Raw genomic sequence first — 57,671 nt, forward strand, 5'->3', positions numbered from 1 at the left:
GGATTAGATGATGTAGTGTCTCTTGAAAAAACCCATGTATCATATATTTTTTTAATTTTTTCTGGATCTCCAGATACAATTTTTTTTTCTTTATCTCTAATGCAAGTGATTACCTCGCCAATAAAATCTACGGTTACATTTAGTATATTGCCAATTTTTTTATGTTCTTTAATTTCAGCTTTGTTAACGCCTATAAATGTAATCTCTGCAAAATGCCCTCTTTTTGCTCTTTCTTTTAATGCATTATCAAATTGATTAAATATATCTTTGTTTAATAAAGGTTTTGCAGATGTGATTTTGTTGTCTTTATCACTAAAATCAGTAATAATCGTTTCATATGCTATTCTAGCTCCTTTTAAAAATTCTTTTTGAGCTTCATCATCAAATTTTTCTTTTGTTTTTACAGGTTGGTCTATTTTGATATTTTTTAAAACTTCTTTGAACTGGGCTGGTGTTTTCCCCTCAAAACCAGTTCTTTTACCAAGAATACCTCTTAGTCTTAGAAATATAAAACCTGCGATCATTGCAAGTAAAATGATATCAATATACTCGAAACTATAATTCATCATTAGATAGTAATTACTCTGTTGATTAATTTCAACCGGCAATTTAGATTAAGGACAAATGAGCTCAATATTATTTTTAATTATTTTTGTTCCCCTAGTTGAAATATATCTTTTTATTAAAATAGGAAGTCAAATTGGAGCAATTACAACAATTTTACTTATATTTTCAACAGCTATTCTTGGAATTTATTATGCTAGATACGAAGGATTAAATACTCTAAAGGCCGGTTTCCTTCAACTAAGTAGAAATGAAACCCCTGCATACGAAGTTGTATCTGGAGCTGCAATTGCTTTTGCAGCCTTCCTTTTGATTATTCCTGGATTTGCCACAGACTTTTTAGGTTTTTTATTAATCTTTCCAATAAGTAGAAAATTAATATTTAATAAATTTTCAAAAAAATTTGATAAAAAAAAAGGAAAAAATAATTTTATTGATGGAGAATTTGAAGATATAGAAGATCGAGATGACAAAAAACTATAAAATTTTAACCAAATTTATTAAAGACCTATCAAGTGAAACTCCTGATGTAGACACATTTTTATTTGTTAAAGATAATATTGCAAACTATGCACTGAATATTGATATCAAGTCTAATGTACTTAAAGAAAAGATAATACAAATTGAAACAACACTTAGATACTCAGATAAAAGTCAAAATTCAAAAAAATCTATGTTTGAAATGGTTTATGTTACAGTAATAAGATTAACTGATGGGGCTAAAGGAAAAGAAACTTTAGGAAAAATTGTATTATGCGATGTACAAAAAGAAATTTATCCTGAATTAGAAAAAGTTTTTCTTAATGTTCTTCATGGATCAGGATACGAAGAACTCAATTTTACCAAAAAAATTGATTTCGACGAACTTTATAGAAAAAATCAAGGTTAAAAAAAATTTTTTTTTAAATATTCCTTTAAATATTTTTTGTGATTTTCAATTTCTACTTTAGTGGGATTAATTATTTTTTTATAGTATTCTATGTTTTGTTTAGTTAATTTCTTTGTGTCTTGATTTGATATATCAAAGTTTAAACTTGGTTCTCTTTGGTCAAGTAAATTAATATAAACCTTTGCCAATAAGTCACAATCTATTAATGCTGTGTGGTGTGCTCTTCTAGAATTATCGATTCTAAATCTTTTACATAAAGCATCTAAGTTAACTTGAGAGCCTGGATACTTATCTCTTGCTAATGTTAATGTATCAATTACTTCGTTATAAATTTTATTTTTTCCAAATAACTTTAGTTCATTATTTAAATGGGCTAAGTCAAATTCTGCATTGTGTATAATTAGTCTTTTATCATCAATAAATTTTAAAAAATCATCTGCCACCTCACTAAATTTTTTTTGCTTTGATAGGAATTCATCAGAATAACCATGCACCTGAAAGGCTTTTTCAGAAACTTTTCTTTCAGGATTAAGATAACAGTGAAATTTATTTTTTGTGGGTATTAAATTATCTAATTCTATACAGCCAATTTCAACAATTCTGTGGCCATCTTTTACAGATATACCTGTTGTTTCAGTATCTAAAATTATTTCTTTCATTTAAGAAATTTTTTTTAAAATTTTTTTTATTTCTTTTTTAACAGGTTTTTCTATGAAAGTATTTTTAATTATGAAATGTGATTTTTTCTTTTTATAACTTGGGCTATATTGTATTTTCCGAAATAAATTTATTATTTTAATATTATAATTTAATCTTTTTTTAATTCTTTTATTAATATCTGCTTTTTTGGACTCAACAAAAACTAAAACATCATCTCTATTAAAAATTTTATTTTCAATTAATAAAGGTATATCCAAAATAACAAATTTTTTATTTTTATTTTTTTTTAAAAATATGTTTAATTTTTTTCTGATTTCTTCGTGTACAATATTAATTATTTTTTTTAGATTATTTTTATTATTTAATATTGCTTTTGTAATTTCATTTTTATTTATAGGAAAGGTATTTATATATTTGGGTAATTTTTTTTTAAGTTTTAAATAAATCTTTCTTTCTTTTTTATATATTTTAGATACTTCATGATCTGCATTAAAAACTGGATATCCAAAATTATTAGCTACGAACGTCTTTCCTGACCCAATATCTCCAAGTATACCTATTCTAACCATTATTTAATAAATTAAGAATTTTATCGTCTACACTCGGCTCTAGATCATGCCACAATTTAAATGCTTCAAAAGCTTGATAAATAAACATAAATTTACCATTTTCCGTTTGATTTCCCAATTTTTTTCCCTCTTTTAAAAAATTAGTTTCACTAGGATTGTAAATTACATCATAAAACAACTTACCATCACCAATATTGTCTGTGTTTATATTGATGGTTTCATTATTCAAACCTAAGCTAGTTGCATTAATAATTATATCAAACTCTGGTATTTGACCCCAATTTACAATATTTATTTTATTAAATTGAGTTTTTAAATTTTCAGCTTTTTTATAAGTTCTATTGCTTACGGTTATTTTGGATACTTCCATTTTATTTAAAGCAAAAATTATTGATGGAACCACCCCTCCAGCGCCTAGGATTAAAATTTTTTTATCTTTTACTGTATAATTTAATTTGTTTATAGCTTTTTGGAAACCGCCAATATCTGTATTGTGACCAATCAGATCACCATTATGAAAAGATATTGTGTTTACTGACTGTGTTTGTTCTGCTTCTAAACTTAATTTGTCTACAAAAGGAATTACGGTTTTTTTGAATGGAACAGTTACATTACAACCATTTATTTCTTGATTTTTAATTTTAAGAATAAAATTTTCAATTTCATTTTCTTCAAGTTTAATTTTTTCATATACTGCATTGATATTATTTTGTTCTAACCAAAGGTTGTGTAATTTTGGAGACAAAGAATGATTAATTGGATTTCCAATTACGAAATATTTTTTCATTTTTGCAAATTTAAATATTCTTTGATTTTTTTTATAGGTAGGCCCATTATTGTGTCTTCATCCCCTTCTATACTACTAAATAAATTTCTACCCTCACCCTCAATTTGATAAACATTATAAGCATAAAGATTTTCATCTGTTATTTTAGACAAATATTCTTTTAATTCCGAATCTGAAAAATTTTTCATTATTAAGATTGCTTTATCAGTGTAATTCCAAATCATTGAACCATTTTTTGAAATACAGACAGAACTTATTAAAAAGTGGGATTTTCCGTTAAGTTTTTTTAATATGGTCATTGCCTCTTCTCTATTCTCAGGTTTTGAAATTAACTCTCCATTCAGATCAATTATACTGTCTGCTCCTAGTACTATTTTATCTTGCATTTTAGCACTAATTTTATTTGCTTTTAACTCTGCCAGATTTTTTGAAATGATTTCTGGACTAGCATTTTCCTTAAGTAAAGATGATTTTATAATATCTTCATCAACATTTGAGGGTTCCACAATACTTTCTATATTATTTTTATCTAAAATATCTTTTCTTACTTTACTTTTTGACGCTAGAATAATTTTATTTAACATTGTTTGAATATATTTCGTGTATTTTAATTATAGAGGCAGCGGTTTCTTCAACAGATTTTCTCGTTACGTCTATTAGTGGCCATTTATATTTTTGAAATGTCTTTTTTGCTTGAAGAACCTCTTTTTTTATACTCTCTAGATTGGTATAATCTATACTTTCTGTTTCTTTTAATGAATTCATTCTATTTTTTCTTAAATCTGCGAGTCTTTCGGGTTCTGTGCTTAATCCAACAACACAAGTTATATGGGGATTTTCTTTAAGTTTTTTTGGAAGAGAATTTTCATTTACTAAAGGGATATTTGAGGTTTTAAAACCTTTGTTGGCCAGATAAATTGACGTTGGTGTTTTACTGGTTCTGCTAACTCCAACAAGAATAATATCAGATTTTTCAACCTCACTTATTAGATTACCATCATCATGGTTCATAGTGAATTGAATTGCTTCAATTCTATCATAATATTCATCATTTAAAACATGTTGCCCGCTTGGTTCGTGTGAAGCTTTCTGATTTAAAATTTTAGAAAAATTTAAAATTAAATTACCCAAAACTCCAAAACAAGGAATCTTTCTTTTTTCACTTTCATTAGATAAATATTTGGCAAGGTTGTTATCTACAATAGTATATAAAATTATTGAATTTTCATTTTTTTTAGAATCTTCTAAAATTTTTAAAATTTGATTTTCTGTTCTTGTAAATGAGTAAGAATGAACTTTATAATCTATATTTAAAAATTGTGCTTTAAGAGCCAAGAATATTCTATCCAAAGTTTCGCCAGTAGAATCAGAAATTAAATAAATTTGATATGTATTATTCATAAATAAATTGTTAACAAACGTGTATTATTTTAATTAAATTATACAATTTTAAATTTCTCCAATAACATCTGTAAAACATGACTTTTATTAACAATATTAATAAATAAGCTAAAACAATCCACAAAAATTGAGACAATCAAAAAAGCTTCATTTTAAACAATTTTAATCATCAAACATGTTGGTAAATTGTGAATATAATGTTTAAAAAAAATAATCTTCTTTATTCACAAGATATATTAATACTACAATAATTTATAAGACTTTTATATGAAACCTTTAAACAAAGTAATTATTAACAAAGACACTTCATTCAATCCCCTTTGGATAATGAGGCAGGCAGGTAGATATTTGCCAGAGTTTAGAGAAATCAGAAAAAAAAATCCTGATTTCATTAATCTATGTTTAAATGATAACTTATCAGCAGAAATAACATTACAACCATTAAAAAGATTTAATATTGACGCTGCAATAATTTTTTCTGATATTTTAATGTTACCTTATGGTTTGGGTCAAAAAGTAAAATTTGAAAAAAATTTTGGTCCAAAACTAGATAGTATAGATTTAAATGAGATAGCAAAATTAGATGAAATAGATTTTGTTGAAAAAATATATCCTGTTTATAAAGCGATTAAAAAAGTAAGCTCTGATCCAATAGTAAAAGATAAAAATACTATTGGATTTGTGGGTGCCCCTTGGACTCTTTTAGTTTATATGATTAATCTAAAATCTCCAAAAAAAGAATTGAATACAGACTTTTTTAAGGATGATTTTTTAATAAATAGAATTTTATTAATTATAGAAAAATTTTTAAAAGTACATATTAAAAACCAAATAGATAACGGAGCAAATGTTATCCAAATTTTTGATAGCTGGGCTGGTTTATTAGAAGAAAAAGATTTACCAAATTATATCTATACACCTACTTTAAGTTTAGTAGAATATGTTAGATCTCTGAATGTACCAGTAATATGTTTTCCAAGAGAGATTAAAAATTATAAAGAATTTTGTGAGATAGTTAAGCCCGATGCGATAAGCATTGATTATAATGTTGATCCTAAAAAAATACTTAAAAATATAAAAATTCCTATTCAAGGAGGTTTAGATCCAAAAGTACTTTTAACAGACTATGAAAATTTGAAGAAAGAAACTTCTAAATATTTAGAAATTTTTAAGGATCATCCATATATATTCAATCTAGGGCATGGTATTCTTCCAGAAACAAATCCCGAGATGGTCGAAAACTTAATTAAAATAGTAAAAAATAGTTAAATCATGGATAAAAATCATCCACCAATAAAGTATGGGAAAACAGGGGTCCTGATAATTAATTTGGGTACCCCAGATTCAACAAATTGGTTTGATATTAGAAAATATTTAAAAGAATTTTTGTCAGACAAAAGAGTAATTGAAGCAAATCCCATAATTTGGCAAATAATTTTAAACTTATTTATTTTAACTTTCAGACCTTCTAAAACTGCTAAGGCTTATAAAGAAATTTGGATGAAAAATGAAAATATGTCACCACTTCTTTATTATACAAAAAAACAAAGCGAGAAAACTTCTAAGTTATTACAAAAAGAAAACATCGTTTTAGATTTTGCAATGAGATATGGAAATCCAAGTATTAAAAGTAAAATAAATAAATTACACGAGATGGGCTGCGAAAATTTAGTAATCCTTCCCCTTTATCCTCAATATGCAGCTGCAACAACCGCGACAGTTTGTGATGAAGTTTATAGAACACTAATGAAAATGAGATGGCAGCCTTCCCTGAAAATAATACCACACTATGAATCCAATCCCCTCTACATAGAAGCACTAGTTAATTCAATTAATAAAAAAATTAATGAAATTGATTGGAAACCAGACCTAATCGTAGCTTCATACCACGGTATACCAAAAAATTATTTTGATAAAGGAGACCCGTATCATTGCTATTGTCATAAAACAACGAGACTTATTTCAGAACAGTTTAATTCTATAAAAATCAAAACTACCTTTCAGTCAAGATTTGGCCCACAAGAATGGCTTCAACCGTACACTGACAAAACATTAGAAAATTTACCCAAAGAAGGAATTAAAAATATCCTCACAATTTGTCCAGGCTTTTCATCTGATTGTGTGGAAACGTTGGAGGAAATATTAATTCAAGGAAAAGAAAGTTTTATAAATGCTGGAGGAATAAACTTTGATATGGTTCCATGTTTAAATGACAATGATGATCATATTATTTTATTAAAATCTTTAATTGAAAAAAATATTTGATGAATGAATACTTATTTGCTTTTTAAGTCCTTGCATTTAATTGCTGTTATTTCCTGGATGGCTGGTCTTTTATATCTTCCAAGAATTTTTGTTTATCATGTTGAAAACAAAGAAAAAAAAGAAACCACTGACATTTTTATTTTGATGGAGAAGAGATTATACAATTACATTATGCGTCCTGCTATGTTGCTAACATGGGCTTTTGGATTAATATTAATTTACTTAATTGGGTTTGAAGTTTTTTTAAATTTATGGATGCAAATCAAATTGGTTTTGATATTGCTTCTTTCAATTTATCATGAATATTTAGGCAAATGTCTTCAAGCATTGAAAAATGAAACAAACGTAAGATCTTCTCAATTTTTTAGAATTATTAATGAAGTACCAACTGTAATTTTAATTATTGTTGTATTTTTAGCTATTTTTAAGCCAATCTAGGGTTGAAATAACAAAAACAGCATATATATTATATTTATTGATAAGTCCTTATCAGCAAACTAATCATGAATATTCAAGAACTAAAACTTAAATCATCTGAACAGCTAATTACACAAGCAGAAGAGCTTGGTATTGAAAATGCTAGCACACTAAGAAAACAGGAAATTCTTTTTGCAATTCTTAAAAAAGTTGCAGAAAAAGAGGAAATAACAGGTGTTGGTGTCTTGCAGTTACTACAAGATGGGTTTGGTTTCCTTAGAGCAATGGAGTCTAATTATCTTCCAGGACCGGATGATATATATGTTAGCCCAAGTCAGATTAGAAAATTTGGTTTAAGAACTGGAGATACTGTTGAAGGACCAGTTAGAGCTCCTAAGGAAGGTGAAAGATATTTTGCATTACTACAAGTTAGTAAAATAAATTTTGAAGAGCCAGAAAAAGCAAGACACAAAATTGCATTCGATAACTTAACGCCGTTATATCCAGACAAACAATTGGTGATGGAAATTGAAAAAACCAAGGTAGAAAAAAAACCAGATCTTACCCCAAGATTGATTGATTTAGTTAGCCCAATCGGAAAAGGTCAAAGATCTATAATTATTTCACCTCCTAAAGCCGGTAAGACTATGATTTTACAAAGCATAGCAAACTCAATAGCTAAAAACTATCCAGAGTGTTATCTTATAGTCTTATTGATAGACGAAAGACCAGAGGAAGTTACAGATATGCAAAGAACTGTAAAAGGTGAAGTAATTAGTTCCACATTTGACGAACCAGCACAAAGACACGTAGCTGTTGCTGAAATGGTTATTGAAAAAGCAAAAAGGTTAACAGAGCATAAAAAAGACGTTGTTATCTTATTAGACTCCATCACAAGATTAGGAAGAGCTTATAATGCTGTAATACCAAGTTCAGGAAAGGTTTTAACAGGAGGTGTGGATGCAAATGCACTTCAGAGACCAAAAAGATTTTTTGGTGCAGCAAGAAACATTGAAGAAGGTGGATCGTTAACTATTATTTCTACTGCACTAATTGATACCGGAAGTAGAATGGATGAAGTAATTTTTGAAGAATTTAAAGGGACAGGAAATAGTGAAACTGTTCTGGATAGAAAAATTGCAGATAAAAGAATTTATCCTGCAATTGATATAACAAAGTCTGGGACAAGAAGAGAAGAGTTGTTATTTGAGAAAAATGATTTGCAAAAAATGAATGTACTAAGAAGAATAATTGCTCCAATGGGAACAATGGACGCAATAGAGTTTATAAACTCAAAATTGAAAGATACCAAAAATAACGCTGAGTTCTTTAACTCAATGAATAAACCTTCTTAAAATTTTATGAATGATCTTGATAAAGATCTTGCAAACAAATTTCTAAAATTTTTAAATAATAAGCAATTTGAAAGACTTCAGTTTGAAGCAGAAATGTTAGGAGATATTGAAAAACAGCATTCTCTAATCAAATTTTATTATGCTTCATCAATTTACCTAAAAGAAACCTCTAAGAATAAGGATTTATTGATTGCATCATCTTTATTCGAACAAGTCCACACTGCAAATAAAAATCATCTTCAATCACTATACAACATGGTAGCTGTAAGTTTTAAAACAAAGGTTTTTAAAAACGTATTACCCTTACTAATAAAAGCATATGAAAATAATAAAAATGACTTGAAATTAATTGAAGGTTTGGCTCGAGTTCATTTTTATCTTGGAAATAGAAAAGAGTCTATTCAACTGTTCAAGATATTATATGAGATGTCACCAGAAAAACTTGAAGGTCGTTTACCTTTCATTTCTTCTTTAAATTATTCGAGCGGCATCTCTCAAGAGGAGTATTTAAAGCAATGCTTGAGTTATACACATTTACTTGAAAAAAAATTAAATATTAAAGACGATGACTTCAATTTTAATATTCATAAAAATGATAAGATAAAAGTAGGATTTTTATCAGGAGATTTAAAAACTCATTCGGTATCTCATTTTTTAAAAGATATTCTTATTAAAATAAATAAAGATGAATTTGAAATAAATCTTATATCAAATTTAAAGTTAATTGATAATGATGTAATGAGCGAACAATTAAAGAAAGAGGCAAAAAATTGGTACGATGTAGAACAATTTTCTGACAATGAATTAACTGATTTCTTAAGATCTCTAAATTTTGATATTTTGATTGATTTAAGTGGATTTACTCATGGAAATAGATTTGAAGTTCTTGCGAGAAGATGTGCAAAAATACAAATAGAATGGTTGGGATATAATAATAGTTTAGGTATAAAAAATTTAGATTATTTAATCTCTGACCATAATTTAATAAAGAAAGATGAATTAAATCATTATAAAGAAAAAATATTATTTTTACCAAAGATATGGAATGCACTTAGCTCTCCAAAAAATTTACCAGAAATTAACAATGAAACTAGAAAAAATAATTCTGAATTTATTTTTTGTTCTTTCAATAATTTTCAAAAATTATCAGATAGGACAATTATTGTTTGGTCTAAAATTTTAAAAGATACAAGTTCTAAAATTTTATTAAAAAATTCTTTAGTAGGTGGTGAAGATTTAAAAAATAATATTTTAAATAAATTTTTAAAAAATGGTGTAAAAAAATGGCAATTGGTATTTTTGGAAAGAGAAAAAGATATATCTGACCACTTAAAATTATATAATAAAGCAAATGTTGCACTTGATACTTTCCCTTATCCAGGTGTAACAACCTCCTATGAAGCATTGCTTATGGGTTTACCCGTTTTGACTATGAAAGGTTTTAATTTTAATTCTCGTTGTGGTGAAAGTATTAATAAAAACATAGGCATGGAACACTTAATTGCTCTAGATGATGAAGACTACGTAAATAAAGCTAATTCTTTAAGGACCGAAAATAATATTATAGAAGTCTATGGAGAAAAATTAAGAAATAAAGTACTGATGTCTCCTTTATTTGACACTGATAGCTTTACAAAGGATTTTGAAGATCTCTTAAAAAAAGTTAATAGTCAGCATTAGTCATTAAGTTTTAAATTGCATTTATAAAATTTATAAACTGAATATAATAATGTGATGACTATTTTTGCACTTTCATCTGGACCTGGTGTTGCAGGAGTTTCTGTTGTTAGAGTTTCAGGAAAAGATACTTCTAAAGTAATTAAACTTTTAACGGGTAAAAATCTTCCAAATCCAAGAGTAGCAACTTTAAGAAAAATCAATAAAATCAACACTTGTGAGCTAATTGATGAAGGTATAATATTATGGTTTCCGGGACCTGAGAGCTACACAGGTGAAGATATGGCTGAAATTCAAGTTCATGGTAGCAAAGCCGTAGTAGACGCTCTCCACTCTTCTATTTCTCAAATTGAAAATTGTAGATTAGCAGAGCCAGGTGAATTTACTAAACTTGCATTTCAAAATGGAAAAATAAACCTATTAGAAGCAGAAAGTATAGCTGATCTAATTTCATCTGAAACAGAAATTCAAAGACAACAAGCAATCAAAATTATGAATGGTAAGTCTGCAGATCAATTTAATTTTCTAAGAGAAAAAATTTTAAAAATTTTATCTCATGTCGAGGCTAAAATTGATTTTCCCGATGAAGATTTGCCAAACAATATCCTGGATGAAATCAAAAATAATGTAAATGAAGTTATTCAAAAAATTGAAAAGATTTTAAATGATCAAAAAGTTGGAGAAAGAATTAGAGAAGGTTTTAAGATTGCAATTCTTGGACCTACTAATGCAGGAAAATCTAGTTTAATAAATCATTTATCAAATAGAGATGTTGCAATTGTTTCGGAAATAGCTGGTACTACAAGAGATGTTGTAGAAACTCATCTTAATATAGATGGTTATCCCGTAATAATATCTGACACAGCAGGTATAAGAGAATCTAAAGATGAGATAGAAAAAAAAGGTATTAAATTATCTTTAAATAGAGCCGAAGAAGCAGATTTAAAGCTTGTAGTGGTAGATGCAAAAAGCCTTGATTTTACTGATGTTTTGAAGGGTTTATTAGATGAAAATGCAATTTTAGTTATAAACAAGTCTGATCTTCTAGAAAAAGAAATTGATTCAGAAATAAATAATTTAAATCATGTTTTAATTTCAATTAAAGACAATAAAAATATTGATGAACTAATCTCAAAAATAAAAAATAATTTAAAAAATAAATTTATAACTAGTGATGACATTTTAATTACTAGAGAAAGGCACAGACAACATTTAGAACAGTGTTTAGACCATTTAAATAATTTTAATCAAAAAAAAGAAATAGAGGATTTTGATAAAGCAGCAGAAGATTTAAGATTAGCCACAAGACATTTGGGTATGATCGTTGGAAAAGTTGATGTAGAAGAGATATTAGGTAGTATTTTCAATGATTTTTGCATCGGTAAGTAATCCCCTATTTTCCTTGTTTTTTAGACGCTTTTTATCCAAAACTATTGATAATTAACGCTTATTTACAAAAAATTAAGCCTATCTTGTAAATTATGTAATCACATATAAATTCAACCCATGAAAGATGATTTTTCATTTGATGTAGTTGTAATTGGTGGAGGTCATGCAGGATGTGAGGCAGCTGCAGCTTCTGCTCGACTAGGAGTTAACACTGCCCTATTTACCCATAAAATAGAAACTATTGGTGAGATGTCATGTAACCCTGCAATTGGTGGTTTGGGTAAAGGTCATTTAGTTCGAGAAATAGATGCACTTGATGGTGTTATGGGCGATGTTGCAGATAAATCAGGCATACAATTTAGATTATTAAATAGAAGTAGAGGTCCAGCTGTACGTGGACCAAGAACTCAATCAGATAGAGCACTTTACCGTAAATTTATGCAAGAAAAACTTATAAATTACTGTAATTTAAGCATTTTTTCAGATCCTGTTATAAAGTTTATTTTTAATAATAATGCTATAAGTGGTTTTGAAACAAAAGAAGGTAAGAAGGTATCATGTAACAAGTTAATACTAACAACAGGAACTTTTTTAAATGGTTTGATACATATAGGTGATGAAAGAACACCAGCAGGTAGGTATGACGAAAAACCTTCAACAGGTTTAAGTGAACAATTAGCAAAATATGATTTTAGAATTGGAAGATTAAAAACCGGAACACCTCCAAGATTAGATGCAAGAACGATTAATTTTGAAAACCTTGAAGAACAATTTGCAGATGATGATCCATATTTTTTTTCTTTCCTAACAAAAAAAAATTTAAACAAACAAGTGTCATGTCGAATGACTTATACCAATGAGAAGGTTCATAAGATTATAGAAAAAAATTTATCTAAAAGTGCAATGTACTCAGGTAATATAAAAGGAGTAGGTCCAAGATATTGTCCATCTATAGAAGATAAGATAGTAAAATTTGCAGATAAAGTTCGTCATCAGATTTTTTTAGAGCCAGAAGGGCTTAATGATCACACAATTTACCCAAATGGGATCTCCACGTCGCTTCCAGCTGATGTACAAGAAGAAATATGTAATAATATCAATGGTTTAGAGAATGTTACTATTATAAGACCAGGATATGCTATAGAATATGACTATATAGATCCACGTGAACTATTCTTGACCCTTGAAACTAAGAAGATCAGCAATCTTTATCTCGCTGGGCAGATTAACGGAACAACAGGATATGAAGAAGCAGCTGCGCAAGGCCTTATAGCCGGTATAAATGCAGCTTTATCTGTTAAAAATTCTGAGCCTTTTATCCTTGATAGATCCGATGCCTACATTGGAGTAATGATTGATGATTTAGTTACTAAGGGTGTTGCGGAGCCATACCGTATGTTTACATCAAGAGCAGAATATCGACTAAGTTTGAGAGCAGACAATGCAGATCAAAGATTAACAGCTAAAGGAATAGAAATTGGGTTAATTGGAGAGGAAAGAAAAGCCTTATATTTGGATAAGTTCGACAAAATTGAAAAAATTAATTTAAAAATGAATAAATCTAGTATTTCACCATCTAAAGCTGAAAAATTTGGCATTAAAATAGCAAAAGATGGAATATTGAGATCTTCAAATGAGGTGCTAACCCAAAAAGACGTAAATATGAATAAAATTAGAGAAATATGGCCTGAAATACCCTATTTTAGTAAAGAAATAGATGAACAAATAGAAATTAATGCTCATTATAGGGGATATTTAAAAAAGCAAAAAGCAGATATCTTAGCATTTAAGAGGGATGAGAACTTAATTATTCCTGATAAAATTAATTATGACATGCTTTCAGGTTTGTCTAATGAGGTTAAAGCTAAATTCAAAGAAATAAAGCCTAAAACTATGGGTCAAGCTTTAAGAATTGATGGAATAACCCCAGCAGCTGTATATATTTTGTTGTCACACGTAAAAAGAAAGTCTATTAAGCATATAGCTTAATGGATCAAGAAATTTTAAATTCTTACTCTAGACTTAATAATCTAAATGTTTCACGTGAAACATTTTTAGATTTTGAAAACTATATATCTCTGATTCTGGAAAAAAATAAAAAAATTAATATAATTGGCCAAAATACAGCATCAAAAAATACAATAATTGAGCGTCATATAATAGATTCAGCACAAATAATTGATTTTGTTGATTTAAATTGCAACACAACAACCGATTTAGGTTCTGGAGCTGGTTTACCAGGAATAATAGTAGCTATTATACTAAAAAACATGAAAAATAAAATGAAAGTGCATCTATATGAAAAAAGCTACCACAAAAGCCATTTTTTGAAGGAAGTTTCAGAAAAATTAAATCTAAATACAAAAATTTTTCAAAAAAATATTTTTGAGATAAAAAATTTAGAGACAGGAACAATTATGTCGAGAGCGTTTAAACCTATGCCTGTGGTTTTAGATTTAGTTTATGAAAACTTTTCGAAATATAAAAATTTAGTTTTTTTTATGGGTAAAAGCGGAAAAAAAGTTTTTGAAAATTCTAAAAAAAAATGGAATTTGGAATATATAGAAAAGAAAAGTTTAACAAGTAAGGATTCATTTTTGATAAATATAAAAAAAATTAAAAAAAAAATAATAAAAAAATAAAAAGAAGTTAAAAAAAATTAAATGCAAATTATTTCAGTCATAAATCAAAAGGGTGGGGTAGGAAAAACTACAACGGTAATAAATCTTGCAGCAGGACTATCACAACATAATAAAAAAATTTTAGTTATAGATCTAGATCCTCAGGGAAATGCAACTACAGGTCTTGGATTATCTAATATGGATAACTCAACAGATACAATCTATGGGGTTTTGAATGGAACTAAAGAAATTAATCAAGTAATCAAGAAAACACAGTTTGAAAATTTGGATTTGGTAACTTCTAATGTTGACTTATCAGGTCTAGAGGTTGAAACAGCTGATGATAAAAATAGAGCTTTTATTTTAAAGCATAAATTAGCCTCTTATTTAAATGATTCTAGAGGATCCTATGATTATATACTGATAGACTGCCCCCCTTCACTTAGCCTGTTGACTGTTATGGCCCTTGTATGTTCAGGTTCGCTTCTGGTTCCTTTACAGACAGAATTTTTTGCTCTTGAAGGCCTAACTCAGCTTATGAAGACAATTGAAAGAATAAAAGTAAGTTTAAATCCAGAATTAAAAATCAGAGGTATACTTTTAACGATGTATGACAAGAGAAATAAATTATCTTCACAAGTTGAAAAAGAAGCAAGAGATTATTTTAGTGAAAAAGTTTACTCAACAGTCATACCTAGGAATGTTAGATTATCAGAGGCACCTTCTCATGGAATGCCAGTTTTAATTTATGATAGATCATGTCCAGGTAGTAAGTCATATTTTAGTTTTACTGATGAATTTATAAATCAAGAGTCAACAATAGGAAGTGCTGCTTAATGGATAAAATTAAAAAAGGTTTAGGGAGAGGTTTATCATCATTGATAGGAGAAACAAAAGTAGAGCAGAAGAAAAACCAATTGCAAATTAGTGATCTTGTTCCAAATAAATATCAGCCAAGGAAAATATTTGATGAAAATAATTTAATTGATCTAACAAATTCAATTAAAGAAAGGGGAATGATACAACCAATCATTGTTAGAAAATCAAATGATAGTGATGGAAAATTTGAAATAATAGCAGGAGAGAGAAGGTGGCTTGCAGCACAAAAGGCAGGTCTGCATAATGTCCCTGTTGTTATTACTGAAGCTGACGATTTAAAATCTTTAGAGTTTGCAATTGTAGAAAATGTTCAAAGACATGATTTAAACCCTCTCGAGGAAGCTCAAGGTTATAAAAGATTAATTGATGAATTTTCTTATGACCAAGAAAAAGTATCAAAATTTATTGGTAAAAGTCGAAGTTATATTACAAATTCTTTAAGATTATTAACTTTGCCTAATGATATAATCAAATTAATAGAATCCCAAAAGTTAACAGTCGGTCATGCAAAATTATTAGTTGGTCTTGATAATGCAATTTTTGCTGCAAATAAAATTGTTGAAAAAAAACTTTCTGTAAGGCAGGCAGAAAATTTTGTAAAAATATTTAAAAATAAAAGAAATTCTTCGAAAATTTCAAAAGATCCAAATATTCTTGCATTAGAACTTTCTGTCTCTAATAAAATAGGTTTAAATGTAGCTATAAATAACAATATCAGGAATAAAGGTAAGATAACTTTTGAATATAAAGGTCTAGATCAGCTCAATAAAATTATTGAAATAATCAAGGATAATTACTAGTTTTTGAATTTGTATGTTCAAAAATAAAATCAGATACTAAACTTATCGAACTATTTATATTTTTCTTTATCACAAGTTCTAAAGTATTTAATTCGATCAGTAAGTCCCTAATGCTGTTTGGGTTCCATTTGTAAATTTGCTGAATTGTTATATCTTTGTTTTTCCAGAATATTGGTGGTTTTGCCGAAGATATTACTAGTTCTATATTTTTGTTTTTGTAATAATTTTTAGATAAATTTAATAATTGTTTTGCTTTATTTAAAAAAGTTCTTACGATAATTATACAATCTTCGTTATTAAAATTATTCTCATTTAGAATATTTATTATTTTTTGTTTATTTTTTGCTAAACAGTGATCAATTAATTCTGAAATATTATAATTCTCGCTTAGATTAATTATTTTTGTCAAATTATTTGAATTAATTTTTTTTCCACTAATTGTATAAGCTTCAATTTTTTTTAATTCATTAGCTAAAGTTTTTCTATTGTTTACAGATTTTGATATCAGCAGATTTATACTTTCTCTAGAAATTAAAACATTTTTTTTTCTAAAAAAATCATTTGCTAAAGTAAATAAATTTTGCTCATTATCTGGATAAAAGGCAATACAGATACATTCTTTTTTCTTTTCAAAAAAATTTCTTAATTTTGATTTTTTATCTAGAGCTTCTGAATTAATTATTAATTTAACACCCACAATGTTTTTTGCATATAAAATTTCAACAAAATTTAATATTTTATTATCTGCTCTATTTATAATAATTATTTTTTTTTCTTCAAAAAGTGATCTAGTTAAAATATCACTCAAAATTTGATCTATATTGGTTAATATTTCGTTTTGATCATATTTAAATATTTCATTTTTATTTTCATTTTTAAGAACTAAATTTATAGACTCGTCCTTTAGACCTTCGTTGTTTCCGTGAAATAATAAAAGATTATTTTTATTGTTAATCTTTTTTAATTCGTAGTGCTTTAAAATCATTTAAGTGTTGATATTTTCACGATAAATTCATCAATTTTAGAAGTTACAAAATTATTTTTAATACTATCCTCATATTCTTTTAATTCGAATTTATTGTTAATATTTTTAATTTTAGTTTCTTCCTCAAAAAATATTCTTTTGTTATCTTTATTTATGATTTGAAACTCAATTCTAGATTTAATTATAAATTGTGTTGTATCCCCAGCCTTATCTTTTGATAAATCATCTTTACTAAATCTAGTAAATATTTTAATTTTTAATTTATTTTTTGAGTTATCATTAGAATATCTATTCATTGTTGTTTTTATTATCGAATTCATTTTAATGTCACCATCTAATGATATTATTTCAAAGTTATATTTTTGATCTTCTATATTTTTATACAAAGAGCTGTAACCACACTGGTTTAATATTAAAAATATTATAGTTATGAATACAATTTTTTTATTCATCTTAAATTATAAAATTAATTATTTTATTTTGAACGTAAATTTGTTTTTTTATCTTTTTTTCAAGAAAATATTTTTTTAATTTTTCACTTTCATTAATTTTTTTTAAAATCTCTTTTTCATCTATATCTTTTTTAACTTCTATTGCAGATCTTTTTTTTCCATTGATTTGTATTACAAGAGTTATGAAGTTATCGTCTAAATATTTAGCATCATATGAAGGCCAAATTATATTATTATCTTTTTCTAGTAATCTTAAACATTCACTTGAAAAATGTGGTAATATTGGATTCATTAAAATTAAAATTTTCACATAATTTCTTAATATCGTCTCTTTCGTATATCCATTTTCAATCTCTTTAAATAAAAATGAATACATAGTATGTAAGTTGGCAATTATTATGTTATAATGAAAATTTTCTAAGTTATCTGTTATTTTTTTTACAATCCTATTAGTATATTGCTCAATTTTATCATCATTATCCTTCTTGTGGGTCTTATTTATTTCTTGATGAACCTTTGAATTTAAATTCCATAATTTTTGTAAAAATTTATAGGCTGATGATATCCCTTCCTCCGACCATTGAACATCTTTCTCCGGTGGACTGTCAGATAAAATAAATAGCCTTACTGAGTCAGCACCATAGTTTTTAATAATTTCTTCTGGATCAATTGTATTTTTTTTTGATTTAGACATTGATTCTGAGGGACCTATTTTTACCTCTACAGAATTGTCTGTTTTCAGTACCTTCTTCCCATTTAAAGTTGTTATTTCATCAGGACTAATCCAATTATTTTGATTATCTTTATATGTTTCGTGACAAACCATTCCTTGTGTAAATAAGCCTTTAAATGGTTCATCAGTATTAATAATCTTATTCTGATAATTTAAAGCTCTCATGAAAAACCTTGAATATAACAAATGAAGAATGGCGTGTTCAATTCCACCGATGTATTGGTCTACTGGCATCCAATAATCAACATCATTTTTATCAAACCCATAATCTATTTTATTAGGAGAACAAAATCTTAAGTAATACCAAGATGAGCATACAAAAGTATCAAGAGTATCTGTTTCTCTTAAATAGGTTTTGCCATCAAAAGTAATTTCCTTCCATTTTTGTTGGCTGTCGAGTGGATTACCTTTTACATTTAGGTCTATATTTTCAGGAAGTTTAACAGGAAGCATTGATTTGGGAATTGGGTGAATATCACCATTTTCATCATAAGCAACTGGAATAGGACATCCCCAGTATCTTTGTCTAGATACTCCCCAGTCTTTTAATCTGTAATTAATTTTTTTCTTTCCAAGTTTTTTTTTTTCTAAAATATTTATTGTTTCTAATACAGATTTTTCTGGTACCTGCAGGCCGTTTAAGAATTGAGAATTAATTATTTCACCTGGACCAGAATAAGCCTTATCAATAACTTCAAACTTATCAGACTCCTCTATAGGCTTTACCACTGTTTTAATTTCAAGATTATATTTTTTTGCAAAATCAAAGTCTCGCTGGTCATGAGCAGGACAACCAAACACAGCACCAAATCCGTAGTCCATGAGAACAAAATTTGCAAAATAAACTGGTACTTTTTGAGAAGGATTCAAGGGATTAATTGCATACAGATTTGTTTTAAAACCTATTTTTTCAGCCACCGCAATTGATTCTTCGGTTGTACCAGACTTAGAACACATTTCTTTAAATTTTTTAAAATCTTTGTCGTTTTTATAAAATTTAGAAACTTCATGATCTACAGATAAAGCTAAAAATGAAAAACCAAACAGAGTATCAGGTCTTGTAGTAAAACATTTTATATTTGTAACCGGGAGATCTCCAACAATTTTAAAATCAATCTCACACCCAAATGATTTACCAATCCAGTTTTTCTGCATTACCTTAACTTTATTTGGCCACTGATCTAGTGTGTCTAAACCCTCAAGCAGCGATTCAGAAAATTCTGATATTTTAAAAAACCATTGATTTAATTTTTTTCTTTCAACAGGAGCTCCTGATCTCCATCCCTTCCCATCAATCACTTGCTCATTTGCAAGTACTGTTTGGTCAACTGGATCCCAGTTTACATAATTTTCTTTTCTGTACACAAGTTTTTTTTCTAGGAGCTCTAAAAAAAACATTTGTTGATGCTTATAGTAATCTTCTGAGCAAGTAGATATTTCTCTGTCCCAATCAACAGATAAACCTAACCTTTTTAACTGTGATTTCATATTTAATATATTGCTCTCAGTCCAATCTTTTGGATCTAAATTGTTTTGTTTTGCTGCATTTTCTGCGGGCATACCAAAAGAATCCCATCCCATTGGATGGAGTACATTAAAGCCTTGAAGTTTTTTAAATCTAGCTAACACATCTCCAATTGTGTAATTTCTTACATGTCCCATATGTATTTTTCCGGATGGATAAGGAAACATCTCTAAACAATAAAACTTTTTTTGGTTTTTATCAGTGGTTGTTTTGAATGATTTATTTATTTCCCAATTTTTTTGCCACTTTGCTTCGATATCTTTAAAATTATATCTTTCCACTAATCTTATTTTAATTTTTATTTTTGTCTGTCGAAACCTACGTATTCCTCAACCTCTTGTTCGTCAGTTGTTTTTTTGTAGGTTGCTGCTATTTTAAGAATTTGTTTTTTTAATTCTCTAGCAAGAGAACTAGTTTTATTTTTAATAATACAATTATTATTTTGATCACATTTTTTATAAAATATTTTAATACTGATAGCATCTGATCTAACTTCATTTGTTAGAAAACGAATTGTTAATTTGATACTTTCATCGGGACTATTAATGTCACTATACCAATCTGTAATTATCATTCCGCCGCTATAATTTACTGAGGCTAATGGCATGAAATCTATCACATCTAAAGAAGCTCTCCATAATTCGTTTGAACTTGCAAACTCAAAATTTCCACCACCTCTTTTTTTCGCTAGATTTGTAAGTCGAAAACCTTTACCTTGCTCTATATTTCTTTTAACTCTTTCTCTAGCATCATAAGGAACTTTACGAGCATCTGCTCCAGGAAGTTTGCCATTTTTACAACCAGTAATAAAAAGTAATATGATACAAATACTCAGTGGTTTTATTAATTTATTCATAAAAAGTTTATATAAAGGGTTATGTTATTATTAAAATCATATATTTTTCAAAAAATACAAGAAAAATTGGGTTTTTTTGTGTTGTAAAAATACAACATTTTAGAAATTTTTATGAAAATTATAACTTAAAACTCATCTAAACATGGAAAAATGTTAAATCAACGGTGTTTATTATTAATAATAAAAACAAAAGGAGTAATTAATATGAACATTAAAAAAATAGGTTTAACTGCATTAGCAGGTTCACTTGTTGCAGTATCAGCAGCTAATGCTGGTTCTCTAAGTGCTTCTGGTTCAGCAGGAATAACTTTTGCAGGTAATGACACTGGTACTGAAGGTACTGGTTGGTCAATGACTGACGGTGTTACTTTCACTGGTTCTGGTGAAATGGACAACGGTATGACTGTATCTGTAACTTACGAGTTAGATGACGCTAACACTAACGGTGGTGCAATGGATGACAGACTATTAACAATTGACACTAATGGTTTTGGTACAATTACTTTTGGTGGTCACGGTGGTACTTCAGCTATGGGAGCAGTTGATGATGTAACTCCTACTGCATATGGTGAAGCATATGACGTATTAGGTACAGATAACGACATGGCTAATGCAACTACTGGTACATCAATCTTTAATAACATTGGAAGTGCTAGTTCAAACAACATGTTTAGCTGGACATCTGGTGATTTAGTTGATGGTGTTAAGTTAAGTGCATCATATGTACCATCAGACGGAACTACTCAAGTTGAGTCTTCAACTGACTTTGCTATCGAGTACACTGGTGTAGAAGGTTTAACACTAGGTTATGCCGTAGGTGAAGCTAATGCTGAAGGTGGAACTAACAATACTGATAACAACACTATGTATATTAAATATGCATATGGTCCAGTAACAGTTGGTATCCAAGAATCAGAACAAGATGCAAGCGCTGCAACTAATGATGATGAATTCGAAGCTATGGGTATTACATACCAAGTTAACGATGATCTAACTATTGGTTACAACGAATCATCTTACAATGATGGTAACAAAGCTACTGATCAAGAGAACTCTAACATCAGTGCTACTTACTCAATGGGATCTATGACATTATCAGTTGCAATGGTTGAAGAAGCAAATAGAGGTGGATCAACTAGAGCTGTTGACGATGTAAAAGGTTACGAAATAGACCTTGGTTTTGCATTCTAATTTAGTTTAGAATTAAATTATAAAAAGGGCCCCTCTTTGGGGCCTTTTTTTTGCTCAAAATAAGAAATTCCTGAAAAAAAATTACTTGTTGTTAATTTAAGTTTTTTTAAGTTTTTTTTTGAAATACCACCTAATGCAACTATTTTTTTTGAGGTTAAATTTGAAATTATTTTAAATTTATTAATACCTAAAAAATTTTTATTTTTTTTAAATATTGAAGATATAAAAATTTTGTTAACTCTTTGTAGCTCTTTAATTCTTATCTCTTTTAAATTGTGAGCAGACCCAATTATTTCAAATTTTTTTTTATATGAATAAGATAAATGTCTAAAACTATTATTAAAAGCTGGTATATAAACACCATCCAAATCAAGTTTAATTGCAAGCTTTACGTTGTTAGATAAATAAAACTTAAGCTTCTTTTTTTTACAATATTTTTTAATTTTTAAAATATTTTTATCCTCATATCTTATGGAAGTGTAATTTCTATAAATTATAGTTGTTTTCTTGTCTTGATTATCAATATTATTTGTATCAAAATTATTTATAAAGTAATATTTTTTCATAAATTAATATGCATTCCACAATTAAAAATTTAATTGATATTTCAAATAATATAAAAGTATATTCAAATGATTTAAATATTAATAAAAATCTTAAAATTATTGCAGTTTCTAAGACATTTAAAATAGAAAATATTTTACCTTTAATTGAATATGGTCATAAAGATTTCGGTGAAAATAAAGTTCAAGAAGCAGTTGAAAAATGGGTAGACGTTAAAAAAAGAAATCCACATATAAAATTACATATGATAGGGAAATTACAGACAAACAAAGTTAAATTTGCTGTCCAGGTTTTTGATTATATTCATTCTGTTGACAGTGAAAAACTTGCAAAAAAAATATCAGAAGAACAAAATAAAATTAATAAAAAAGTAAAAATTTTTTTACAAGTAAATATTGGTAGTGAAAGTCAAAAATCTGGTATCGATGAGAAAAATTTAGCTAATTTGGTTAGTTATTGCAAAAACCTTAATTTAAAACTAATTGGTTTGATGTGTATACCTCCACTAAACAACGACTCAGAAATTTATTTCAAGAAAATGAAAAAATTGACCTCTGATTTGGGCTTTGATGAACTAAGTATGGGAATGTCTTCAGATTACATTAAAGCAATTAAAAATTCCGCCACTTATGTTAGATTAGGTTCTTGTATTTTTGGTAAAAGAAATTAAAAAATTTTTATCTTCGAATTTTTATTAATTAATTTAAGCAATATTATAAAATCTTTTTGACTCAAAGCAATACAGCCAGCTGTAGGTTTATAATTCTTGGTTAAGTGAATGAAGATGCAACTTCCAAGTCCAACTAGAGGTTTAATGAAGTTATACTTTATTGGAATAAGTAGATCATATTTATAATCTTTTCTTTTTAGTTTCTCATGTTTAATTTTTATATTTTTTTTTATTATTTTATTATACTTACTTGGAAATCGAATATCATTGCTCCATCCCATTTTCTCAGTAATTTCAATACATTTTAACAGTGTTTTGGGTTTTTTTATACGATCTCTTCTAAAGTAAAGGTTTTCAATTTTAAAGGTTCCTTTTGGAGTTTTTTTATCTCCTTCTTTTTTATTTTTTGAAGAACCATTTTTTCCTATACAACACTTGAATTTAAAATTATCTATCTCGAGAGTATGTTTATTTTTAACAAAAATTGTCATATTTTGATTTTTTAATGAGTACTCAAAATTTAGTTATTTATAAGTTAACATCATTATATCTTATTCTTAAAGAAATTAGATATGACATAAATTTTATGGTCAAATTTGCTGAAAATCAACATGATCTAAACGAACAAATAAAAAATATTGATAATTATTTAATCATATCAAATGAAGAAAATTTAAATTTTCAAAATCAATTTAATTTAAAAAATTTACCAATAAATATTTTTAAATTAATTGAAAAAGTAAATGTTGAATTTTTAAAAACACAATTTAGTAATCAATCAAGTATAAAAATAAATAATTACGTTATTAATTTAAATTCAAGAGAGGTATTATTAAATCAAATAAAAATTAAGTTAACCGAAAAAGAAATTGATACAATTATTTACCTTTCAAAGTCAGATAATCCAGTTACTATTGATGAATTGCAGAAGAAAGTTTGGAGTTATAAACATGATATCGAAACCCATACTGTTGAAACTCATATTTATAGATTGAGAAAGAAATTTTTAAATACTTTTAATGACGATCAGTTTATCATTAGTAAAAAAAATGGCTATCAAATTAAGAAATAAAAACCCCATTGCTAGAAAATTGTTTTCAAAAAAATATGAGCTAAAAATAGTAAAATCTAAAAAAGGTAAAGGAAGTTTTAAAAGAAAAAAATCTTAACGATTAACTTATTTTGTAATATCAACGTTAAAGCTTATTACTATTCTGTCCTCATCTAGTTTGTTTTGAGTTACTTTATGTGGTAAATAACTTGGAAATATTAGTAAGTCTCCTTCTTCTATATCAATAGATGCTACCTCTAAATTAAATTCATTTCTAATTTCTATTTCAGGAAATGCATATTTTTTTGCATTATTAGGATGTTCTACCTCAAATTTTCCACAGTCCTTTTTTGCTTTGACGTAATATGCTGCGCTTAAATAACAATTTGGATGAGTGTGCACTACATTAAAGTCATCTTTTTTGTTTATTATTGCCCACATTTCACTTATTCGAATATTTTTATTTTTTATTTTCCATCCAAAATTTTGAAACGCATTTATAATGTAAGGTTGAATTTTAATTGCAAACTCAAACTGTATAGAATCTTTTTCAGTTAGCTTGAAATTTTGTGAATGCCAGCCACCTTTATTAGATCTTTTTATACCCTCAACATCTTTATTACGAAGATCATAAATATATTTAGATAATTCTAGATTAATTTTTTTATAATTATCAAATTTATATTTAAATATAGGTTCTGGAAATAATTTTAAAGTTTGAATATCATTCATATAATAATTTTAAATTCTTGCGCCCACTTGTTGAATAATTTTTGAGGACATTTCAGTTCCTTTTTGTAAACTTTCATTAATTGTTAAATTATTAATATAACCATGTAAAAATCCAGCCGCAAAGAGATCACCAGCACCTGTAAGGTCAACAATTTTTAAATTTGTTTCTGCACTGCATTCAAAAGTTTTATTATTTTGGATAGCAATAGCTCCTTTTTCACCTCTAGTGATAACAACTAATTTATTGATTTGTTTCGAAAAATTAACCACTTCATCGAAATTTTTTGCTTGAATTAATGAAGAGATTTCTTGTTCGTTAGCAAATATTATATCTAATTTATTTTTAACTAATTCTAAAAAATGTGCTTTATGTCTTTCCACACAAAACTGATCAGAAAGTGACATTGCAACTTTATTGGCAATATCAATAGCTTTATTAAATGCCATTTTAGGCTCACCTTCATCCCACAAGTAACCTTCTAGAAATATCATCTTACTATCTTTAATTGCTTTAGTATTTATATCATTTTTATTTATTTTTCCTGCAGTTCCCAAGTATGTGCACATTGTCCTTTCAGAGTCGGGTGTTACCAAAATTAAACAAGTACCAGTTGGTAATTTTTCTTTTTTTTTTGAATAAAAATATTCTACTTTTTCTTTTTTTAAACCTTCCTCGTATTTACTACCAAATTCATCATCTGAAATCTTGCCTATAAAGCCAGCTGTATTACCAAGTTGTGATATCCCAACTATAGAGTTTGCAACTGATCCACCAGATACAGTTTTTTCAATTTTAAGGTTTTTTAATAAATTTTTGAATTCCTTTTCATCAAAAATTAATTTCATTGTACTTTTAGTCAAATTGTTTTGTCTGATAAAATTTTCATCAACTTTACAAATTACATCTACTATTGCATTTCCAATTCCTAAAATTTTCATATCACGCTTTTTTGGTAATAACAGGTTTTTTTCTATTTGGGTAGCATGTACTGCATATTTTACAAGTTAAGCCATAACAATCTCTTGCTTTACAATATTCTCTACCATAAAAAATTATTTGTAGATGAAGTTTAGACCATTTTTTTTTAGGAAATATTCTTTTTAAATCTTTTTCAGTTTGAACGACGTTTTTACCATCTGTTAAACCCCATCTTTGTGCAAGCCTGTGAATATGAGTATCAACAGCAAATGCTGGATATCCAAAACCTTGAGACATAACTACGCTTGCTGTTTTATGACCTACACCTGGTAGTTTTTCAAGTTCCTCAAAAGTTTTAGGGACTTTACCTTCGTATTTTTCTAAAAGTTTTTTTGACATTAAGTAAATACTTTTAGCTTTGATTCTAAAAATACCAATTTTTTTAATTAATTTTTCAATTTTGTTCCTTCCTAATTTTACAAAGTGTTCTGGCTTATAGTATTTTGGATATATTTTTTTTGTTACATTGTTAACATTTACATCAGTACATTGTGCAGACAACAGTACCGAAATTAATAGTGTGAAAGTATTTCTGCTTTTTAATGGAATGGGAGCCTTAGGATAAATTTGATCTAGCGTTTTAATAATTAGCTTTGCTTTTTGTTTTTCATTCATTATGAAAAATTAAGTAAATCTCTCATTGAATATAATCCTGGTTTTTTTTTCATTAACCATTTAGAAGCAGCCAAAGCACCATCTGAATAAAGTGCTCTATCAAAAGCTTCATGGTTTAATGTGATTATTTCTTTTCCACTTGAGAACTTTACCTCATGTTCACCAATAATTTCACCTCTCCTAATTGAGTTAAAATTAATTTTTTTTCCATAAGGAAAATTTTTTTTATTTAAGAATTTTTTACCAATGAGACTATAAAAATTTTTATTTTTTCCTTCAGCAATTCCTCTTCCAAGCATTAACGCTGTACCAGATGGATAATCTTTTTTATGTTTATGATGAATCTCAAATATTTTGCTTAAATATTCATCATTTAATGATTTTGACGTAATTTCAGTTAAATACATTAATAAATTTACACCCAAGCTCATATTTCCAGCCTTTAAAATAGGTATTTTTTTTGAGTATTTTTTAATTAGATTTTCTTGTTCTCTAGTAAATCCAGTAGTGCCAATTACTACTTTTTTCTCTAACTTTGAAGCTATTTTGAGTATCTCAAGAGTACAATTAGGTATCGTAAAGTCAATTATCACATCAGTTTTTTTAAAAGCACTATAAGAATTTAGTTCAGGTGTTATTCCATTAAATTTTTTATTTATTAATTTATTTTCTGTGAGTGCAACTAATTTAAAATTTTTATTTTTTTGAGTCGATTTTATAAGTTGTCTCCCCATTCTTCCTAAACAACCAGATATACATAAATTTATTTTTTTCATAATTTTATTTTAGCCTACTAAATTTAATTTATTTTGAAATTCTTTTTTTAATTGTTTAACAGCTTTTATCCATGAAAAGTTTTCTTTTACATATTCATATCTTTTGTTTACTAATTTATCGGGTTTATTTATAATTTTATTTTCCAATATATTTAGCAATGATTCTAATTTTGGTTTTAAAATAAATGAATTTTCAATCTTTTTTTCTGTACTTTCAATTTGGAAACCCAAACAAGGATCAAAGTAATCATCCGTGGATCCTCCTTCGGTTACTACGATTTGTGTTCCACATGCAGCAGCTTCTAGAGGTGTCAAATTAAAACCTTCAGCCATATAAGGAGAAACATAACAATTTGTTATACAATATATTTGTTTAATTTCATCTAAGCTCAGGTTTTTTGAAATAATTATTACATCTTTTAACATTTCATCATAAATTATTTTATATTTCTTATTAAATTCAGAGTCATAAATTTTGTTAAAAAGGTAATTTGCTCTAATATCATATAGATTACTTTGGTCTTTTAGTATTAATTTTAAATTCTTAAATTTTTTTTTTAATATACCATATGCAACCACTAATAACTCAACTCCCTTGTTTTGTGTCATTGCGCCAACATTTGATAAAATAAAATCATCTTTATGAATTTTATATTTTTCACGTAACATTTCATTATCATTATTTTTATTGATGTTAAAAAAGTCTAAATCTACTCCATGAGGCACAACAATAACTTGATCTTCTCTAAATCCTGCTTTCACAAATCCTTCTTTAGACCAGTTAGATGGAGTATGAATGAATGTTTTTCTATTCAATTTTATTTTTTCAGAGCTTTCATTTTTATATATATCTTTTGGTAAAAATTTATTTTCACATGTTCCAAAAACAAAAAGCAATTTAGATTTAAAATTTTGATCAAAATCTAATGGAGATGAAATTCTATAAGTGATATCAATTTTATCATTTTTACTTGGCATATTAAGATTTTTTATTGAATTTTTTAAAGCAGTATCGAAGCCACTATCATTTTTTATTGAACTCCATTTTGAAGATAAAAATGGTATATCTTTGAAAAAAATATTATCAGATTTTATTAATTCTTTTATTTGAAATTGGTTAACTAATGCATAAGAATGATTTATTCCTCTCCAACCTTCAACAAGAATATTCATTATCTTTTCCAAAAATCTTTTGCTTTTTGAAAAAATTTTTTAATACTTGGATTTGACTTATCATTTTCAATTTCTCTAAATTGCTCTAATAATTCTTTTTGTTTCTTATTTAAATATACTGGCACCTCTGTTTTTACTTGTACATATAAATCACCAAAATCACCTCTTCTCATAAATGGCATTCCTTTGCCTTTTAATCTAAATTGTTTACCATTTTGAGTTCCGTCAGGAATTTTTATTTTTGCCCTCCCACCATCAATTGTTGGTATTTCAATAGTAGTTCCAAGTGCTGCATCCGCTAGAGATAGAGGAAATTCAAAAAATAGGTTTTCATCTGATCTTTTGAATAATTCATGTGAATGAACATTAATAAATAAATATAAATCACCTGTAGCACCACCTCTGCTGCCAGCCTCACCTTTTCCGGCAAGTCTTATTCTAGTACCATCATCTACTCCTTTAGGAATAGTTACAGATATTTTTTTTGATGTTTGTTTTTTGCCCTGACCATTACAATCATTGCATGGATTTGTGATTTCCTCACCATTACCATTACATTGCGGACATGTTTGTTGAACAGTAAAGAAACCCTGGTTAGATCTTATTCTTCCATTTCCTCCACAATAAGAACACCTGTCTGGAGAATAACCTGGTTCTGAACCATTACCTTTGCAAGTTCCACACTGTTCAGTGGTTGCAAATTTTATATCTTGTTTTTTTCCGTGGTAAGCTTCTTCTAATGAAATTGATAGATCATACCTTAAATCAGAACCTCTATTGTTTGACCTTCTGTTCTTTGATCTTCCTCCACCTCCAAAATCTCCAAAGAAATCCTCAAAAATATCTGAAAAATCAGCTCCACTAAAACCACCAAAACCGCCACCTGGTCTACCACCTCCATTTTCAAAAGCAGCATGTCCAAAGTTATCGTAGTTTTGTTTTTTTTCTTTATCTGAGAGTATTCCGTAAGCTTCACTAGCTTCTTTAAACTTTTCTTCAGCCTTTGAATCACCTGGATTTTTATCTGGATGATATTTAACTGCTAGTTTTCTATATGCGGATTTAAGTTCATCAGGACTTGCGCTTTTGTTAACGCCCAGGACATCATAATAGTCTCTTTTAGCCATCAAATTACCCCAGACAATTAAATGTCAGTTTATGCGCTTTTCTCTTTATTCTCGTCTTTTACTTCTTCGAAATCAGCATCAACAACATTCTCGTCTTTTTTACCTGTATCATCTCCACCATCATCTTTTCCTGATTCTGGTTTAGCACTTTGTTGTGATTTGTAGATTGCTTCTCCAAGTTTCATTGAAGCTTGAACTAAAGCTTCTGTTTTTGTCTTGATATCTTCAATATCTTCACCTTTAAGAGCTTCTTTTACAGCAGATGATGCAGCTTCAATTGCCTTTTTCTCTGCATCTGAAATTTTTGATCCATGCTCTTTTAAATTCTTTTCTGTTGAGTGAATTAAAGTGTCTGCTTGGTTTCTAACATCAACTGTCTCTCTTTTCTTTTTGTCAGCCTCTTTATTAGCTTCAGCATCTTTGACCATTTTTTCAATTTCTTCATCACTTAATCCACCAGAAGCTTGAATTTGTATCTTCTGCTCTTTACCTGTTCCCTTGTCTTTTGCCGAAACATTTACGATACCGTTAGCGTCAATATCAAATGTAACTTCAATTTGAGGAACTCCTCTTGGAGCTGGCGCAATACCTACCAATTCAAAATTACCTAACAACTTGTTGTCAGAAGCCATCTCTCTTTCACCTTGTAAGACTCTAATAGAAACAGCTGGCTGATTATCTTCAGCGGTTGAGAAAACTTGGCTTTTTTTAGTTGGAATTGTCGTATTTTTATCAATTAGTTTTGTTGAAACTCCACCAAGTGTTTCAATACCTAATGATAACGGTGTAACGTCTAATAAAAGAACGTCTTTAACATCTCCTTGTAACACTCCTGCTTGAATAGCAGCACCCATTGCTACTACTTCATCAGGGTTTACACTTTTATTAGGGTCTTTCCCAAAAAAATTTTTAACTTCTGCTATAACTTTTGGCATTCTAGTCATACCACCAACCATAACCACTTCATCTATCTCACTTGCAGTAATTCCTGCATCTTTTAAAGCAGTCTTGCATGGAGGCATTGTTCTAGAAATTAGGTCTTCAACTAAAGCCTCAAGTTTTGCTCTAGTCATTTTTAAATTAATGTGTTTCGGGCCAGTTTTATCTGCAGTTATAAATGGTAAGTTTATATCTGTTTGTTCCGCAGATGATAGTTCTATTTTTGCTTTTTCAGCTGCTTCTTTTAATCTCTGCAGAGCAAGTTTGTCTGATTTAAGATCAATACCATTATCTTTCTTAAATTCAGAAATTAAATAATCAACTATAGCATTATCAAAATCTTCACCACCTAAAAAAGTATCACCATTAGTTGATTTAACTTCAAATACACCGTCACCTAACTCAAGTATAGAAACATCAAATGTTCCTCCACCTAGATCGTATACAGCAATTTTTTTATTTTGTTTTTTATCTAAACCATAAGCTAGCGATGCAGCAGTTGGTTCATTGATAATTCTCAAAACTTCCAGTCCTGCAATTTTACCTGCATCTTTTGTAGCTTGTCTTTGTGCATCATTAAAATATGCTGGTACAGTAATTACAGCTTTTGTTACTTCTGATCCTAAATATTTTTCAGCTGTCTCTTTCATTTTTTGTAATATGAATGCAGAGATTTGTGAGGGAGAATACTTTTCTCCTTTGGCTTCAATCCAAGCGTCTCCTTTTTCAGAGTTAACTATTTTAAATGGTGCAGCTTCAACATCTTTTTTTACTGTTGGATCATCAAAATTTCTTCCGATTAATCTTTTAACTGCAAAAATTGTGTTTTCAGGATTTGTTACTGCCTGTCTTTTTGCAGGTTGACCTATTAATTTTTCATTTTCATCAGTAAATGCAACTACAGAAGGTGTCGTTCTTGCTCCTTCTGCATTTTCTAAAACCTTAGCTTGTGTTCCTTCCATTACCGCAACACAAGAGTTGGTTGTTCCTAAGTCTATTCCAATTATTTTACTCATAATATTATTGTCTCTCTTTCGTCATATAGGGTTTAAATTTGAAACTACAAGTTGATCTCATTATTATTTATCTCCTGAATTTTCCTGATTTTGTTCAGTTTTTTCTTCTTTTTTGGTAATTTTTTTTGAGACACCAACTAATGAAGGTCTTAAAAGTCTATCTTTAATAGTGAAGCCTTTTTGAATTTCTTGAACAATTGTTCCAGCTTCTTTAGTGTCATCTTCAATTTCCATCATTGCTTGATGAAAGTTAGGATCTAGTTTTTTGTTAATACAATCAATTGGTTTAATATTGTTTTTTTCAAAAATAGAAATTAAATCTTTCTTTATTATTTCTAAATGCTCCAGTGTCTTCTTTAAAGCGTCTGTTTCTTTTAACTTGTCATCACTTTCTAAAACATGTTTAGAACGATCTAAGTTATCAATTAAATTTAATGCTTCTTTAGCAAAGCTAAAACCTCCATACTCAAAGGCATCCTCTTTTTCTTTTTCAAACCTTCTTCTTTGATTTTCCATTTCAGCAAAAGTTCGTGCCAGTTTATCTTCTAGTTCGGCAATTTTTTCTTCTGGAGTTAGTTCTTTAATCTCTTCTTTGGTTTCCTGAGGTGTTTCTTGTTTATTTTCACCTGCTGAACTTTCCTCAGGTTTTTCTGTTTCTTTTTCTAAATTCTGATTCTGGTCTTCTGGAGTATTGTTTTGGTTTTCTTCTTTTTCCATAGGCTCATATATGGTAAGGAATTTAATTATTTCTAGATGTCTAAGCAAAAAATTAAACAATTACTGATTGGCACTAACAACAAGGGTAAATTAAGAGAAATTAGGAGTTTATTACCAAATTACATCAAAATTTACTCTACATCTAATTTTAAACTTAAAAGTCCTGCTGAAAATGGAAAAACTTTTGAGGAAAATTCCTTAATTAAATCAAAATATTTTTCTAAAAAGACTGGTTTAATATGTTTAGCTGATGACTCTGGTTTGGAGATAGATCATTTAGATAAAAGACCTGGAATTTATTCTGCACGATGGGGAGGAAAATCTGGGGATTTTAATAAAGCTATTAAAAAAGTATTTAGAGAGCTAGATAAAAAAGATAAAAATTGGAAGAATAAAAAAATTAAAGCAAGATTTGTTTGTGCTCTATCAATCTCGTACTTAAATAAAAAAATTACTTGTGTAGTAGGCAAAGTTGAGGGTCAAATATCAAATGAGCCAAAGGGGAAAAATGGATTTGGTTATGATCCAATTTTTATCCCACTTAAAAAAACTAAAACATTTGGTGAAATGAAACCATCTCAAAAATACAAAATGGACCATCGCTATCAAGCTTTTAAAAAGCTTAAAAGATTTCTGTAAGTTTTTTATTTTCTATTTTATAAAAATTTAATCTGTGATTAATTTTGTTATCTTTAATATCAAAAATTCCTATCTTTCCTTTAAATGAATTTTCTTTCTTAAATAATTTATCCATTTTCGAAAGATCTGATTTCAATGAAAGATAATATACTAAACCAACTAAATCATAACTTAACAGTGAGAGATGGGATGGGTTTTTATTAAAAGCATTAAAATATTTGATTTTATAATTATCAAAGTTTTCTTTATTAATTGATGGATAATAAATTGGTTGAATATTTGTTTCTTCCATTAAACTTTCATCAAACCATTGGTTAAGGGTTATAAAGTATTTATTTTTTGGAGATACATCGGTGTAGAGTAAAGAGGTTGCAACACTTTTAAGACTTTCATCAAAATCAGATATAACAATCGCATCAAAATTAACATTTCCAATTGTATATTTTTTTTCTAAGTTTTTTATTTTTCTTTCTTTATTTAGTTCATTTGTTTCTTTAATTCTTTGAATTTCATCTGCTAGATTTTGTTTTCTAGTTTTATATTTGGTTATTTCTTCAATTTGTTTTGTAAGCTTAGTTGGTTCAGTATTATATTCAAAATTTTTAAAAATTTTTATTTTCGAATTTTTTAAACCATCCTTTACTTCAAACTCAAAATTTTCAATTGGTGTTAAAAAAAGTGTTTTTTGTAAATTATTATTATTTAAAAATTTTTTTATAGTATTAAACTGTGATGTAGAATTTATTCCAGCAGAAATAACATTTTCAGGTAAATCTAAAGTTTTATTTGTTAATGATAAAAAAGTTAAATCTTTCATCTCATCTAAATAAGTTAAACTTTCATAAAATATTGGTCCAATTACAATTTTTATTCCCATCTGTTTTAATTCAAAAGCAGATTTAAGAGTTTGGTTAGCTCTTGTTGCGGTATCTTTTGGATAAATTTCAATTAAATCATTATTAATATCTTTGACAGCTAAACTTACAGCCTTAATAATAGACGATCCTAGATCTTTATTTTCTCCAGTCATCGGAACTAACAGTCCAATTTTTATTTTTTCATTGGCATTTACTAAATTTAAGAAGTTTAAGAATAAGAGAAGTAAAGAAACAGAAATAATTTTGATAATCTTTTTCATTTTGATGTTATTATATAATTTTCAAGCTAAATTATGATCACAAAACCACAATTTAAATCAAATGATTATAAAAATGGGCTTTATTTGGTAGCAACACCAATAGGTAATTTAAAAGATATATCATTTAGATCATTAGAGGTTCTGGAAAAATCAGATTATATACTTTGTGAGGATACACGTGTTTCTAAAAATTTATTAGAAAAATATCAAATTAAATCAAAATTGATTTCAAATCATAAATTCAATGAAAAAAAAAATACATTACAAGTAATTGAATATTTAAAATCAGGTAAATTAATTTCACTTATATCAGATGCGGGAACTCCAAGTATCTCTGATCCAGGTTTAGTATTGGTAAATGAATGTATAAGAAATAATCTTAATATATTTTCAATACCTGGACCATCAGCAGTTACAACCGCTGTTGCAGCAAGTGGGTTTTCAGATAAGTTTTTATTTTATGGTTTTTTACCAGAAAAAAAAAATCAAATTGAAGATGAATTAAAAAAGCTATCAAATTTTAATCACAGTTTAGTTTTTTTTTCATCATCAAAAAAAATAAATAAACTTATTCCTGTATTTAAAAATTTTTTTAATGGAAGAAAAATAGTCTTCTGTAGAGAGCTGTCTAAATTGTATGAAGAGTATATTAGAAAGGATATTGATGAAATGGAATTATTTAATAATGATTTAAAAGGCGAATTAACAATAGTTATTTCTGAAAAAAAAGAAGAAAAAACTTCCCAAAAGCTAAGTGAATCAGATATTAATTTGATAAAGAAAATGATCAACAAATTAACTACAAAAGAAATTACAGATTTAATATGTAGCAATAAAAATATTCCCAAAAAAGTGGTTTATAATTTTTGCTTAAAATTAAAAAATGAAATTTAAAATTTTAATAATTATTTTTTTATCGATTATTTTATCAGGTTGTGTGCCAGGAGTTAGCTCAACTGGTTTATTCGGTACAGGAGTATCAGTAGCAATTGACCCAAGAACTGTCGGAACACAAATAGACGACTCTATCATGCAAAAAACAATTTCAAGTAAAATACTTGCTATGGATAAAAAACATTTTTTAAAAGTTAAAACTAAAGTTTTGGATGGAAGAATATTTATTACTGGAAAAGTTGATGCACCAGAAGAAAAATTAAAAATTACTAAAATTGCCTGGGAAACAAAAGGCGCTAGATCGGTAAGAAATGATATCAAATTAAAAGAAGAATTTAATTTTAAGCAGTCAGCAAAAGATTTACTTATAACGTCTCAATTAAGAACTGCCTTGATAGTAAATAAAAATATCAAAGCAACAAATTATCAAATAGATACTTATAAAAAGAAAATTTACGTTTATGGAATAGCTTTAACTGATGAAGAAAAAGAAATGGTTATCAGTGAAGCAAAAGAAATTCTTGATGTAGAAGATGTTGTGGCAAGTATTTTGCTACTTGAAGATTTGAGAGTTCAAAAAAATTAATCTATTTTATATTCAATTACCTCAGATGAATAAGCAGCAATTGAAGCTAAATTGATAATTTCTGATGTTGAAGATCTAAGAGGAGCAATTTCAATTGGCAAACCAAGTCCAATCAATAAGGGTCCTATAACTTTAGTATCACCTAAAGTTTTCATTAGTTTATAAGATATAGCTGCACTATGCTGTCCGGGCATTATCAGAATATTTGCTTTACCTACTATTTTTGCAAAAGGGTACAGTTCTTCATAATCAGGATTTAAAGCAACATCTGGCTGCATATCACCGTCAAATTCAAAATTAACTTGTTTATCTTTTAAAATATCTACTGCCGTACGAATATGTTTTGTTCTACTTGTCAAAGGTTGTCCAAATGTAGAGTGAGAAACAAATGCTATTTTTGGATCAATTCCAAAAAGTCTTACTACTCTTGCTGCTGAAATTGCAATCTCAGCCATTTCTTCTGATGTAGGGTATTCATGAACGCTTGTATCTGCAATGAAAATTGTTTTTCCTTTATTGACAACCATGTTTAGTCCAAACATTATTTCACCTTTTCTAACATCAACAACTTGTTTAATTTTTTCAAGAGATGCTCCAAAACGTCTAGTATTTCCTGTGACCGCACCATCTGCATCTCCACAAGCAACCATGCTCGTAGCCCAGACAACTCTGTCGTTTCTGACCATTCGATCGCAATCTCGTTCTAATAAACCTTGTTCTCTTTGAAGTTTTTTGAATAGATGTTTTACGTATTTTTTTCTTTTTTCTTCGTCTTTTGAATTTGTGATTTCAATATCAAAATTTTCGCTGTAACCAATATTTTTAATTTGCTCTTTAATTTTACTTTCTTTACCAACTAAAATTGGAATACCAAGTTTTGAATTTTTAAATGCTATTGCAGCTTTTAAAGTATTTTCATCTTCTCCATCTGCAAAAACAATTCTTTTTTGATTTTTTTTAATGAACGAGTTTATACCTTGCATAATTGTAACTGTTGGGTCTAATCTTTGTTTAAGTTGCTCTTTGTAGATTTCAAAGTTATCAATTTTTTTTCTAGCGACTCCACTTTCAATAGCAGCCTTAGCTACAGCAGCTGGAATGACACTAATTAGTCTTGGATCAAAAGTTGATGGAATTATATAATCTTTTCCATAATGGGGTCTTTCACCTCCCATAGCTGCAACAACTTCATCTGGCACATCTTCTCTAGCAAGTTTTGCTATAGCTTCAGCAGCAGCAACTTTCATTTCTTCATTAATTGTTTTCGATCTTACATCTAGTGCGCCTCTGAATATGTAAGGAAATCCAATTAAATTATTTACTTGATTGGGATAATCTGATCTTCCAGTTGCAATAATTGCATCATCTCTTACTTCATTTATTTCTTCTGGTGTAATCTCTGGATCAGGATTTGCACATGCAAATATTATAGGATTTTTAGACATGCTTTTAACCATTTCTTTTTTCAAAACACCCTTTGAGGATAATCCTAAGAAAACATCAGCCCCTTTAATAGCATCATTTAAAGTTCTTAAATCTGAATTAATTGCAAATCTTGATTTCCATTGATCTATACCTTCCGCTCTTCCTTTATAAATCACACCTTTTCGATCTAGCATTATTACATTTTCAGATTTAACACCCGAGTTAATAAATAACTCCGTACAAGCCTGAGCAGAAGCACCTGCACCATTAACCACAACTTTTATATCTTTGATGGATTTCCCACTTATATCGAGTGCATTCAGTAAAGCTGCTGTTGTGATAATTGCTGTTCCATGTTGATCATCATGAAATACTGGAATATCTAATATTTCTTTAAGTTTTTGCTCTATGATAAAACAATCCGGTGCAGCTATATCCTCTAAATTTATTCCTCCAAAACTCGGAGCAAAGTTTTTAATTGAATTGATAATTTCATCAGCGTCTTTACAGTCTATTTCTAAATCAATCGAATCTATATCTGCAAACCTTTTAAATAGTACTGCCTTTCCTTCCATAACTGGTTTAGAGGCTAATGCTCCTAAGTTGCCCAATCCTAAAATCGCAGAACCATTACTAATTACTGCTACTAAATTTCCTTTACTCGTATAATCATAAGCTGCTTCTGGATCCTTACTTATTTTTTTAACTGGGGCAGCAACTCCTGGAGAATAAGCAAGAGCAAGGTCTCTTTTAGTAGTCATGTTCTTTGAAGAAATTATTTCGATCTTGCCAGGTTTTTTATCCTTATGAAAATCTAGAGCTTCTTTATCTGTGTAATGATCAATCTTTGTTTTTCTCATTTTTATTAAACTGAATACAAACTTTATCTATTTTATGTTTTTTATTATTTGGAATATTTGATCTATATATTCTGATAATAAGTATACAATTAGGGTAAAATTAAGACTAATATGATTTATGAACTTAATTAAGTCAACAGGCACATTTGGCTTTTATACCATCATTAGTAGACTGCTTGGATATATTAGAGACATATTAATTGCAATATTTCTTGGAACAGGTTTGTTGGCAGATGCTTTTTTTGTAGCATTTCGAATTCCAAATACATTTAGAAGATTATTCTCAGAAGGAACTTTCAATGCCGCCTTTGTACCTAGCTATACTTCTGAAATGAACAAAGGAAAAAAATCTGCAAACGATTTTGCAAATAATATTTTTAATCTTTTATTTTTAGGTCTCTTAATTTTAACAATAGTTGTTCAAATTTTTATGCCTGGATTTGTTTCAATTATTGCCCCAGGTTTTGTAGATGATTTAGAAAAAATGGATTTAGCTATCAGTTTAACAAGGATTACTTTTCCTTTTTTATTATTTATTAGTTTAGCATCTTTTTTTTCTGCAATATTAAATTCTCATAATAAATTTGCTGCAGCTTCAGCAGCACCAATTCTATTAAATGTTATTTTAATTGTTGTTTTATTTTTTTCTAAAGCTTTAGGAGATAAGCTTGTTTACTATTTATCTTATGGTGTATCTCTAGCCGGATTCTTACAATTAATTTTTTTATATTATTTTGTTAAAAGATTTTTTTCATTAAAATTAAATTTTAAGTTAGCAAGTGATGAAAAAATTAAGTTCTTTTTTAAAAAACTATTGCCAAGCATTTTTTCATCTGGTGTGACGCAAATCAATATTTTGGTTGGAACAATTATTGCTTCATTTCAAGCTAGCGCAGTTTCTTATCTTTATTATGCAGACAGAATTTATCAGATTAATCTAGCGATAGCTGGTATTGCCATTGGGGTAGTGATTCTGCCACAACTTTCAAGGTTTGTAGACTCTAAAAATGAAGAAAAAATTTCTCTTATTCAAAACAAAGCTTTAGAGCTTAGTTTATTTTTAAGTATTCCAGCAACAATAGCTTTAATGATTGGTTCAGAGCAAATAATTTCAGCGTTGTTTGGTTATGGTAATTTTAATAAAGAATCTGTTAATAATTCAAGTCTTGCTTTATTCTATTTTGCTTTAGGTTTACCCGCTTTTGCTTTGATAAAAGTTTTTTCAAGTTTTTTCTTTGCTAATCATAATACAAAAATACCATTTTATATTTCGTTGATTTCAGTTCTTTTAAATATTTTAATTAGTATTTATTATTTTAACAAAATAGGTTTTATTATAATTCCAATCGCAACTTCAGTCTCATCATGGTTTAATGCAGTAGTACTTTTTGTATATTTAAAAAATAAAAATTTGTTTTATTTTAAAAATAATTTTATTTTAAATTTCCTCAAAATAATTTTTGCATCAACTTTAATGGGATTATTCTTTAATTTTCTATTAAACTTTTTTGAAAATCAACTTTCATTTTATTATAGCTTTAAATCAATTTATTTAATCTTAAGCGTATTATTTTCACTATTCTTTTACATATTTATTTGTTATTTCATCAAAGCTTTTAAAATTAGTGATATTAAATTAAACTATTAAAAATATGGGTAAAAAAATATTTTCTGGTGTTCAGCCAACAGGCAATCTTCACCTAGGTAATTATTTAGGTGCAATAAAAAACTTTGTAGACCTTAATAATGACCCTGATAATGATTGTATATTCTGTGTGGTTGATCTGCACGCAATTACAGTTAAACAAGACCCAAAAGAGCTAAAAAATAATATTCGAGAGACCGTAGCTACTTTTATAGCAAGTGGAATTGATCCTAAAAAAAGCATTATTTTTAATCAATCTGGTGTAGCAGCTCATTCAGAGGGAGCTTGGATTTTGAGCTGTGTTGCTCGAATGGGCTGGTTAAATAGAATGACGCAATTCAAGGAAAAAGCAGGTAAAGATAAAGAAAAAGCAAGCGTTGGACTGTATTCATATCCTGTTTTAATGGCAGCAGATATTCTTTTGTACGATGCAACCCATGTCCCTGTTGGTGATGATCAAAAACAACATCTTGAGTTATGTAGAGATATTGCTCAAAAGTTTAATAATGATTTTGATCAAGATAACTTTTTGCAAGTACCTGAACCTTTAATTCAAAAAGAATTTTCCAGAATTATGAGTTTAAAAGATGGATCAAAAAAGATGAGTAAATCTGAATTATCAGATTTAAGCAGAATTAATTTAACAGATGACAGAGATGCAATTGAAAATAAAATTAAAAAAGCAAAAACTGATCCGTTACCAATGCCAAGTAGTGTCGAAGAATTAAATGAGAGGCTAGAAGCGAGAAACCTTCTTGGCATATATTCTAGCTTAAATAATTCAACTTTACAAAGTACGGTCGACAATTTTTCAGGTAAAAATTTTTCTGAATTTAAAAATCAACTTTCTGATTTATTGGTTAAAAAGATTGAGCCTATATCTTTGGAAATAAAAAAACTTTTAAATGATCGACCTTATTTAGATAAAATCCTTCTAGAAGGAGTTGAAAAAGCAAACTCAATTGCATCAAAAAAGATAGATAGAATTAAAGAAATACTAGGATTTTAATATAATTTAAATATCAAGTTTAAATTTTAGAAATAAGCTCTATATATATTTACAACATGTTCGTACAAACTGAAATAACACCAAATCCTAATTCTTTGAAATTTCTTCCTGGGAAGAAAGTATCAAACAGTGGTCCTTATGAAATAACAAGTAAAGATCAAATAAATAATGATTTGGTTAGAAATATCTTATCAGTCAATGGGGTTGAGGGTATTTTTTTAGGACAGGATTTTATTTCAGTAAATAAAAATGACCAAATCAAATGGGACGAAATTAAACATATTGTTATTTCATTAATAAACGACTTTTATTTAGATGGTAAAGAATATGTCATTGATGAAAATGAGGAAGAAAAAAATAACAATCTAAGTGAAATTGAGGAAAAAATTGTAAAAATTTTAGACCAAAAAATTAGACCTGCAGTTGCAAGAGATGGTGGCGATATAAAATTTAAAGAATTTAAAGACGGAATAGTAAAAGTGCAACTACAAGGAAGCTGTTCAGGCTGTCCAAGCTCGACAATGACTTTAAAGCAGGGAGTTCAAAATCTTCTCTGTCACTATCTTCCAGAGGTAAAAGAAGTTGTTGCGATATAATAATTTATGAAAAAAAATTTAGTCAATTTTCAATTTAGTAAAAATAAAAGCATTAATTCTATTTCTAGATTTATGTTAAGTGGAATTTTTTTAATCTCATTTTTTTATGTAACTCCAATGTTTATTAACTTTGCTGAAAAAAACTTTAATCATAAGGAAATTACAAATAATTCTAAAAATCTTTTATTAAAAAAACTTAATACAAATGGTTTAATTGAAGAAGATATCTCAGGTGAAGTAGATGAGATGGATTTACTTTATGATATTTTAGAGGAAAATAATTCAGAGATTAATTTAGTCAGGTATACAACCTCAGAAATCAATTCATTATTTAAAGAGGTAAACTATAACCTAAAAGATGTGAGAGAAAATAAACTCGTAAAGCCTATAGATATAGGACTTCTGCCAAACGAAATAAATGACATCTCTAGTTCAAAGAAAAAAAAGGGTATGTTTATTAAAATAATCCTCCCATTGATTGTTAAAGAAAACACTAAAATTAGAATAGATAGAAAAAGACTCTTTACGATTTTAAATAAAAGTAGCAATACTGATATCGAAAAAAAATGGCTTGAGAAAAAATTTAAACAATATGGTGTTAGGCAAAATGATTTTTCATCATTAAAGGTAAGGATGGATGAAATTCCAGCTTCGTTAGCAATTGCACAAGCAGCAAAAGAAACAGGTTGGGGAACTTCAAGATTTGCAAGAAAAGGAAATGCTTTATTTGGTCAATGGACATGGTCAGGTGAAGGTTTAAAACCTAAAGAAGCTGACAAAGGTGAGACTCATAAAGTCATGAAATTTAATAGTTTACAATTATCTGTGAGAGCATATTTAAGAAATTTAAATACTCATAAATCTTACATAAATTTAAGAAAAGTTAGGAGTGAGTTGAGAAGTAATGATAAACCACTTGATAGTATAGTTTTATCTAAACATTTAGATAAATATGCTGAAACAGGAAATCAGTACATCGAAGTTCTTCAAAAAATAATTAATCAAAATAAATTGAAAGATTTTGATGAGGCAAGATTATTGCCATCTAGTAAGGATTTAGAAAGCTTAATTTAATTTTTCTTGATTGGAAATTGAACTCCAAACCATCTCCATTTCCCATTATCGTTTAAAGAACAGTTTATCCTTCCTCTTCTAGGTTTAAAAGGTTCTCTAAATTCAATAGTTAAGATTTGATTAGATAAATTAGTTTTAGATTTATCCCACTTGTCTCCTTCGTTGGAATAACATGTAATATTTCTTAAATTTTTTTGTTCTTTAAAAAATTCAACTTCAAAATTTGGTGGATTATCATTTATTGTAAGCTGTTTTTCACTTGGAGATAAACTTTTATATTCTAAAGGATAATAATTAATTATAGATTTAAATCTTTTAAGTTCTCCATATTTTTCATTTATTGGAAATCTTGGTAATTCAAATTTATTTTTATTAAGATCAATAACTCCGGAATGTTGACCAAAAGCGTATTTAAAGTTTTGAGAAATATAATCTCTCATAAATTTAGAGTATTCACCAAATGGATAAGAGAATAGGTCGGGAATATAATTAAGTTCCTGTTTAAAAATTTTGTTTGCAGTTTCAATATCTAAAATGAAATTTTCTTCAGTTTCTTCAATTAGGTATTCGTGGCTATGTGAATGATGTCCAATTAGTGAAAAATCTACCGCATCAATTTCTCTAATTTGATCCCAGGTCATATAACCCTTGTTTCCAACTGGTTCTGTTGAAACAAAAAGTATAAATGGAATTTTGTTATCTCTTAAATGTGGCCAAGCTTCATTGTAAAATGATTCAAAAGCATCATCAATTGTTATCAAAACTTCTTTTTCTGATTTTGAAGTTTTAAATTTTGAATCAAATTCATTAGGATTAAGAAAATTGTATTTAGAATTTTTAACAATTTCTAAGTGCTTCTTAAATACCTCCATATTAATATTAGTTGATGGGTATTTATGTTCATTAAATCGATGATACATTATTGATAAAATCCCATTATCTTCTGAATAAAATTTGATATTATTTTCATCTGATTTAGAACTAAAACTAAAAAACAAATATAAAATGAATAAACTTATAATTGATGTAGCTGGAGATAAAATTTTTTTAATGATCATAGCTAATGATCTTATTTACAATATTACTCATGAGAATACTAAAATAAATTATGAAAAATTAACTTTGTTAATAAAAGAGTTTTTTGAATCAAATAAATTTGAATTGAAAGATATTAAAAAAATATACATTAACAGAGGCCCAGGAAGTTTTGCGGGGATTAGAAATTCTATTTCTGTTGTAAAGGCTCTCAAATTAGCAAAAAATATTGATTATTATTGCTATAGTTTACAAGATTTTAAAGGTGAAAAAGATGTAAAGTATGAAAATGTCCCTTATTTGTGCGATAAATTTAAAATTAAAAAAAATTTGATTAACCCTATTTATATAAGTTAAAATTAAATTATGTCTGAAACAATTGAACAAAAATGTTTAGCAAAAGGTGTGAAATTGACAGATCAGAGAAAAATAATTGCTCAGGTCATGTCCGAGTCCACTGATCATCCTGATGTTGACGAACTTTACAATAGAGTTTCAAAGATAGATAATAAAATAAGTATTGCTACCGTCTACAGAACAGTAAAATTATTTGAAGAATCTGGAATACTTACTAAGCATGAGTTTAAAGGTGGAAAAGCCAGGTATGAAGAACTCAATGAGGGACATCATGACCATTTAATAGATGTGAAGTCAGGTGAAATAATAGAATTTGTTGATGAAGAAATCGAAAAACTTCAAAAAAAAGTAGCAGATAAATATGGTTACACTTTAGTTGATCATAAACTTGAACTTTATGGGATAAAAAAAAAATCCTAAATTAAAATGCAAAAAATTTTCATTAAAACATTTGGTTGTCAAATGAACGAATATGATTCAAATAGAATTTTTGATTCAGTAAAGAAAATTGGTTATCAAAAAAGCGAAAACCTAGAAGAAGCTGACTGTTATTTATTGAACACTTGTCACATCAGAGATAAAGCAAAAGAAAAAGTTTATTCTGAAATAGGAAGAGTTAAAAAAAGCTTTAGAGCTAAAAAAAAACCATTAGTAATAATTGCAGGGTGTGTTGCTCAAGCAGAAAACCAAGAGATGCTTAAACGTGAACCTTATATAGATTTAGTAATTGGCCCTCAAGCCTATCATAAGATTAACGAAACAATTCTGAATCATATTGAAAAAAGAAAAAAAATTGAACAAACAGATTTTGATGCTGTTTCAAAATTTAAATATTTTAGTAAAATAAAGAATGAGGCAGGTAAGATTTCATCTTTTTTAACTATTCAAGAAGGATGTGATAAGTTTTGTCATTTTTGTGTGGTTCCATATACTCGTGGACCAGAATATTCTAGACCATTCAATCAAATAATTGAGGAGGCAAATTATTTGTCAGATAATGGAGCAAAAGAAATCATACTTTTGGGACAAAATGTAAATGCTTACACTGATAATAGTAAAAGACTATCTGATTTGGTTTTAGAAATTGAAAAGATTAAAGACGTAAAAAGAATTAGATACACAACTTCGCATCCAAAAGATATGACTGATGATTTAATTGAAGTATATAAAGTCTCTAAAAAATTAATGCCTTTAGTTCATCTTCCAGTTCAGAGTGGATCCGATAGGATTTTAAAGTTGATGAATAGAAAACATAAAATAGATCATTATTTAAAAGTTTATGACGAATTGAAAAAAAATAATCAATCAATTGAATTTTCAAGTGATTTTATTATTGGTTATCCTGGTGAAACTGAAGAAGATTTTCAAAGTACAGTCGATTTAATTAAAAAAGTTAATTTTATAAATTCTTACTCATTTATTTTTAGTCCAAGGCCTGGGACAAAGGCAGAAGCTTTAGATTTAATTGATAAAAAAATTTCAATGGAAAGGTTAGAATTTATTCAAAATTTATTATCTGAAAATCAAACCCAAATGAACAAAAAATTAAAAAATAGAACAATTGATGTGTTGGTTGAAAATTTAACTGAAGATAAATCCAAAGCTTTTGGCAGAACTGAATATATGACATCAGTAATTTTTAATGGTAAAAGAGAACATATTGGAAAAATTGTGAAAGTAAAAATTACAAGTAGTAATAGAACTACATTGTTTGGAGAATTGTTAAGCAACCCAGATCAAAAGGTGGCATAATCTTTGAATAATACAATTAAAAAAAAAATCGATACCACTCTAAAATTTGTTTACTCAGATAACAATTCATTAAGTGTAATATTTCACAACAATGAATTACTCATGGGTGTTGCCGGAGAATTTAATAAAAATTTAAAAGAATTAGAAAAGATGACTAACTCTAGTTTGTATTCTAGGGGAAATTCAATAATGATAAAATCAGATCCACAAAAAAATGAATTAATAAAAAATGCAATTCAATTTTTAACTAATCAATTTATAAATAATGGTTCAATCGAAAATAAAGATCTTATATCATCAGTTGATCAATTTATGATTAAAGAGAAAGTTAAAAATAATAATGTAACTGACATTATAAAAACACCAAAAAAATCAATTATTCCCAGATCCGAAAAACAAAAAAGCTATGTCAGAGCTCTAAGACAAAGTGATATTGTAATCTCAGCAGGTCCAGCTGGAACAGGAAAAACCTTTTTAGCTGTAGCAGTTGGTTTGACTATGTTGTTAGAAAAAAAAATAGAAAGAATTATTCTATCTAGACCTGCTGTTGAAGCAGGAGAGAGACTTGGCTTTTTACCTGGAGATATGAAAGAAAAAGTAGATCCTTATTTAAGACCTTTATATGACTCTTTATATGATTTATTTGATTTTGAAAAAATACAAAGAATGATCGAAATTGGTGATATTGAAATCGCTCCTTTGGCATTTATGAGAGGTAGAACACTAAAAAACTCTTTTGCTATATTAGATGAAGCGCAAAATGCAACAGATACGCAAATAAAAATGTTTTTAACAAGAATCGGTGAAAATTCAAAAATTGTAGTTAATGGAGATCCTACTCAGATAGATCTACCTAACAAAAGTATGTCGGGATTAGTTAGATCAAAAGAATTATTGGGGCATCTAAATGAAATTTCAGTTGTAGACTTTGATCATTCAGATGTAGTTAGACATCCACTGGTTTCTAAAATTGTAAAAGCCTACTCTAGAAATGATTAATTTAAATGTCTTCTCAGAGGAGAAGGCTTGGTCTAAAAAACTTAAAAAAAAAGATTTTTTTTTTAAAAGTATTTGTGATGCTTTTCCAAAAAAATATAAATTTTTAAATAAAAAAATAAGTTTATCCTTACTTCTTTCAAATAATAAAAAAATTAAAATTTTAAATAAAAAATTTAGAAATAAAAATAAATCCACTGATATTTTATCTTTCCCGTCTAACAAAATATTAAAAATATCAAAGCAAACTTACCTGGGAGATATAGTTATTAGTCTTAATTTTATGAATAAACCAAAATCCCAAACAGACAAGCAATTTAAGGAAAAAATAATTAAAACATTTATTCATGGTTTTTTACACTTGTTAGGATTTGATCATGTAAAGAATAAAGATTATTTAAAAATGTTAAAAGAAGAAGAAAAAATATTTAAATCAGTTATCTCAAAAATTAAGTAAATTGAAAAAAAATTTATATATTGATGTAGTTTATTTATTGTTTCTTGGAGCGATAACTTCATTAAGTTTACCACCTTTCAATTTATTAATAATTAATTTTATATCCTTTAGCTTATTCTTTATTTTTTTGATTAAAAAAAATGAGAGCAAACATAAATTATTTTTTTTCTATGGCTGGTTATTTGGATTTGGATATTTTCTAACAAATATATATTGGATCTCTATTTCACTAACATTTGATGAAAATTTTAAATTTTTAATTCCATTCGCTCTAACTTTAGTTCCTTCTTTTATTGCGTTATTTTACGGTTTTGTTTGTTATTTGTTTATTTTCTTTAAACCAAATAAAACTTTGAGTTCAATTTTACTGTTTTCTTTAATCTTTGGCTTTTTAGAATTCATTAGAGGTTCAATTTTATCAGGTTTTCCTTGGAACCTAATTGCATATAGTTTTTCAAATCATTTAGAAATTCTAAGCATAACATCTTTAATAGGCACATATTCTTTCAACTTAATTTGTATAACTTTGTTTCTAAGTCCTGCACTCTTCATTTTACGGAATGACAAAAAAGATTTAATTTTTTGCTTAATTTTACCATTAATATTTTTATTATTTTATTTCTTTGGATATTCAAATAAGCAGGATTTTTACAATAGTGATGTTGAAAAACTTGATTATAAAATAAGATTAGTTGGTGCTGATATTTCTTTAGATCGGTTTTATTCAGGAGAGGGACCTTTGTCAACTATAGAAGATCTTATAAATATTAGTTCACCAAATAAGATAGAGAAAACTATTTTTATTTGGCCAGAGGGTATATTGCCTGGAATTTCTCAGGATGAAATTCAAAGTTATGATTATTTATTTAATGAAAGTTTTAACGAAAATCACTTACTCATTTTAGGCATCAACAAAAAAACAAAAGTTAATGATCAAGTTAAGTATTATAATTCTTTATCTGTTTATGATCACAATCTTAATTTATTAAATTATTATAATAAAATAAATCTTGTACCGTTTGGCGAATTTTTACCTATGGAAAATTTATTAAAAAATGTAGGTCTCAAATCTTTAACTAATAATTATCAATCCTACTCAAAAGGCCAAAAAAGAGAAATTATAGAGTTAAATCAAAATAATTTTTCTATAAAATTTTTACCATTAATTTGTTATGAGATAATTTATTCTGGAAAATTATATAAAAATCATGACTTTGATATAATAGTAAATATTTCAGAGGATGGATGGTTTGGTCAATCAATAGGACCAGAACAACACTTTGTTCACAGTATATTTCGAGCTATTGAAAGTGGAAAATATGTAATTAGATCAGCCAATAATGGAATAGCAGCGATAGTAAATCCTCTTGGTATCGTTGAGGAAAAAATTAACTTTAATGAAGTTGGATATATTGATTTTATGAAAATGAGAAAAATTCAACCAACAGTCTTTTCTAAATATGGGAATAAAATTTTTGGTTTAATAATTTTATTGTATATTTTTTTAATATTTTCATTTAATAGAATTAAAAATGAGTAATTTAAAAAATTTTGTATTTACAAGTGAGTCAGTTTCAGAGGGACACCCAGATAAAGTATCAGATAGAATTTCTGATATGGTTGTTGATAGTTACATTTCTGGAGATCCTCATTCACGAGTTGCTTGTGAAACTTTAACGACAACAAATAAAGTTGTACTTGCAGGTGAAGTAAGAGGACCTGAGATTAAAAAAAATGATTTAATCGAAAAAGTAAGGAATTGCATAAAAGACATAGGATATGATCAGGAAGGATTTACCTGGAAAGAAGCAACAAAAATAGAAAGTCATTTGCATTCTCAATCTGCTGATATTGCAATGGGTGTGGACTCATCTGGAAATAAAGATGAGGGTGCAGGAGACCAAGGTATAATGTTTGGTTATGCATGTAATGAAACAGACGTATTTATGCCTGCGCCAATTCATTATTCCCATAAAATTTTAAGACTTATGGCCGAGGATAGAAAATCTGGTAAATTAAAAAATATTGAACCTGACTCAAAAAGCCAAGTTACATTCGAATATGTTGATGGTAAACCAACTAAAGTAAAATCTGTTGTTATATCATCTCAACATTCTTCTGATGTTAATCAAGTCCAGGTAAGAGAATTATTAAGACCGTATATGTTAAAATCAATTCCAGAAAAATTTCTTAAAGACTTTAATGAGGAAGAGTTTTATGTAAACCCAACTGGTAATTTTGTTATAGGTGGTCCAGATGGGGACTGTGGTTTAACAGGAAGAAAAATTATTGTGGATACCTATGGTGGAGCAGCACCTCATGGAGGAGGAGCATTTTCGGGTAAGGACCCTACAAAAGTAGATAGATCTGCTGCTTATGCGGCAAGATACATTGCTAAAAATGTTGTTGCTTCAAAAATAGCAGATAAATGTTTGATACAGTTAGCTTATGCAATAGGAGTTTCAAAACCTTTATCAATTTATGTTGATTTGTTTGATAATGATTTAGATAAAAATAAATTTGTTGTTGAAAAGATTAATGAAAATTTTGATCTCAGTCCTAGAGGAATTAGAGAGATGTTAAACCTTAATAGACCTATATATGAAAAAACAGCAGCCTATGGTCACTTTGGTAGAACTCCAGGAGATGATGGATCATTTTCGTGGGAAAAAATTAATAAAATCAACGTTTTTTCTAAATAGTTTCAGTTGAATTAAATAAAAACTTTACTATATTGCCCCTTACATTGTTGAATTATCAAAATGGGCTCTGGCCCATTTTTTTTTGGAGCAGATAAAAAATGTTAAATAAAAGAGCAGATAAATTAGAATTATTAAGAATTGCTGAAGCAGTAGCTTTGGAAAAATCGATAGATAAAGAACTTATAATTAGTTCTATGGAAACAGGAATAGCTAAAGCAGCTAAATCTAAGTTTGGTCAAGAAAATGAAATTAAAGTTTTAATTAATAGAGATAATGGAGACATAGAATTGTTCAGAAAACTTATTATTTCTGAAAATCCTGAAAATGCAAATACAGAAATAAAATTAGAAGACGCAATAAATCTTAATGAAAATAATAAGGATAAATCAATCGGTGATGAAGTTCTTCAACCATTACCATCTTTTGATTTTGGTAGAATAGCTGCTCAAACTGCAAAACAAGTTATAAGCTTTAATGTTAGAGAAGCAGAGAGAGAAAGACAATTTAATGAATTCATTGATAAAAAAGATACAATTTTAAGTGGCATTGTTAAGAGATTAGAATTTGGAAGTGTTATTGTTGATCTAGGAAGAACAGAATCAATCATTCAAAAAAATGAGTTAATTCCTAGAGAAAATATTAAAGCCGGTGATAGAGTAAAAGCTTATTGCTATGATGTAAGAAGAGAGCCAAGAGGTCAACAAATCTTCTTATCTAGAGCTCACCCAAAATTTATGGAGAAACTTTTTGTTCAAGAGGTTCCAGAAATATATGATGGACTAATCGAAATTAAATCTTCATCTAGAGATCCTGGAAGTAGAGCCAAGATTTGTGTTAAGGCAGTTGATACATCATTAGATCCAGTTGGAGCTTGTGTTGGTATGAGAGGTTCTAGAGTTCAGGCAGTTGTAAACGAACTTCAAGGAGAAAAAATTGATATTGTGAATTGGTCAGAGGATGCTGCAATATTAGTATCAAATGCATTGTCGCCTGCAGAAGTTCAAAGAGTGAATGTAGATGCAGAAAGAAAAAAACTTGATGTAATTCTAACAGAAGAAAATTTGAGTAAAGCGATTGGTCGAAGGGGTCAAAATGTAAGATTGGCAACTAAATTGTTAAATTATGAAATTAATATTATGACTGATGCAGAAGATTCTGAGAGAAGACAATTAGAATTTAAAGAAAAGACAGATAACTTTGTTAAAAACTTAGAATTAGACGAAACTTTAGGTCAGTTATTAGTTGCTGAAGGTTTTTCAACAATAGACGATATTAAAGATAGCTTGCCAGAAAATTTAACTAAAATTGAAGGAATTGAGGAAGAAACAGCAATTGCGTTAATTGATAGAGCGAAAGAGTTTCATCAAAAAGATCAAGAAGACATATCTGAAAGAATTAAAGAGCTTGGTCTACAAGATGCTCTTATCAACCTTAAAGGTCTAACTCCAGGAATGTTAGTTACATTGGGTGAACAAAAAATATTAACATTAGAAGATTTTGCAGATCTTGCATCTGATGAACTTACTGGTGGCTACGATGTAGTTAAAGGAGAGAGAGTTAAAATTCAGGGTTATCTAGAGGATTTTGCTTTATCTAAAGAAGAGGCAGATGAATTAATTATGTCTGCTAGAAATATAATTTATAAAGATTGAGAGATGAGCAATGGAGAAAAAAACAAAATTAACAATATCCGGCTCTGCAAAGAAATCTATAAGAAATATTGAGATAGCTAAAACTCAAGGAAAAAATTCTAGAGTAATTGAAAAACAAGGTGGAAAATTCACTAATAAAGGTGGATCGTTTAGACCTGGTGCAGGAAAGCCAAAATCTACTACTTCGTATAATAGAGGTGCACCATTAAAACCATCTTTTGCACCAAAATCTCCTGCAATTACAAGCGATTTTGAAAGAAGAAAATTGGCAGAGCAAAGAGCTACCAAAAGACTTAAGGGAGATAGTGAAAAAGATAAAAAAACATTAAAAGCTGGAACAAAAAAAAGAGAATTAAAATTAACTGTTTCAAGAGCATTAAGTGATGAAATAGAAGCAAGAGAAAGAAGTTTAGCATCAGTTAAAAGAGCTCGACAAAAAGAAATGAAAAACTCTTCTAAAGAAGAGGCTCAAGAAAATTCAAAACCAGTAAAAAGAGATATCAATATTCCAGAGGCAATAACTGTTAGAGAGCTAGCCAATAGAATGGCGGAGCAATCTAGCAATGTAATTAAATATTTATTTGGAATGGGAGTAACCGTAACAATCAATCAAACTTTAGCTGCTGACACAGCTGAATTTTTAGTTAAGGAATTTGGACATAATCCAATAAGAGAAGAAAAAGCAGAAGAAATTATTCAAAAAATAAAGGCTACTAGAGTAGAAAATTTAAAAAATAGACCACCTATTGTTACTGTTATGGGCCATGTTGATCATGGTAAGACTTCTGTTTTAGATGTTTTAAGAAGTGCAAATGTAGTTTCAGGAGAGTTTGGTGGAATTACTCAGCATATAGGAGCATACCAAATTGAAAGTCAAAATAATAAATTAACTTTTATAGACACTCCAGGTCACGCAGCTTTTACTGAAATGAGAGCTAGAGGATCAAAATTAACAGATGTAGTAGTTTTGGTTGTTGCGGCTGATGATGGAGTAAAGCCACAAACAGTTGAGTCTATAAAACATGCAAAAGCTGCAAATGTTCCAATAGTAGTTGCAATAAATAAGTGTGACCTTCCTGAAGCTGATCCACGAAAAATTAAAAACCAACTACTTGAACATGAGTTAATCGCAGAAGATTTATCTGGAGATACTTTAATGGTTGAGGTTTCTACAAAAACAAAACAAAACTTAGATAAGTTAGTTGAGTCTATAATTTTACAAGCTGAAATTTTAGATCTTAAAACAGATTATGAGTCCAAAGCTACAGGAATTGTTTTAGAGTCGAAAATAGATGTTGGGAGAGGACCGGTTGCAAATATTATTGTAACGACAGGTACTCTTAAAAAAGGTGATTTTTTTGTAAGCGGTTTAAAATGGGGAAAGGTCAGAGCGATTATTAATGATAAAGGTCAAAATATTAGCGAGGCTCCACCTTCAACTCCCATAGAAGTTTTAGGTATAAATGGTGCTGCTAAAGCCGGAGATGATTTTATTGTTTTAGACACCGAAAAAGAAGCTAAAACTTTGAGTGAAAATAGAGCTCAAGAGAGCAAAGATGGAAAAAACCCGTTAACCTTCGCAACACAAGACTCTGCTTTTTCAGATAAGTCTTCTGAGGAATTAAATTTAATTATTAAATCTGATGTACAAGGATCATCAGAAGCTATCAAAAATGCAATTGCTCAAATTAAACACGAAGAAGTTAAGCCAAAAATAATATTAGCAGATATAGGAATGGTAACAGAAACTGATGTTACATTGGCTAAAGCATCTAATGCTGTTCTTATAGCCTTTAATGTAAAACCGAGCAAAGAGGCTAAAAAACTTGCTGAAAATGAAAAAATAAAAATCTCTTCTTACAATATTATTTATGAGGTTTTGGACTATGTTAAACAAAAAATGTCTGGACTATTATCTCCTGATGTTCAAGAAACAATTACTGGAACAGCACAAATTCTTGAGATATTCAAAGTTTCAGGTGCTGGAAAAGTTGCAGGTTCAAAAATTACTGAAGGTGAAATAAATAGTAATTCTGATGTAAGAATTATTAGAGACGGCGCAATAATTTACACAGGGAAAGTTTCAACAATTTTCAGAGAGAAAAACCAAGTAAAACAGGTTAGTGATGGTCAAGAATGTGGAATTACTGTTAAAGATTATATGGATTTTCAAAAAAACGACACAATAGAGGCATTTAGTGTTACATCTACAGAGAGATCGATTTAATGGCTGATAGAATAGGAAAACCAGTATCGCAAAGACAGCTTAGAGTCGGAGAGATGATTAAGCAGTCTTTAAGCATGATTTTTATAAGAAATGAGGCTAAGGTGCCCAACTTAGAAACAAATACTATAACAGTTACAGAGGTTAGAATGAGTCCTGATTTAAAAATTGCTAAAGCATATGTTCTTCCATTGGGAGGAAAAGATGCTGAGGAAACAATTAATGTTTTGAAAGAATACTCATTTTTAATAAGAAAAATTTTATCACAAAAAGTGGTTATGAAATTTTTACCAAAATTACTTTTTAGAAAAGACGAGTCTTTTGAGTATGCGGAAAAAATAGAAAACTTAATAAAACAAACAAATAAATAGGAAGAAAGAGGCATGAACAAAAAGGCACAAGAATTAGCAATGCATGATAGAGATACTGGATCTTCAGAAATCCAAATTGCTTTGCTAACAGAGAAAATTGAAACTCTCTCTAAGCATATTAAGCAATTCAAGAAGGATAAACATTCATCTGTTGGATTGTTGAGAGCGGTAAATAGAAGAAAGAAATTGTTAGAATACCTAAAGAAAAACAAAATGGATTCTTACAAAAATGTACTGTCGAAATTGAATTTAAGAAAATAGAAGTCAAGATAGATAGAACGGAATGGAACGAAACGAACGAAACGAAATGGAAATGAAATGTTTAAAGTATACAAGAAGGAAATTGAAGTAGCGGGAAAGAAGATAAGTTTAGAAACAGGTAAAGTAGCAAGACAGGCAGACGGTGCAATAATCGCAACATGCGGAGAGACAGTCGTACTAGCAACAGTAGTGGGGGCAAAAAAAGTAAATCCTGATATGGATTACTTTCCATTATCTGTAAATTACCAAGAGAAATATTACGCAGCTGGGAAAATTCCAGGTGGATATTTTAAAAGAGAAGCAAGACCAACTGAGAGCGAAACATTAATCTCTAGATTAATTGATAGACCAATCAGACCTTTGTTTCCAGATGAATTTAAAAATGAAGTACAGTTATTACCAACTGTAATTTCATATGACAAAGAAAACGAACCAGATATTTTATCAATCACTGCTTCATCGGCAGCATTAGCTATATCAGGTATGCCATTTATGGGACCTGTAGGAGCCTCAAGGGTTGGATTTATTGATGGAAAATATGTTTTAAACCCATCTAAAGCAGAATTAGAAAAATCGAAATTAGATTTAGTTGTAGCAGGTACAAAAGATGCTGTGCTTATGGTTGAATCAGAAGCAAGCGGTTTAACTGAAGAAGAAATGTTAAATGCAGTTAAATTTGGTCATGAAGGCTTTGTTCCAGTGATTGAAATGATTGAGGAGCTTGCAAAAGAATGTAGAAAACCTGAATGGACAGTTGAGAAAAAAGATTTATCTGAAGTTAAGAAAAAACTTGAGGAAACTTTTACTGAAGATCTTAAAAAAGCTTTTGCTACAAGAGATAAACAAGATAGATCAAATCAAATTTCTGAAATTACTGATAAAGCTAAAAAACTTTATGCGGAAGATGAAAACTACACAGATCTTGATGTTAACAGTCAGCTAAAAAGTCTAGAAAAATCAATTGTTAGAACTGATATCCTAAAAAATAAAAATAGAATTGATGGAAGAGGTTTATCTGATGTAAGACCTATCGAGTGCGAAGTGGGTATTTTACCTAGAGCTCATGGTTCTGCATTATTTACTAGAGGAGAAACACAAGCAATTGTTGTAGCAACTCTAGGAACTTCTGATGATGAACAAAGAATTGAAAGTTTAGATGGGCTTCAGAGAGAACGATTTATGCTTCACTATAATTTTCCTCCTTTTTCTGTTGGAGAAACTGGAAGAATTGGAACTGGTAGAAGAGAAATCGGACATGGTAAATTAGCTTGGAGAGCGATTAACTCTTCATTACCAACGAAAGAAGCATTTCCATATACTTTTAGAGTAGTTTCAGAAATAACTGAGTCTAATGGTTCTTCTTCTATGGCTACTGTTTGTGGAACGTCTTTAGCGTTAATGGACGCTGGAGTGCCAATTAAAGAGCCAGTTGCAGGTATTGCAATGGGTTTAATTAAGGAAGGTGATGATTTTAGCGTCTTGTCAGACATTTTAGGTGATGAAGATCACCTAGGAGATATGGACTTTAAAGTTGCTGGAACTAAAGATGGAATTACTTCTCTTCAAATGGATATCAAAATTACAGGTATTACATTTGAAATCATGGAGCAAGCATTAAGCCAAGCTAAAGATGGAAGAGTTCATATCTTAGGAGAAATGAACAAAGCATTATCAGCTTCAAGATCTGATGTTGGAAAACACACTCCAAAAATGGAACAAGTTAATGTTGATAAAAAAGACATTGCTGCTGTCATTGGAAAAGGTGGCGCAACAATCAGAGAGATTGTTGAAAAATCAGGTGCGAAAGTAGATGTAAATGACGAAGGTGTGGTAACAGTTGCTGCTCCAGATGAAGAGTCTAGAAACATCGCAATGCAGATGATTAAAGACATAACTGCAAAAGCTGAACTTAATAAAATTTATTCAGGTAAAGTAATGAAGATTATGGAATTTGGTGCATTTGTTAATTTCTTAGGAAAACAGGATGGGCTTGTTCATATTTCAGAACTTGCAGATAAAAGAGTTGCTAAAGTAACCGATGTTGTCAAAGAAGGAGACGAGGTAAAAGTTAAAGTGATTGGTTTCGATAGAGGTAAAGTTAAACTTTCGATGAAACAAGCTACTGAATAATTAATAGCTTAATTTTAAATTTTAAACCCCCTGAATGAGAGTTCTGGGGGTTTTTTTTAACTAAAATTAACTAAATTTAGCTAATATTCTTTGGGTCAGGCATTCCAACTTTGTTATATCCTGCATCAACATAGTGAATTTCACCAGTAACTCCGTTTGCAAGATCACTTAATAGATATAATGATGAATTTCCAACATCATGGATATCTACGTTTCTTTTGAGAAAAGAATGGTCTTCATTCCATTTATATAAGAACTTTGCATCTCCAATCGCAGAAGCTGCTAATGTTTTAATAGGGCCTGCACTTATTGCATTTACTCTAATCCCCTTGACACCTAAATCTCGAGCTAGATACTTAACACTAGCTTCTAAAGCTGATTTACAAACACCCATTACGTTATAATTTGGAATTGCTTTAGTAGACTCGTAAGTTAAAGTTAATAAACTTCCGCCTTGTTTCATTACCTTTGAGGCTTCTTTTGCTACTTCAGTAAATGAAAAGCATGAGATTAACATACTTCTTAAAAAGTTTTCTCTAGTGGTATTTAAATATTCACCTGATAACTCTGATTTATCAGAGAAAGCAACTGCATGAACTACAAAGTCAATTTCACCCCATTGGGATTTGATATCTTCAAATAATTTTACAACTTCTTCTTTTTTTTCAACATCACAACTAAATGTAACTTTTGAATTTAATTTTTCTGCTAAAGGAACAACTCTTTTTTTCAAAGCATCGCCCAAATATGTAAATGCTAGTTCTGCCCCTGCTTCAGCAAGTTTTTGAGATATACCCCAGGCAATAGATCTTTCATTTGCAACACCCATGATTAATCCCTTTTTGCCTTTCATTAAACTCATAAATTAAACCTTTTCAAAAATTAAAGCTGCATTAGTTCCACCAAAACCAAAGCTATTCGACATTACTGTATTTAAAGTTGCTCCCGTTTCAGTTTTTGAAACTATAGGAAATTTATTAGCTTCTTCATCCATCTCACTTATGTTTGCAGAGCCAGCTATGAAATTATTTTTCATCATTATCAAACAGTAAATTGCTTCATGAACTGAAGCCGCACCAAGTGGATGTCCCGATAAAGATTTTGTCGAACTAATCTTTGGGATATTGTCTCCAAAAGTATTTTTAACTGCATTTAGCTCCGTGATATCTCCAACTGGAGTAGAAGTTCCATGAGTATTGATATAATCAATTTTATTTTTAGCAGTAGACATTGCCATTTGCATACATCTGACAGCACCTTCTCCTGATGGAGCTACCATATCGTATCCATCTGAAGTTGCTCCATAACCAGTTAATTCTGCGTATATTTTAGCACCTCTTGCTTTAGCGTGTTCATATTCCTCTAGCACTAACACACCTGCACCACCTGCAATTACAAAACCATCTCTTGTTTTGTCATATGCTCTTGATGCTGTTTCGGGAGCATCATTATATTTTGATGATAAAGCAGTCATCGCATCAAACATTGCCGTCA

Annotated in this window: 59 protein-coding genes (2 of these 59 running past the window's edge); 34 read left to right on the plus strand and 25 right to left on the minus strand. The window is 28.5% G+C overall.

The window, feature by feature from the left end; all coding sequences use genetic code 11:
• Positions 1–566 carry the 5' portion of a Tim44/TimA family putative adaptor protein gene (locus ACTTA6_RS06340; protein ID WP_440613603.1) on the minus strand. Its footprint begins 31 nt before the window's first position, so 566 of the gene's 597 nt are visible here — the first part of the coding sequence; the start codon lies at positions 564–566; its stop codon lies off the left edge, out of view.
• A gap of 58 nt (positions 567–624) precedes the next feature.
• Between ACTTA6_RS06340 and ACTTA6_RS06345 the strand changes: the two genes are divergently transcribed.
• Both ACTTA6_RS06345 and ACTTA6_RS06350 read left to right on the plus strand, forming a co-directional pair.
• A complete protein-coding gene (locus tag ACTTA6_RS06345; RefSeq protein WP_440613602.1) occupies positions 625–1,047 on the plus strand; it encodes an FxsA family protein in 423 nt (140 codons plus the stop codon).
• Entirely contained in the window at positions 1,031–1,453 is a 423-nt protein-coding gene (locus ACTTA6_RS06350; protein WP_440613601.1) for a protein-export chaperone SecB, read from the plus strand. Before ACTTA6_RS06345 ends, ACTTA6_RS06350 begins: the two co-directional genes overlap by 17 nt.
• On the opposite strand, the gene dnaQ is transcribed toward ACTTA6_RS06350, so the two are convergent.
• From dnaQ to ACTTA6_RS06375, 5 genes are read right to left on the minus strand one after another with little or no spacing between them, the layout of a single operon-like run.
• On the minus strand, positions 1,450–2,112 hold the full coding sequence (gene dnaQ, locus ACTTA6_RS06355; RefSeq protein ID WP_440613600.1) for a DNA polymerase III subunit epsilon: 663 nt from the start codon (positions 2,110–2,112) through the stop codon (positions 1,450–1,452). The two genes, ACTTA6_RS06350 and dnaQ, sit on opposite strands and share 4 nt — an antisense overlap.
• The gene (gene coaE, locus ACTTA6_RS06360; protein WP_440613599.1) at positions 2,113–2,682 is read right to left on the minus strand and encodes a dephospho-CoA kinase; all 570 of its coding nucleotides are present in this window, start codon (positions 2,680–2,682) and stop codon (positions 2,113–2,115) included. It lies immediately after the preceding gene.
• Positions 2,675–3,469: a shikimate dehydrogenase gene (aroE, locus tag ACTTA6_RS06365; RefSeq protein WP_440613598.1), complete on the minus strand. Its 795-nt coding sequence runs from the start codon at positions 3,467–3,469 to the stop codon at positions 2,675–2,677. Before aroE ends, coaE begins: the two co-directional genes overlap by 8 nt.
• Positions 3,466–4,053 (minus strand): Maf family protein, encoded by a 588-nt coding sequence (locus tag ACTTA6_RS06370; RefSeq protein ID WP_440613597.1) that lies wholly within the window; start codon positions 4,051–4,053, stop codon positions 3,466–3,468. Before ACTTA6_RS06370 ends, aroE begins: the two co-directional genes overlap by 4 nt.
• Complete coding sequence (locus tag ACTTA6_RS06375) at positions 4,043–4,870, minus strand: pyruvate, water dikinase regulatory protein (protein WP_440613596.1); 828 nt, start codon at positions 4,868–4,870, stop codon at positions 4,043–4,045. Before ACTTA6_RS06375 ends, ACTTA6_RS06370 begins: the two co-directional genes overlap by 11 nt.
• 267 nt (positions 4,871–5,137) lie before the next feature.
• Between ACTTA6_RS06375 and hemE the strand changes: the two genes are divergently transcribed.
• The 10 genes from hemE (at position 5,138) to ACTTA6_RS06425 (ending at position 16,273) form a co-directional block, all read left to right on the plus strand.
• Positions 5,138–6,139 carry a uroporphyrinogen decarboxylase gene (gene hemE / locus ACTTA6_RS06380; RefSeq protein ID WP_440613595.1) on the plus strand — a complete coding sequence of 334 codons (1,002 nt, stop codon included), beginning with the start codon at positions 5,138–5,140 and terminating at the stop codon, positions 6,137–6,139.
• A gap of 3 nt (positions 6,140–6,142) precedes the next feature.
• Entirely contained in the window at positions 6,143–7,135 is a 993-nt protein-coding gene (gene hemH, locus ACTTA6_RS06385) for a ferrochelatase (protein ID WP_440613594.1), read from the plus strand.
• 3 nt (positions 7,136–7,138) lie between these two features.
• Positions 7,139–7,573, plus strand: a complete 435-nt coding sequence (gene hemJ / locus ACTTA6_RS06390; protein ID WP_440613593.1) for a protoporphyrinogen oxidase HemJ — start codon at positions 7,139–7,141, stop codon at positions 7,571–7,573.
• A gap of 65 nt (positions 7,574–7,638) precedes the next feature.
• A complete protein-coding gene (rho, locus tag ACTTA6_RS06395) occupies positions 7,639–8,907 on the plus strand; it encodes a transcription termination factor Rho (protein ID WP_440613592.1) in 1,269 nt (422 codons plus the stop codon).
• 6 nt (positions 8,908–8,913) lie between these two features.
• Positions 8,914–10,587, plus strand: a complete 1,674-nt coding sequence (locus ACTTA6_RS06400) for an O-linked N-acetylglucosamine transferase, SPINDLY family protein (protein ID WP_440613591.1) — start codon at positions 8,914–8,916, stop codon at positions 10,585–10,587.
• 54 nt (positions 10,588–10,641) lie between these two features.
• Entirely contained in the window at positions 10,642–11,973 is a 1,332-nt protein-coding gene (gene mnmE, locus ACTTA6_RS06405) for a tRNA uridine-5-carboxymethylaminomethyl(34) synthesis GTPase MnmE (protein ID WP_440613590.1), read from the plus strand.
• A gap of 117 nt (positions 11,974–12,090) precedes the next feature.
• Positions 12,091–13,962, plus strand: a complete 1,872-nt coding sequence (gene mnmG / locus ACTTA6_RS06410; RefSeq protein ID WP_440613589.1) for a tRNA uridine-5-carboxymethylaminomethyl(34) synthesis enzyme MnmG — start codon at positions 12,091–12,093, stop codon at positions 13,960–13,962.
• Positions 13,962–14,615: a 16S rRNA (guanine(527)-N(7))-methyltransferase RsmG gene (locus tag ACTTA6_RS06415; RefSeq protein WP_440613588.1), complete on the plus strand. Its 654-nt coding sequence runs from the start codon at positions 13,962–13,964 to the stop codon at positions 14,613–14,615. The genes mnmG and ACTTA6_RS06415 overlap by 1 nt, the downstream gene beginning before the upstream one ends.
• A 21-nt stretch (positions 14,616–14,636) precedes the next feature.
• Positions 14,637–15,431 (plus strand): ParA family protein, encoded by a 795-nt coding sequence (locus ACTTA6_RS06420; protein WP_440613587.1) that lies wholly within the window; start codon positions 14,637–14,639, stop codon positions 15,429–15,431.
• A complete protein-coding gene (locus ACTTA6_RS06425; protein ID WP_440613586.1) occupies positions 15,431–16,273 on the plus strand; it encodes a ParB/RepB/Spo0J family partition protein in 843 nt (280 codons plus the stop codon). Before ACTTA6_RS06420 ends, ACTTA6_RS06425 begins: the two co-directional genes overlap by 1 nt.
• On the opposite strand, the gene holA is transcribed toward ACTTA6_RS06425, so the two are convergent.
• Genes holA through ACTTA6_RS06445 form a run of 4 tightly spaced genes read right to left on the minus strand, consistent with a single transcriptional unit; the run spans position 16,257 to position 20,824 of the window.
• Complete coding sequence (gene holA / locus ACTTA6_RS06430) at positions 16,257–17,258, minus strand: DNA polymerase III subunit delta (RefSeq protein WP_440613585.1); 1,002 nt, start codon at positions 17,256–17,258, stop codon at positions 16,257–16,259. The two genes, ACTTA6_RS06425 and holA, sit on opposite strands and share 17 nt — an antisense overlap.
• The gene (locus ACTTA6_RS06435; RefSeq protein ID WP_440613584.1) at positions 17,255–17,710 is read right to left on the minus strand and encodes a hypothetical protein; all 456 of its coding nucleotides are present in this window, start codon (positions 17,708–17,710) and stop codon (positions 17,255–17,257) included. The genes holA and ACTTA6_RS06435 overlap by 4 nt, the downstream gene beginning before the upstream one ends.
• Position 17,711: 1 nt before the next feature.
• Positions 17,712–20,249 carry a leucine--tRNA ligase gene (gene leuS / locus ACTTA6_RS06440; protein WP_440680393.1) on the minus strand — a complete coding sequence of 846 codons (2,538 nt, stop codon included), beginning with the start codon at positions 20,247–20,249 and terminating at the stop codon, positions 17,712–17,714.
• A 17-nt stretch (positions 20,250–20,266) separates the two neighbouring features.
• On the minus strand, positions 20,267–20,824 hold the full coding sequence (locus ACTTA6_RS06445) for a DUF3576 domain-containing protein (protein WP_440613582.1): 558 nt from the start codon (positions 20,822–20,824) through the stop codon (positions 20,267–20,269).
• 204 nt (positions 20,825–21,028) lie between these two features.
• On the opposite strand from ACTTA6_RS06445, the gene ACTTA6_RS06450 reads away from it, so the two are divergent.
• On the plus strand, positions 21,029–22,015 hold the full coding sequence (locus ACTTA6_RS06450) for a porin (protein ID WP_440613581.1): 987 nt from the start codon (positions 21,029–21,031) through the stop codon (positions 22,013–22,015).
• Between the two features lie 17 nt (positions 22,016–22,032).
• On the opposite strand, the gene ACTTA6_RS06455 is transcribed toward ACTTA6_RS06450, so the two are convergent.
• Positions 22,033–22,581: a thiamine phosphate synthase gene (locus ACTTA6_RS06455; protein ID WP_440613580.1), complete on the minus strand. Its 549-nt coding sequence runs from the start codon at positions 22,579–22,581 to the stop codon at positions 22,033–22,035.
• A gap of 8 nt (positions 22,582–22,589) precedes the next feature.
• Between ACTTA6_RS06455 and ACTTA6_RS06460 the strand changes: the two genes are divergently transcribed.
• Positions 22,590–23,249, plus strand: a complete 660-nt coding sequence (locus tag ACTTA6_RS06460) for a YggS family pyridoxal phosphate-dependent enzyme (RefSeq protein ID WP_440613579.1) — start codon at positions 22,590–22,592, stop codon at positions 23,247–23,249.
• Here ACTTA6_RS06460 and ACTTA6_RS06465 read toward each other — a convergent pair.
• Positions 23,246–23,740 (minus strand): L,D-transpeptidase family protein, encoded by a 495-nt coding sequence (locus ACTTA6_RS06465; protein ID WP_440613578.1) that lies wholly within the window; start codon positions 23,738–23,740, stop codon positions 23,246–23,248. The two genes, ACTTA6_RS06460 and ACTTA6_RS06465, sit on opposite strands and share 4 nt — an antisense overlap.
• Positions 23,741–23,754: 14 nt before the next feature.
• Between ACTTA6_RS06465 and ACTTA6_RS06470 the strand changes: the two genes are divergently transcribed.
• Positions 23,755–24,321: a winged helix-turn-helix domain-containing protein gene (locus tag ACTTA6_RS06470; RefSeq protein ID WP_440613577.1), complete on the plus strand. Its 567-nt coding sequence runs from the start codon at positions 23,755–23,757 to the stop codon at positions 24,319–24,321.
• Positions 24,322–24,426: 105 nt separating this feature from the next.
• Here ACTTA6_RS06470 and ACTTA6_RS06475 read toward each other — a convergent pair whose 3' ends face one another.
• The 8 genes from ACTTA6_RS06475 to grpE all read right to left on the minus strand — a co-directional run bounded on the left by ACTTA6_RS06475 (position 24,427) and on the right by grpE (position 32,374).
• Positions 24,427–25,032: a TIGR02466 family protein gene (locus ACTTA6_RS06475; RefSeq protein ID WP_440613576.1), complete on the minus strand. Its 606-nt coding sequence runs from the start codon at positions 25,030–25,032 to the stop codon at positions 24,427–24,429.
• A 9-nt stretch (positions 25,033–25,041) separates the two neighbouring features.
• The gene (locus ACTTA6_RS06480; protein WP_440613575.1) at positions 25,042–25,971 is read right to left on the minus strand and encodes an adenosine kinase; all 930 of its coding nucleotides are present in this window, start codon (positions 25,969–25,971) and stop codon (positions 25,042–25,044) included.
• A 1-nt stretch (position 25,972) separates the two neighbouring features.
• Positions 25,973–26,626 (minus strand): endonuclease III, encoded by a 654-nt coding sequence (nth, locus tag ACTTA6_RS06485; protein WP_440613574.1) that lies wholly within the window; start codon positions 26,624–26,626, stop codon positions 25,973–25,975.
• Positions 26,626–27,402, minus strand: coding sequence for a 4-hydroxy-tetrahydrodipicolinate reductase (gene dapB, locus ACTTA6_RS06490; RefSeq protein WP_440613573.1), 777 nt, complete (start codon positions 27,400–27,402; stop codon positions 26,626–26,628). Before dapB ends, nth begins: the two co-directional genes overlap by 1 nt.
• A 9-nt stretch (positions 27,403–27,411) precedes the next feature.
• Positions 27,412–28,575, minus strand: a complete 1,164-nt coding sequence (locus ACTTA6_RS06495) for a glycosyltransferase (RefSeq protein WP_440613572.1) — start codon at positions 28,573–28,575, stop codon at positions 27,412–27,414.
• On the minus strand, positions 28,575–29,702 hold the full coding sequence (gene dnaJ, locus ACTTA6_RS06500; protein ID WP_440613571.1) for a molecular chaperone DnaJ: 1,128 nt from the start codon (positions 29,700–29,702) through the stop codon (positions 28,575–28,577). The genes ACTTA6_RS06495 and dnaJ overlap by 1 nt, the downstream gene beginning before the upstream one ends.
• 29 nt (positions 29,703–29,731) lie before the next feature.
• On the minus strand, positions 29,732–31,657 hold the full coding sequence (gene dnaK, locus ACTTA6_RS06505; RefSeq protein WP_440613570.1) for a molecular chaperone DnaK: 1,926 nt from the start codon (positions 31,655–31,657) through the stop codon (positions 29,732–29,734).
• Positions 31,658–31,720: 63 nt separating this feature from the next.
• Complete coding sequence (gene grpE, locus ACTTA6_RS06510) at positions 31,721–32,374, minus strand: nucleotide exchange factor GrpE (RefSeq protein ID WP_440613569.1); 654 nt, start codon at positions 32,372–32,374, stop codon at positions 31,721–31,723.
• Between the two features lie 36 nt (positions 32,375–32,410).
• On the opposite strand from grpE, the gene rdgB reads away from it, so the two are divergent.
• On the plus strand, positions 32,411–33,013 hold the full coding sequence (gene rdgB, locus ACTTA6_RS06515; protein ID WP_440613568.1) for an RdgB/HAM1 family non-canonical purine NTP pyrophosphatase: 603 nt from the start codon (positions 32,411–32,413) through the stop codon (positions 33,011–33,013).
• Here the strand turns inward: rdgB and ACTTA6_RS06520 are convergent.
• Positions 32,997–34,151: an ABC transporter substrate-binding protein gene (locus ACTTA6_RS06520; RefSeq protein ID WP_440613567.1), complete on the minus strand. Its 1,155-nt coding sequence runs from the start codon at positions 34,149–34,151 to the stop codon at positions 32,997–32,999. The genes rdgB and ACTTA6_RS06520 overlap by 17 nt on opposite strands.
• 33 nt (positions 34,152–34,184) lie before the next feature.
• Between ACTTA6_RS06520 and rsmI the strand changes: the two genes are divergently transcribed.
• Together rsmI and ACTTA6_RS06530 are read left to right on the plus strand one after the other, a co-directional pair.
• The gene (gene rsmI, locus ACTTA6_RS06525) at positions 34,185–35,045 is read left to right on the plus strand and encodes a 16S rRNA (cytidine(1402)-2'-O)-methyltransferase (RefSeq protein WP_440613566.1); all 861 of its coding nucleotides are present in this window, start codon (positions 34,185–34,187) and stop codon (positions 35,043–35,045) included.
• On the plus strand, positions 35,035–35,631 hold the full coding sequence (locus ACTTA6_RS06530) for a BON domain-containing protein (protein ID WP_440613565.1): 597 nt from the start codon (positions 35,035–35,037) through the stop codon (positions 35,629–35,631). The genes rsmI and ACTTA6_RS06530 overlap by 11 nt, the downstream gene beginning before the upstream one ends.
• On the opposite strand, the gene ACTTA6_RS06535 is transcribed toward ACTTA6_RS06530, so the two are convergent.
• Positions 35,628–37,916, minus strand: a complete 2,289-nt coding sequence (locus ACTTA6_RS06535) for an NADP-dependent malic enzyme (protein ID WP_440613564.1) — start codon at positions 37,914–37,916, stop codon at positions 35,628–35,630. The genes ACTTA6_RS06530 and ACTTA6_RS06535 overlap by 4 nt on opposite strands.
• A gap of 118 nt (positions 37,917–38,034) precedes the next feature.
• On the opposite strand from ACTTA6_RS06535, the gene murJ reads away from it, so the two are divergent.
• Genes murJ through ACTTA6_RS06555 form a run of 4 tightly spaced genes read left to right on the plus strand, consistent with a single transcriptional unit; the run spans position 38,035 to position 42,240 of the window.
• On the plus strand, positions 38,035–39,564 hold the full coding sequence (murJ, locus tag ACTTA6_RS06540; RefSeq protein WP_440613563.1) for a murein biosynthesis integral membrane protein MurJ: 1,530 nt from the start codon (positions 38,035–38,037) through the stop codon (positions 39,562–39,564).
• A 4-nt stretch (positions 39,565–39,568) separates the two neighbouring features.
• Positions 39,569–40,570, plus strand: coding sequence for a tryptophan--tRNA ligase (gene trpS, locus ACTTA6_RS06545; protein WP_440613562.1), 1,002 nt, complete (start codon positions 39,569–39,571; stop codon positions 40,568–40,570).
• A 56-nt stretch (positions 40,571–40,626) separates the two neighbouring features.
• Complete coding sequence (locus ACTTA6_RS06550; RefSeq protein ID WP_440613561.1) at positions 40,627–41,166, plus strand: NifU family protein; 540 nt, start codon at positions 40,627–40,629, stop codon at positions 41,164–41,166.
• A 6-nt stretch (positions 41,167–41,172) separates the two neighbouring features.
• Positions 41,173–42,240, plus strand: coding sequence for a glucosaminidase domain-containing protein (locus ACTTA6_RS06555; protein WP_440613560.1), 1,068 nt, complete (start codon positions 41,173–41,175; stop codon positions 42,238–42,240).
• Here the strand turns inward: ACTTA6_RS06555 and ACTTA6_RS06560 are convergent.
• Positions 42,237–43,238 carry a polysaccharide deacetylase family protein gene (locus ACTTA6_RS06560; protein ID WP_440613559.1) on the minus strand — a complete coding sequence of 334 codons (1,002 nt, stop codon included), beginning with the start codon at positions 43,236–43,238 and terminating at the stop codon, positions 42,237–42,239. The two genes, ACTTA6_RS06555 and ACTTA6_RS06560, sit on opposite strands and share 4 nt — an antisense overlap.
• A gap of 7 nt (positions 43,239–43,245) precedes the next feature.
• Between ACTTA6_RS06560 and ACTTA6_RS06565 the strand changes: the two genes are divergently transcribed.
• The 12 genes from ACTTA6_RS06565 (at position 43,246) to pnp (ending at position 56,177) form a co-directional block, all read left to right on the plus strand.
• Entirely contained in the window at positions 43,246–43,632 is a 387-nt protein-coding gene (locus tag ACTTA6_RS06565) for a peptidase M22 (protein ID WP_440613558.1), read from the plus strand.
• Between the two features lie 9 nt (positions 43,633–43,641).
• Positions 43,642–44,052, plus strand: coding sequence for a Fur family transcriptional regulator (locus ACTTA6_RS06570; protein ID WP_262590055.1), 411 nt, complete (start codon positions 43,642–43,644; stop codon positions 44,050–44,052).
• Positions 44,053–44,058: 6 nt separating this feature from the next.
• On the plus strand, positions 44,059–45,384 hold the full coding sequence (miaB, locus tag ACTTA6_RS06575) for a tRNA (N6-isopentenyl adenosine(37)-C2)-methylthiotransferase MiaB (protein WP_440613557.1): 1,326 nt from the start codon (positions 44,059–44,061) through the stop codon (positions 45,382–45,384).
• 3 nt (positions 45,385–45,387) lie between these two features.
• Complete coding sequence (locus ACTTA6_RS06580; protein WP_440613556.1) at positions 45,388–46,383, plus strand: PhoH family protein; 996 nt, start codon at positions 45,388–45,390, stop codon at positions 46,381–46,383.
• Positions 46,376–46,837, plus strand: coding sequence for an rRNA maturation RNase YbeY (gene ybeY / locus ACTTA6_RS06585; RefSeq protein ID WP_440613555.1), 462 nt, complete (start codon positions 46,376–46,378; stop codon positions 46,835–46,837). The genes ACTTA6_RS06580 and ybeY overlap by 8 nt, the downstream gene beginning before the upstream one ends.
• 1 nt (position 46,838) lies before the next feature.
• Positions 46,839–48,377 (plus strand): apolipoprotein N-acyltransferase, encoded by a 1,539-nt coding sequence (lnt, locus tag ACTTA6_RS06590; RefSeq protein ID WP_440613554.1) that lies wholly within the window; start codon positions 46,839–46,841, stop codon positions 48,375–48,377.
• On the plus strand, positions 48,370–49,539 hold the full coding sequence (metK, locus tag ACTTA6_RS06595; RefSeq protein ID WP_440613553.1) for a methionine adenosyltransferase: 1,170 nt from the start codon (positions 48,370–48,372) through the stop codon (positions 49,537–49,539). The genes lnt and metK overlap by 8 nt, the downstream gene beginning before the upstream one ends.
• A gap of 98 nt (positions 49,540–49,637) precedes the next feature.
• A complete protein-coding gene (gene nusA, locus ACTTA6_RS06600; RefSeq protein WP_440613552.1) occupies positions 49,638–51,191 on the plus strand; it encodes a transcription termination factor NusA in 1,554 nt (517 codons plus the stop codon).
• A 10-nt stretch (positions 51,192–51,201) separates the two neighbouring features.
• A complete protein-coding gene (infB, locus tag ACTTA6_RS06605; protein WP_440613551.1) occupies positions 51,202–53,418 on the plus strand; it encodes a translation initiation factor IF-2 in 2,217 nt (738 codons plus the stop codon).
• Positions 53,418–53,786, plus strand: a complete 369-nt coding sequence (gene rbfA / locus ACTTA6_RS06610; protein WP_075485631.1) for a 30S ribosome-binding factor RbfA — start codon at positions 53,418–53,420, stop codon at positions 53,784–53,786. Before infB ends, rbfA begins: the two co-directional genes overlap by 1 nt.
• Before the next feature lie 12 nt (positions 53,787–53,798).
• On the plus strand, positions 53,799–54,047 hold the full coding sequence (rpsO, locus tag ACTTA6_RS06615) for a 30S ribosomal protein S15 (RefSeq protein WP_440613550.1): 249 nt from the start codon (positions 53,799–53,801) through the stop codon (positions 54,045–54,047).
• 57 nt (positions 54,048–54,104) lie between these two features.
• Positions 54,105–56,177 (plus strand): polyribonucleotide nucleotidyltransferase, encoded by a 2,073-nt coding sequence (gene pnp, locus ACTTA6_RS06620; RefSeq protein ID WP_440613549.1) that lies wholly within the window; start codon positions 54,105–54,107, stop codon positions 56,175–56,177.
• A 76-nt stretch (positions 56,178–56,253) separates the two neighbouring features.
• Here the strand turns inward: pnp and ACTTA6_RS06625 are convergent, their stop codons facing one another.
• Both ACTTA6_RS06625 and fabB read right to left on the minus strand, forming a co-directional pair.
• Entirely contained in the window at positions 56,254–57,039 is a 786-nt protein-coding gene (locus ACTTA6_RS06625; protein ID WP_440613548.1) for an enoyl-ACP reductase FabI, read from the minus strand.
• A gap of 3 nt (positions 57,040–57,042) precedes the next feature.
• Positions 57,043–57,671 carry the 3' portion of a beta-ketoacyl-ACP synthase I gene (fabB, locus tag ACTTA6_RS06630; RefSeq protein WP_440613547.1) on the minus strand. 583 nt of this gene lie beyond the right edge of the window, so only the last 629 of its 1,212 coding nucleotides appear in the window; its start codon lies off the right edge, out of view — the gene reads right to left on this strand; it ends in the stop codon at positions 57,043–57,045.

This window comes from Candidatus Pelagibacter sp. HIMB1636 (assembly GCF_052047675.1).
GTDB lineage: Bacteria > Pseudomonadota > Alphaproteobacteria > Pelagibacterales > Pelagibacteraceae > Pelagibacter.

Bases quoted from the DNA above. Each gene is read 5' to 3' on its own strand.
- ACTTA6_RS06345 (WP_440613602.1), top strand. From the start codon at position 625: ATGAGCTCAATATTATTTTTAATTATTTTTGTTCCCCTAGTTGAAATA.
- ACTTA6_RS06350 (WP_440613601.1), top strand. From the start codon at position 1,031: ATGACAAAAAACTATAAAATTTTAACCAAATTTATTAAAGACCTATCA.
- dnaQ (WP_440613600.1), bottom strand. From the start codon at position 2,112: ATGAAAGAAATAATTTTAGATACTGAAACAACAGGTATATCTGTAAAA.
- coaE (WP_440613599.1), bottom strand. From the start codon at position 2,682: ATGGTTAGAATAGGTATACTTGGAGATATTGGGTCAGGAAAGACGTTC.
- aroE (WP_440613598.1), bottom strand. From the start codon at position 3,469: ATGAAAAAATATTTCGTAATTGGAAATCCAATTAATCATTCTTTGTCT.
- ACTTA6_RS06370 (WP_440613597.1), bottom strand. From the start codon at position 4,053: ATGTTAAATAAAATTATTCTAGCGTCAAAAAGTAAAGTAAGAAAAGAT.
- ACTTA6_RS06375 (WP_440613596.1), bottom strand. From the start codon at position 4,870: ATGAATAATACATATCAAATTTATTTAATTTCTGATTCTACTGGCGAA.
- hemE (WP_440613595.1), top strand. From the start codon at position 5,138: ATGAAACCTTTAAACAAAGTAATTATTAACAAAGACACTTCATTCAAT.
- hemH (WP_440613594.1), top strand. From the start codon at position 6,143: ATGGATAAAAATCATCCACCAATAAAGTATGGGAAAACAGGGGTCCTG.
- hemJ (WP_440613593.1), top strand. From the start codon at position 7,139: ATGAATACTTATTTGCTTTTTAAGTCCTTGCATTTAATTGCTGTTATT.
- rho (WP_440613592.1), top strand. From the start codon at position 7,639: ATGAATATTCAAGAACTAAAACTTAAATCATCTGAACAGCTAATTACA.
- ACTTA6_RS06400 (WP_440613591.1), top strand. From the start codon at position 8,914: ATGAATGATCTTGATAAAGATCTTGCAAACAAATTTCTAAAATTTTTA.
- mnmE (WP_440613590.1), top strand. From the start codon at position 10,642: ATGACTATTTTTGCACTTTCATCTGGACCTGGTGTTGCAGGAGTTTCT.
- mnmG (WP_440613589.1), top strand. From the start codon at position 12,091: ATGAAAGATGATTTTTCATTTGATGTAGTTGTAATTGGTGGAGGTCAT.
- ACTTA6_RS06415 (WP_440613588.1), top strand. From the start codon at position 13,962: ATGGATCAAGAAATTTTAAATTCTTACTCTAGACTTAATAATCTAAAT.
- ACTTA6_RS06420 (WP_440613587.1), top strand. From the start codon at position 14,637: ATGCAAATTATTTCAGTCATAAATCAAAAGGGTGGGGTAGGAAAAACT.
- ACTTA6_RS06425 (WP_440613586.1), top strand. From the start codon at position 15,431: ATGGATAAAATTAAAAAAGGTTTAGGGAGAGGTTTATCATCATTGATA.
- holA (WP_440613585.1), bottom strand. From the start codon at position 17,258: ATGATTTTAAAGCACTACGAATTAAAAAAGATTAACAATAAAAATAAT.
- ACTTA6_RS06435 (WP_440613584.1), bottom strand. From the start codon at position 17,710: ATGAATAAAAAAATTGTATTCATAACTATAATATTTTTAATATTAAAC.
- ACTTA6_RS06445 (WP_440613582.1), bottom strand. From the start codon at position 20,824: ATGAATAAATTAATAAAACCACTGAGTATTTGTATCATATTACTTTTT.
- ACTTA6_RS06450 (WP_440613581.1), top strand. From the start codon at position 21,029: ATGAACATTAAAAAAATAGGTTTAACTGCATTAGCAGGTTCACTTGTT.
- ACTTA6_RS06455 (WP_440613580.1), bottom strand. From the start codon at position 22,581: ATGAAAAAATATTACTTTATAAATAATTTTGATACAAATAATATTGAT.
- ACTTA6_RS06460 (WP_440613579.1), top strand. From the start codon at position 22,590: ATGCATTCCACAATTAAAAATTTAATTGATATTTCAAATAATATAAAA.
- ACTTA6_RS06465 (WP_440613578.1), bottom strand. From the start codon at position 23,740: ATGACAATTTTTGTTAAAAATAAACATACTCTCGAGATAGATAATTTT.
- ACTTA6_RS06470 (WP_440613577.1), top strand. From the start codon at position 23,755: ATGAGTACTCAAAATTTAGTTATTTATAAGTTAACATCATTATATCTT.
- ACTTA6_RS06475 (WP_440613576.1), bottom strand. From the start codon at position 25,032: ATGAATGATATTCAAACTTTAAAATTATTTCCAGAACCTATATTTAAA.
- ACTTA6_RS06480 (WP_440613575.1), bottom strand. From the start codon at position 25,971: ATGAAAATTTTAGGAATTGGAAATGCAATAGTAGATGTAATTTGTAAA.
- nth (WP_440613574.1), bottom strand. From the start codon at position 26,626: ATGAATGAAAAACAAAAAGCAAAGCTAATTATTAAAACGCTAGATCAA.
- dapB (WP_440613573.1), bottom strand. From the start codon at position 27,402: ATGAAAAAAATAAATTTATGTATATCTGGTTGTTTAGGAAGAATGGGG.
- ACTTA6_RS06495 (WP_440613572.1), bottom strand. From the start codon at position 28,575: ATGAATATTCTTGTTGAAGGTTGGAGAGGAATAAATCATTCTTATGCA.
- dnaJ (WP_440613571.1), bottom strand. From the start codon at position 29,702: ATGGCTAAAAGAGACTATTATGATGTCCTGGGCGTTAACAAAAGCGCA.
- dnaK (WP_440613570.1), bottom strand. From the start codon at position 31,657: ATGAGTAAAATAATTGGAATAGACTTAGGAACAACCAACTCTTGTGTT.
- grpE (WP_440613569.1), bottom strand. From the start codon at position 32,374: ATGGAAAAAGAAGAAAACCAAAACAATACTCCAGAAGACCAGAATCAG.
- rdgB (WP_440613568.1), top strand. From the start codon at position 32,411: ATGTCTAAGCAAAAAATTAAACAATTACTGATTGGCACTAACAACAAG.
- ACTTA6_RS06520 (WP_440613567.1), bottom strand. From the start codon at position 34,151: ATGAAAAAGATTATCAAAATTATTTCTGTTTCTTTACTTCTCTTATTC.
- rsmI (WP_440613566.1), top strand. From the start codon at position 34,185: ATGATCACAAAACCACAATTTAAATCAAATGATTATAAAAATGGGCTT.
- ACTTA6_RS06530 (WP_440613565.1), top strand. From the start codon at position 35,035: ATGAAATTTAAAATTTTAATAATTATTTTTTTATCGATTATTTTATCA.
- ACTTA6_RS06535 (WP_440613564.1), bottom strand. From the start codon at position 37,916: ATGAGAAAAACAAAGATTGATCATTACACAGATAAAGAAGCTCTAGAT.
- murJ (WP_440613563.1), top strand. From the start codon at position 38,035: ATGAACTTAATTAAGTCAACAGGCACATTTGGCTTTTATACCATCATT.
- trpS (WP_440613562.1), top strand. From the start codon at position 39,569: ATGGGTAAAAAAATATTTTCTGGTGTTCAGCCAACAGGCAATCTTCAC.
- ACTTA6_RS06550 (WP_440613561.1), top strand. From the start codon at position 40,627: ATGTTCGTACAAACTGAAATAACACCAAATCCTAATTCTTTGAAATTT.
- ACTTA6_RS06555 (WP_440613560.1), top strand. From the start codon at position 41,173: ATGAAAAAAAATTTAGTCAATTTTCAATTTAGTAAAAATAAAAGCATT.
- ACTTA6_RS06565 (WP_440613558.1), top strand. From the start codon at position 43,246: ATGAATAAACTTATAATTGATGTAGCTGGAGATAAAATTTTTTTAATG.
- ACTTA6_RS06570 (WP_262590055.1), top strand. From the start codon at position 43,642: ATGTCTGAAACAATTGAACAAAAATGTTTAGCAAAAGGTGTGAAATTG.
- miaB (WP_440613557.1), top strand. From the start codon at position 44,059: ATGCAAAAAATTTTCATTAAAACATTTGGTTGTCAAATGAACGAATAT.
- ybeY (WP_440613555.1), top strand. From the start codon at position 46,376: ATGATTAATTTAAATGTCTTCTCAGAGGAGAAGGCTTGGTCTAAAAAA.
- metK (WP_440613553.1), top strand. From the start codon at position 48,370: ATGAGTAATTTAAAAAATTTTGTATTTACAAGTGAGTCAGTTTCAGAG.
- nusA (WP_440613552.1), top strand. From the start codon at position 49,638: ATGTTAAATAAAAGAGCAGATAAATTAGAATTATTAAGAATTGCTGAA.
- infB (WP_440613551.1), top strand. From the start codon at position 51,202: ATGGAGAAAAAAACAAAATTAACAATATCCGGCTCTGCAAAGAAATCT.
- rbfA (WP_075485631.1), top strand. From the start codon at position 53,418: ATGGCTGATAGAATAGGAAAACCAGTATCGCAAAGACAGCTTAGAGTC.
- rpsO (WP_440613550.1), top strand. From the start codon at position 53,799: ATGAACAAAAAGGCACAAGAATTAGCAATGCATGATAGAGATACTGGA.
- pnp (WP_440613549.1), top strand. From the start codon at position 54,105: ATGTTTAAAGTATACAAGAAGGAAATTGAAGTAGCGGGAAAGAAGATA.
- ACTTA6_RS06625 (WP_440613548.1), bottom strand. From the start codon at position 57,039: ATGAGTTTAATGAAAGGCAAAAAGGGATTAATCATGGGTGTTGCAAAT.